The sequence below is a fragment of the Kitasatospora sp. NPDC001095 genome (genome assembly GCF_053598615.1).
In genome coordinates this window covers 1-42,925 of sequence record NZ_JBSFKQ010000061.1, presented here as the reverse complement: position 1 = coordinate 42,925, position 42,925 = coordinate 1, and the positions used below count along the sequence as shown (strand labels likewise).

The 42,925-nt window shown below is 74.3% G+C and carries 38 protein-coding genes; 14 read left to right on the top strand and 24 right to left on the bottom strand.

Annotated elements, in window-relative coordinates:
* A partial coding sequence (locus tag ACWDBB_RS32290) for a hypothetical protein (protein WP_449792955.1) occupies positions 1-275 on the top strand: 275 nt, incomplete at its 5' end.
* Between the two features lie 136 nt (positions 276-411).
* On the opposite strand, the gene ACWDBB_RS32285 is transcribed toward ACWDBB_RS32290, so the two are convergent.
* Positions 412-1,416: a stage II sporulation protein M gene (locus ACWDBB_RS32285; RefSeq protein ID WP_449792954.1), complete on the bottom strand. Its 1,005-nt coding sequence runs from the start codon at positions 1,414-1,416 to the stop codon at positions 412-414.
* A gap of 320 nt (positions 1,417-1,736) precedes the next feature.
* Between ACWDBB_RS32285 and ACWDBB_RS32280 the strand changes: the two genes are divergently transcribed.
* The gene (locus ACWDBB_RS32280; RefSeq protein ID WP_449792953.1) at positions 1,737-2,741 is read left to right on the top strand and encodes an RDD family protein; all 1,005 of its coding nucleotides are present in this window, start codon (positions 1,737-1,739) and stop codon (positions 2,739-2,741) included.
* Positions 2,742-2,830: 89 nt separating this feature from the next.
* Here ACWDBB_RS32280 and ACWDBB_RS32275 read toward each other — a convergent pair whose 3' ends face one another.
* Entirely contained in the window at positions 2,831-3,469 is a 639-nt protein-coding gene (locus ACWDBB_RS32275) for a hypothetical protein (protein ID WP_392924524.1), read from the bottom strand.
* Between the two features lie 117 nt (positions 3,470-3,586).
* Between ACWDBB_RS32275 and ACWDBB_RS32270 the strand changes: the two genes are divergently transcribed.
* Together ACWDBB_RS32270 and ACWDBB_RS32265 are read left to right on the top strand one after the other, a co-directional pair.
* Complete coding sequence (locus ACWDBB_RS32270) at positions 3,587-4,099, top strand: SigE family RNA polymerase sigma factor (protein WP_449792952.1); 513 nt, start codon at positions 3,587-3,589, stop codon at positions 4,097-4,099.
* Positions 4,096-5,121, top strand: a complete 1,026-nt coding sequence (locus ACWDBB_RS32265) for a hypothetical protein (protein WP_449792951.1) — start codon at positions 4,096-4,098, stop codon at positions 5,119-5,121. Before ACWDBB_RS32270 ends, ACWDBB_RS32265 begins: the two co-directional genes overlap by 4 nt.
* A 70-nt stretch (positions 5,122-5,191) precedes the next feature.
* Here ACWDBB_RS32265 and ahcY read toward each other — a convergent pair whose 3' ends face one another.
* From ahcY to ACWDBB_RS32235, 6 genes are all read right to left on the bottom strand, one after another.
* The gene (gene ahcY, locus ACWDBB_RS32260; protein WP_392884466.1) at positions 5,192-6,640 is read right to left on the bottom strand and encodes an adenosylhomocysteinase; all 1,449 of its coding nucleotides are present in this window, start codon (positions 6,638-6,640) and stop codon (positions 5,192-5,194) included.
* A 339-nt stretch (positions 6,641-6,979) separates the two neighbouring features.
* A complete protein-coding gene (locus ACWDBB_RS32255) occupies positions 6,980-7,957 on the bottom strand; it encodes a cation diffusion facilitator family transporter (protein WP_449792950.1) in 978 nt (325 codons plus the stop codon).
* Positions 7,958-8,036: 79 nt separating this feature from the next.
* Positions 8,037-9,287 (bottom strand): SIS domain-containing protein, encoded by a 1,251-nt coding sequence (locus tag ACWDBB_RS32250; RefSeq protein ID WP_449792949.1) that lies wholly within the window; start codon positions 9,285-9,287, stop codon positions 8,037-8,039.
* An 81-nt stretch (positions 9,288-9,368) separates the two neighbouring features.
* Complete coding sequence (locus ACWDBB_RS32245) at positions 9,369-9,551, bottom strand: Trm112 family protein (protein WP_224284587.1); 183 nt, start codon at positions 9,549-9,551, stop codon at positions 9,369-9,371.
* Between the two features lie 123 nt (positions 9,552-9,674).
* A complete protein-coding gene (locus ACWDBB_RS32240) occupies positions 9,675-11,060 on the bottom strand; it encodes a phosphomannomutase/phosphoglucomutase (protein ID WP_449792948.1) in 1,386 nt (461 codons plus the stop codon).
* Between the two features lie 129 nt (positions 11,061-11,189).
* Complete coding sequence (locus ACWDBB_RS32235; protein WP_449792947.1) at positions 11,190-11,555, bottom strand: DUF3499 domain-containing protein; 366 nt, start codon at positions 11,553-11,555, stop codon at positions 11,190-11,192.
* Between the two features lie 163 nt (positions 11,556-11,718).
* On the opposite strand from ACWDBB_RS32235, the gene ACWDBB_RS32230 reads away from it, so the two are divergent.
* On the top strand, positions 11,719-12,171 hold the full coding sequence (locus ACWDBB_RS32230) for a metallopeptidase family protein (protein WP_392884459.1): 453 nt from the start codon (positions 11,719-11,721) through the stop codon (positions 12,169-12,171).
* 60 nt (positions 12,172-12,231) lie between these two features.
* Here the strand turns inward: ACWDBB_RS32230 and ACWDBB_RS32225 are convergent, their stop codons facing one another.
* The 3 genes from ACWDBB_RS32225 to ACWDBB_RS32215 all read right to left on the bottom strand — a co-directional run bounded on the left by ACWDBB_RS32225 (position 12,232) and on the right by ACWDBB_RS32215 (position 18,304).
* Entirely contained in the window at positions 12,232-13,941 is a 1,710-nt protein-coding gene (locus tag ACWDBB_RS32225) for a DUF5719 family protein (protein WP_449792946.1), read from the bottom strand.
* A 21-nt stretch (positions 13,942-13,962) separates the two neighbouring features.
* Entirely contained in the window at positions 13,963-17,805 is a 3,843-nt protein-coding gene (locus tag ACWDBB_RS32220; RefSeq protein ID WP_449792957.1) for a glycosyltransferase, read from the bottom strand.
* Positions 17,806-18,031: 226 nt separating this feature from the next.
* Positions 18,032-18,304 (bottom strand): WhiB family transcriptional regulator, encoded by a 273-nt coding sequence (locus ACWDBB_RS32215; protein ID WP_030062195.1) that lies wholly within the window; start codon positions 18,302-18,304, stop codon positions 18,032-18,034.
* Positions 18,305-18,928: 624 nt separating this feature from the next.
* Between ACWDBB_RS32215 and ACWDBB_RS32210 the strand changes: the two genes are divergently transcribed.
* Genes ACWDBB_RS32210 through ACWDBB_RS32200 form a run of 3 tightly spaced genes read left to right on the top strand, consistent with a single transcriptional unit; the run spans position 18,929 to position 21,860 of the window.
* A complete protein-coding gene (locus tag ACWDBB_RS32210) occupies positions 18,929-19,570 on the top strand; it encodes a cysteine dioxygenase (protein ID WP_449792945.1) in 642 nt (213 codons plus the stop codon).
* 41 nt (positions 19,571-19,611) lie between these two features.
* Positions 19,612-20,571, top strand: a complete 960-nt coding sequence (cofD, locus tag ACWDBB_RS32205; protein ID WP_449792944.1) for a 2-phospho-L-lactate transferase — start codon at positions 19,612-19,614, stop codon at positions 20,569-20,571.
* On the top strand, positions 20,568-21,860 hold the full coding sequence (locus ACWDBB_RS32200; RefSeq protein WP_449792943.1) for a coenzyme F420-0:L-glutamate ligase: 1,293 nt from the start codon (positions 20,568-20,570) through the stop codon (positions 21,858-21,860). Before cofD ends, ACWDBB_RS32200 begins: the two co-directional genes overlap by 4 nt.
* A gap of 27 nt (positions 21,861-21,887) precedes the next feature.
* Here ACWDBB_RS32200 and ACWDBB_RS32195 read toward each other — a convergent pair whose 3' ends face one another.
* Positions 21,888-22,799, bottom strand: coding sequence for a DNA-3-methyladenine glycosylase family protein (locus tag ACWDBB_RS32195; RefSeq protein ID WP_449792942.1), 912 nt, complete (start codon positions 22,797-22,799; stop codon positions 21,888-21,890).
* Positions 22,800-22,960: 161 nt separating this feature from the next.
* Positions 22,961-24,109 (bottom strand): peptidoglycan recognition protein family protein, encoded by a 1,149-nt coding sequence (locus tag ACWDBB_RS32190; protein WP_449792941.1) that lies wholly within the window; start codon positions 24,107-24,109, stop codon positions 22,961-22,963.
* A gap of 104 nt (positions 24,110-24,213) precedes the next feature.
* Here ACWDBB_RS32190 and ACWDBB_RS32185 point away from each other — a divergent pair, with 104 nt between their 5' ends.
* The 3 genes from ACWDBB_RS32185 to ACWDBB_RS32175 all read left to right on the top strand — a co-directional run bounded on the left by ACWDBB_RS32185 (position 24,214) and on the right by ACWDBB_RS32175 (position 28,163).
* Positions 24,214-25,005 (top strand): TIGR03089 family protein, encoded by a 792-nt coding sequence (locus ACWDBB_RS32185; RefSeq protein WP_449792940.1) that lies wholly within the window; start codon positions 24,214-24,216, stop codon positions 25,003-25,005.
* 36 nt (positions 25,006-25,041) lie between these two features.
* A complete protein-coding gene (locus tag ACWDBB_RS32180; protein ID WP_449792939.1) occupies positions 25,042-26,340 on the top strand; it encodes an LCP family glycopolymer transferase in 1,299 nt (432 codons plus the stop codon).
* 203 nt (positions 26,341-26,543) lie between these two features.
* Positions 26,544-28,163 (top strand): LCP family protein, encoded by a 1,620-nt coding sequence (locus ACWDBB_RS32175; protein ID WP_449792938.1) that lies wholly within the window; start codon positions 26,544-26,546, stop codon positions 28,161-28,163.
* 199 nt (positions 28,164-28,362) lie between these two features.
* Here ACWDBB_RS32175 and ACWDBB_RS32170 read toward each other — a convergent pair whose 3' ends face one another.
* From ACWDBB_RS32170 to ssuE, 5 genes are all read right to left on the bottom strand, one after another.
* A complete protein-coding gene (locus ACWDBB_RS32170) occupies positions 28,363-29,403 on the bottom strand; it encodes a glycosyltransferase family 2 protein (protein ID WP_449792937.1) in 1,041 nt (346 codons plus the stop codon).
* A gap of 161 nt (positions 29,404-29,564) precedes the next feature.
* The gene (locus tag ACWDBB_RS32165) at positions 29,565-31,556 is read right to left on the bottom strand and encodes a hypothetical protein (RefSeq protein WP_449792936.1); all 1,992 of its coding nucleotides are present in this window, start codon (positions 31,554-31,556) and stop codon (positions 29,565-29,567) included.
* 262 nt (positions 31,557-31,818) lie between these two features.
* Positions 31,819-34,389: an ABC transporter permease gene (locus ACWDBB_RS32160; RefSeq protein ID WP_449792935.1), complete on the bottom strand. Its 2,571-nt coding sequence runs from the start codon at positions 34,387-34,389 to the stop codon at positions 31,819-31,821.
* A gap of 19 nt (positions 34,390-34,408) precedes the next feature.
* Complete coding sequence (locus tag ACWDBB_RS32155; RefSeq protein WP_449792934.1) at positions 34,409-35,197, bottom strand: ABC transporter ATP-binding protein; 789 nt, start codon at positions 35,195-35,197, stop codon at positions 34,409-34,411.
* 322 nt (positions 35,198-35,519) lie between these two features.
* Positions 35,520-36,074 (bottom strand): NADPH-dependent FMN reductase, encoded by a 555-nt coding sequence (gene ssuE / locus ACWDBB_RS32150; RefSeq protein ID WP_449792933.1) that lies wholly within the window; start codon positions 36,072-36,074, stop codon positions 35,520-35,522.
* 816 nt (positions 36,075-36,890) lie between these two features.
* Here ssuE and ACWDBB_RS32145 point away from each other — a divergent pair.
* Positions 36,891-37,859 carry an LCP family protein gene (locus tag ACWDBB_RS32145; protein WP_449792932.1) on the top strand — a complete coding sequence of 323 codons (969 nt, stop codon included), beginning with the start codon at positions 36,891-36,893 and terminating at the stop codon, positions 37,857-37,859.
* A 38-nt stretch (positions 37,860-37,897) separates the two neighbouring features.
* Positions 37,898-38,383, top strand: a complete 486-nt coding sequence (locus tag ACWDBB_RS32140) for a hypothetical protein (protein ID WP_449792931.1) — start codon at positions 37,898-37,900, stop codon at positions 38,381-38,383.
* Between the two features lie 30 nt (positions 38,384-38,413).
* On the opposite strand, the gene ACWDBB_RS32135 is transcribed toward ACWDBB_RS32140, so the two are convergent.
* Positions 38,414-38,989 carry a hypothetical protein gene (locus ACWDBB_RS32135; RefSeq protein ID WP_449792930.1) on the bottom strand — a complete coding sequence of 192 codons (576 nt, stop codon included), beginning with the start codon at positions 38,987-38,989 and terminating at the stop codon, positions 38,414-38,416.
* A gap of 281 nt (positions 38,990-39,270) precedes the next feature.
* Positions 39,271-39,774, bottom strand: coding sequence for a peptidylprolyl isomerase (locus ACWDBB_RS32130; RefSeq protein ID WP_449792929.1), 504 nt, complete (start codon positions 39,772-39,774; stop codon positions 39,271-39,273).
* 190 nt (positions 39,775-39,964) lie between these two features.
* Here ACWDBB_RS32130 and ACWDBB_RS32125 point away from each other — a divergent pair, with 190 nt between their 5' ends.
* Positions 39,965-40,369, top strand: a complete 405-nt coding sequence (locus ACWDBB_RS32125) for a MerR family transcriptional regulator (protein WP_449792956.1) — start codon at positions 39,965-39,967, stop codon at positions 40,367-40,369.
* Between the two features lie 6 nt (positions 40,370-40,375).
* On the opposite strand, the gene ACWDBB_RS32120 is transcribed toward ACWDBB_RS32125, so the two are convergent.
* The 4 genes from ACWDBB_RS32120 to ACWDBB_RS32105 all read right to left on the bottom strand — a co-directional run.
* Positions 40,376-41,029: a class I SAM-dependent DNA methyltransferase gene (locus ACWDBB_RS32120; protein WP_449792928.1), complete on the bottom strand. Its 654-nt coding sequence runs from the start codon at positions 41,027-41,029 to the stop codon at positions 40,376-40,378.
* Between the two features lie 207 nt (positions 41,030-41,236).
* A complete protein-coding gene (locus tag ACWDBB_RS32115; protein ID WP_449792927.1) occupies positions 41,237-41,725 on the bottom strand; it encodes a GNAT family N-acetyltransferase in 489 nt (162 codons plus the stop codon).
* A gap of 80 nt (positions 41,726-41,805) precedes the next feature.
* Positions 41,806-42,672, bottom strand: a complete 867-nt coding sequence (locus ACWDBB_RS32110) for an oxidoreductase (RefSeq protein WP_449792926.1) — start codon at positions 42,670-42,672, stop codon at positions 41,806-41,808.
* 160 nt (positions 42,673-42,832) lie between these two features.
* Positions 42,833-42,925: acyl-CoA dehydrogenase family protein (locus ACWDBB_RS32105; protein WP_132919430.1), on the bottom strand; the 93-nt coding region annotated here is incomplete at its 5' end.

Genomic DNA, 42,925 nt, shown 5'->3' with positions numbered 1-42,925 from the left:
TTTGGCACGCTGTTGAGTTCTCAAGGAACGGACGCTTCCTTCGGACCGCCTTCCAGCGGGCCCTCCGGGCTTCGTTCTTTCGTGTTTCCAGCTTACCAGATGTTTTCCGCTCCGTTTACCGGGGCTTCATTCATCCGATTCCCGCTGGCGGGATTTCCTGCGAACTTCGTCCCGAAGCCTATCAAGGCTTTCGGAGTGCTCAGTCCGTGGGATTTGCTTCGTCGGAGGGCGCGCATTTCGTGAAACGCGCTCGCCTCGATTCGGCGGTGTCGTAGACACTAACGCCCGGGCCCGACTGTTGTCCAGTCAGTCCCAACCGTTCAAACCTACTAGCCCACCCGCACCACGTCAATGGTTTGGCCGGGGTGAGAGGAAGAGTAGCAGGTCAGGAGCCTGTTGATCACATCGGGCTCAGGCCGCGACGGGCTGGAGGTCCGCCCGATCGGCCGCGTCCAGATCACCGGACTCGCCGTCCGCGGCGGCCTTTCGGCCCAGCACCAGGGCGTAGACGAGGAAGGCCGCCTCGGCGAGCACGCCGATGGAGATGCGGGCCCAGGTCGGCAGGCCGGACGGGGTCACGAAGGCTTCGAGGACGCCGGAGACCGCCAGCACCGTCGCCAGGCCGATCGACATGCCGATGATCGCGCGGCCCTGTTCCGCCAGCGCCACCGAGCGGGTCCGCGGGCCGGGGTCGATGACGGTCCAGCCGAGGCGCAGGCCGAGGCCGCCGGCCACGAAGACCGCGGTCAGTTCCAGCAGGCCGTGCGGGATGAGCAGGCCGAGGAAGACGTCGAGGCGACCGGCCGAGGCCATCAGCCCGACGCCGACGCCGAGGTTCACCGCGTTGGTCCACATCACGTAGAGCACCGGAATGCCCAGCGCGATCCCGAACAGCAGGCACTGCACGGCGATCCAGGCGTTGTTCGTCCAGACCTGCGCCGCGAAGGAACTGGCCGGCCGGTCCGAGTAGTACGTCTCGTACTGGCCGCCGGGGCGGGTCAGCTCCTGGAGGTGCTCGGGTGCGACCAGGCTGTTGCGGACCTCCGGGTGGGTGGCCACCCACCACGCGAGCAGGACGGCGGCGACCATCGAGACGATCGCCACCGGCACCCACCAGCGGCGCGCGCGGTACAAGGCGGCCGGGAAGCTCACCGTGTAGTAGCGGGCGACGTCCTGCCAGCCGTTGGTCCGGGCTCCGGTCACCGCGCTGCGGGCGCGGGAGACCAGGCCGGTCAATCGGCTCACCAGGGCCGGATCGGGCGCGGCGGCCTGGACCTTGGCCAGGTGGCCGGTGGCGCGCTGGTAGAGCGTGACCAGTTCGTCGGCCTCCTCGCCGCTGAGCCGGCGCCGCCGGGCGAGGGCGTCCAGCCGGGCCCACTCCCCCTGGTGGGTGGCGACGAAGACGTCCAGGTCCATTTCGGCGGCTCCATGATCGGCGGCGGGCGCGGACGTGCGCGGGCGGGCGGGTGGGTCCAGGCTGGCGGTCCGGGCCGGCGGGTCCGGGCGGACGCGTGCGGCCCAGCATGCCAGCAGGGACTGCCGCCCGGGCCGTCGGGATCTCACTTCCCGTGCGCCCGCCGGGCCCCGTATGTTGGCGGCTGCGGATCAGACTGCGGAGAGCGGGTCAGGGGGAGCCGGTCCGGGGTGACTGCCTCCCCCGGGTGCAGCCGCTGTCCCAGGGGTGGATCTCCATGGGCGAGCCGTACGGGCTCCAAGAACGTGAACGGACAGGTGTCTTGAGCGACCTGGTGACGGGTGAGGCGGTCGTTCTCGGCCTCCAGACGGCGAAGCTTCCGAGCAGGGCCCTGGCGATCGTGATCGACCTGTTGGTGGAGTTCGCCGCCCTGCTGGTGTTCACGCTGGTGCTGAGCGTCGCCCTGATCGGCCTCGACAACGCCGCGCTGGCCGCCACGATGATCGGCCTGACGGTGTTCTTCCTGGTGGCCGTGCCGGTGATGATCGAGACCCTCACCCGCGGCCGCTCGCTCGGCAAGGCCGCGCTCGGTCTGCGGGTGGTGCGCACCGACGGCGGGCCGGTGCGGTTCCGGCACTCGCTGGTGCGCGGGCTGGTCGGCTTCTTCGAGATGATCGTGCTGACCGGCGCCCCGGCCGTGATCACCTCGGCGGTGCACTCGGACGGCAAGCGGCTCGGCGACATCTTCGCCGGGACGGTGGTCGTCCGCGAGCGCACCCCGGGTGCGGGCGGTTCCGCCGCCCCGCTGCCGCCCGTGCACCCGCAGCTGCTGCAGGCGATGGGCCACGAGCTGGTCGCGATGGACCTGTCCGCCGTGCCGGAGCCGCTCTGGCTTGCCATCCGCCAACTGCTCGGCCGGGTCGGCCAGTTGGACCCCGCGGTGATGAACCAGATGTCCACCCGGCTGGCCGGGGACCTGTCCGCCAAGATCGGCCACCCGGTCGCACCGGGGCTGCACCCGGCGGCGTACCTGGGCGCGGTGCTCACCGAGCGCCAGCGGCGCGAGTGGACGCGGGCCCGGGAGCAGCAGTGGGCGGCCGGGCCGGTACCCGCTCAGCCGGTCCCCGCCCAGGCCCCGGCTCCCGTGCCGGCTCCGATGGCCCCGGCCGGTCGGCCCACCCGGGTCCTCGGTCTTCCGCCGCAGCAGCAGCCCGCTCCCATGCCCCCGGCCGTACCCGCGGCCCCGCCCGCGCCGGCCCCGCCCGCCGCACCGACCGCACCGTCCCTCGACAAGCCCACCGACACCGGCTTCGCCCCGCCCGCCTGAAACCGGCCCGCCCGAGCCCGGCCCGCCCGAGCCCCGCCCGTCTGAAGCCGGCTCGCCCGAAGCCCGGCCACCACGGCCGTACGGGCCCGCTACTCCTCCTCCGCCCCCACCCGCCAGGCGTTCGGCGGCGACTCCAGCTCCTCCAGCTCGATCCCCTCCGCCGCCAGCACCACGTCCCCCGCCAGGTGCACGACCTGCTGCTCGCCCGTCTCCAGGTCCGCCACCTGGTACCGCTCGACCAGCAGCGGCCCCGAATCCGTCTCGTGGGTGTCGACGCCCTCCAGCAGCCACCCCTGGTCGAGGGTGCGCGGCGCCAGCACCGGCTCGGTGAAGGCCACCAGCCGCACCCGCGCGCTCGCCCCCTCCCGCAGCCGCAGCAGCCGGGCGGTGGCGACGAGGAAGCCCGGCGAGCGGCCGGTGAAGGCGTGCGCCCGGTCGTGGCCCTCCACCGCGTGCTCGCCACCGGGGTCGGCCGCGTCGGTACGGACCCAGGCCACCCCGTCCACCGCCCCGCCGCGCACCTGCCAGCCGCCGGCCCGCAGTTCCATCCGCAGCGGCCGGGCCCGCGAGTCCAGCGTGAGGTCGGTGCTGCCGAGCACCCGGCCGTCCGGCGCGTAGGTCTTGGAGACGTACCGCCAGCCGGCCGCCCCGGGGGCGCAGCTGAAGCGCTCCTCCCCGAGCAGGACGTGGTCATGAGGGTCATGGAGCGAGTACCGGCCGTTGGGCATGCCGGAAAGCCTACGTGCGCCGCGTGCGCGCTCCGCGTGCAACCTTCCGGCCGGTGCCCGCATTAGAGCGGCGGACGGCGCGGCGGCGCGTCGCCACCACGACGAGAGGGGGTGCGGATGGCGAAGCAGACGCGCGACGTGGAGTTCACGGATTACGTGGCCTCCAGGAGCGGCTGGCTGCGCAAGGTCGCCTATCTGCTGTGCGGGGACTGGCACCGGGCCGACGACCTGGTGCAGGAGTGCGCGACCAAGCTGTACGTGAACTGGTCACGGGCCGGCCGGGTGGAGAACCTCGACGGCTACGCCCGCAGGGTGCTGGTCAACACCTTCCTCGCCGAGCAGCGCACCTCCTGGTGGCGGCGGATCTCGCGGACCGCGACGCCGGTGGACGTCGCGTCGGTGGCCGCCGACCTCGACGCCAACCTGGACCTGCGCGAGGCGCTGGCCGCGCTGCCGCCCAGGCAGCGGGCCACCGTGGTGCTCCGGTACTACTGCGATCTCACGGTCGATCAGACCGCCGATGCGATGAGCTGCTCCTCGGGCAATGTGAAGAGCCAGACCTCACGCGCTCTCGCCACCCTCCGGACGACCCTCACCCCTCGTCCCACCACCACCGAGAGGACGCCATGAGGACGCACGAGCAGCGTGATCTGACCGCCCGGCTGAGCGCCCTCGCCGAGGCCCCGGCGCCGCCCCCCGCACTCGACGCCTCGGCCGTGATCGCCCGCGGGCGGGTCCGGCTGCGCCGCCGACGGCAGGCCCTGATCGGCGTGGTGGCCGGGTCGACCGCCGCCGTCCTGGCCGGGGTGCTGCTGCTGCGCCCGGCCGGGGGCCCGCCCGCGCCGGCCGTCCCCGCGCCCACCGCACCGGCCTCGATCACGCCCTCCCCGACCGCCGCGCCGACCCCGGCGGCCGCCACCGGTCCGCTGAGCACGGAGGTCCGCTTCGGCTGGCTGCCGCAGTGGCTGGCGCACCCGGCCGTCGGCTACGCGAACAGCGACGGCCGGTCCGTCGCGACCGCGGCCACCACGGTCGCCGTCCTCAACGCGGTCCCCGACCTGAAGCTCCAGCTGCTGCGCGGCACCGAGGAGTCCCCCGCCCCCGGTACGCACACCGCCACCGCGCCCCCGGTCGCCGGCCGGGAGGCCCACTGGCTGGTCACCGACGCGTCGGGAACCACGGTCGGCCTGCGCTGGCTGACCGACTCCGGCCGCTGGGCCGAACTGCGCGCCACGGTGTGGCTGGGGTCGAAGGTCCAGGACGACCTGCTACGGGTCGCGGCCGACGTCCGGTTCGGCGGCTCGGACGTCCCGTTCCCGGTGCGGCCGACCGGCGTGCCCGCCGACCTCAGGCTGCGGACCGCCGAGGTCCACCGGCCCACCAAGGACTCCGAGCCCAAGTGGAGCGCCATCCTGTCGTACACCGTCGACGGCAAGTGGCTGAGCGTCACGGTCCAGCCGGAGGGCTTCGGGACGTTCGTGGACGGCCGGCCGGACGGCGGCACCCCGGTGTGCCGGGTCGCGAAGGGCGTCCGGCTCTGCGCCAACGGCACCGCGGCGCAGGCTCCCTCGGTCCAGGCGGCCGGCGGGCTCGCCGGCCTGCTCGAACGGTTCGACGTGCTCGGCGCGGACGAGGCGTCCTGGGCCCGCTGACGCACCCCGCACACACGCCGGCGGCCGGCGCCCCCGGAGAGGAGGCGCCGGCCGTCGGACCGTCAACCGGTCAGTAGCGGTACTGCTCGGCCTTGTACGGGCCCTCGACCGGAACGCCGATGTAGTCGGCCTGCTCCTGGGTCAGGGTGGTCAGCTTCACGCCCAGCGCGTCGAGGTGCAGGCGGGCGACCTTCTCGTCCAGGTGCTTCGGCAGCACGTAGACGCCGATCGGGTACTGCTCGGTCTTCGTGAACAGCTCGATCTGGGCGATCGTCTGGTTGGCGAAGGAGTTGGACATCACGAAGGACGGGTGGCCGGTCGCGTTGCCCAGGTTCAGCAGGCGGCCCTCGGACAGCATGATGATGGTGTGGCCGTCGGCGAAGCGCCACTCGTGGACCTGCGGCTTGACCTCGGTCTTCACGATGCCGGGCAGCTTCGCCAGGCCCGCGATGTCGATCTCGTTGTCGAAGTGGCCGATGTTGCCGACGATCGCCTGGTGCTTCATCTGCTCCATGTGCGAGGCGAGGATGATGTCCTTGTTGCCCGTGGTGGTGATGAAGATGTCGGCGATCGAGACGACGTCCTCCAGGGTGGTGACCTGGTAGCCGTCCATCGCGGCCTGGAGCGCGCAGATCGGGTCGATCTCGGTGATGATCACGCGGGCGCCCTGGCCGCGCAGCGACTCGGCGCAGCCCTTGCCGACGTCGCCGTAGCCGCAGACGACCGCGACCTTGCCGCCGATCAGGACGTCGGTGGCGCGGTTGATGCCGTCGATCAGCGAGTGGCGGCAGCCGTACTTGTTGTCGAACTTCGACTTGGTGACGGCGTCGTTGACGTTGATGGCCGGGAACAGCAGCTTGCCGTCACGGTGCATCTCGTACAGGCGGTGGACACCGGTGGTGGTCTCCTCGGTCACGCCCTTGATCGTGGAGGCGACCTCGGTCCACTTGTTCGGGGTGTCCTTGAGGGTGCGGTTGAGCAGCTCCAGGATGATCCGGAACTCGTCGTTGTCCGCGGTGGACGGGTCCGGAGCGGCACCGGCCTTCTCGAACTCGACGCCCTTGTGGATCAGCAGGGTGGCGTCGCCGCCGTCGTCCAGGATCATGTTCGGGGTCTTGCCGTCAGGCCAGGTCAGGGCCTGCTCGGTGCACCACCAGTACTCGTCCAGGGTCTCGCCCTTCCAGGCGAAGACCGGCACGCCCTGCGGGTTCTCCGGGGTGCCCTCCGGGCCGACGGCGATGGCCGCGGCCGCGTGGTCCTGGGTGGAGAAGATGTTGCAGGAGCACCAGCGGACCTCGGCACCGAGCGCCGTCAGGGTCTCGATCAGGACGGCGGTCTGCACGGTCATGTGCAGCGAGCCGGTGATGCGGGCGCCGGCCAGCGGCTGCGACTCGGCGTACTCGGCGCGGATCGCCATCAGGCCGGGCATCTCGTGCTCGGCCAGCTGGATCTCCTTGCGGCCGAACGGCGCCAGGGAAAGGTCGGCGACCTTGAAGTCACCGGTGATGTCGGTCGACATGCGTCTGCTCCTCGCTGATGGGGTGGGGCCAAAGCTCCGGGCGTGCTTCGCGCGCGTCAGGCCGTACGGGTGCACGGCCACGCCGGGACCACCGGATCCGCGCCGGACCGGCCTCCCGTTGCGCAGCACAAACCGTCGGAGGACCTCTCTCCCTCGACCGGCGCACGCCCTACGGGTGCGGACCGCCGATCGACCGCCATCAGCAGCGACGTTCTGGCTCTGGTGACGAATCTACACCGACGGCCCCGTCGGCCGTCCGCCGATGACCGATTTCGGCCTGCGGTCCGACCGGGCCCGAGCCGGGCCCGCGAGGGTCCCCCGGCCGTGGCCGGGGACGGCTCAGTGCTCGCCGCCGGGGCCCGGGCCACCGGGCGTGGCGGCCGGGTCGTCGCCCGCCGCGGCCTTCTCGGCGCTGTAGACGTCGGGCTCCAGGTAGATCGCCCGGGCGATCGGGACGACCGCGCGCACCCGCTCCTCGGCCGCGTCGATCGCCTCCGCGACCCGGGCGGCGCTGTCCTCGGCGTTGACGGCGATCTTGGCGGCGACCAGCAGCTCCTCGGGGCCGAGGTGCAGGGTGCGCATGTGGATCACTCCGGTGACGGTCTCGCCGTCCACCAGCGCCTCCCGGATCCGGCGCACCGACTCCTTGTTCGCCGACTCGCCGAGCAGCAGCGACTTGGTCTCCAGGGCGAGCACCACGGCGATCACCACCAGCAGGAGGCCGATGCACAGGGTGCCGATGCCGTCCCAGACGCCGTCACCGGTGATCACGGTGAGCCCGACGCCGAACAGCGCCAGCACCAGGCCGATCAGCGCGCCGGTGTCCTCCAGCAGCACCACCGGCAGCTCCGGCGCCTTGGCGGTGCGGATGAACTGGGTCCAGCTCTGCTTGCCCTTGGCCTTCTCCGACTCCCGCATCGCCGTCAGGAAGGACCAGCCCTCCATGCCGATCGCGAAGACCAGCACGCCGATCGCCCAGCCCCAGGCGTCCAGCGTCTCCGGGTGGCTGATCTTGTGCCAGCCCTCGTAGATCGCGAACAGGCCACCGACGCTGAACAGCACGATGGCCACCAGGAAGCCGTACACGTAGCGCTCGCGGCCGTACCCGAAGGGGTGCTCCTCGTCGGCCTCCCGGCGCGCCCGCTTGCCGCCGATCAGCAGCAGCACCTGGTTGCCGGAGTCGGCCACGGAGTGCACGCCCTCGGCGAGCATCGAGGAGGAACCGGTGAAGCCGAAGGCGGTGAACTTGGCCGCCGCGATCGCCAGGTTCGCGGACAGTGCCGCGATCAGTGCCTTGGTGCCGCCTTCGGTACTCATGCCTCTTCTTCCTCACGGGTCGGTCAGCGTCGTCGAGCGCTTACCGTACCGGCCTGGAAGTCCCGTCCGGCCGACCGCCTCAGGACTGCGCGGCCGCGAGCCCCAGGTAGACGGCGGCGAAGTCGGTCAGCGCGACCAGGTCGGCCAGCGCGTGCAGCGCGTCCGGCCGGGCGCTCGCGTACTCGGTCAGCCGGACGTCGTGGGCGGCGGCCAGCCGGTGCGCCCGGGTGACGCCGAAGCTGCGCGGCCCGGCGTCCTCCTCCGGCACCTCGACCGGGCCGTCCCGCCCCTCCTCCGTCACCGGTCCGGCCGCGCCCGGGACGTGCCGCAGCAGCAGGACCTGCAGGTACAGCGGGTCCGGCTCCTCGACCCGGTCGCGGAAGAAGTCGTCCGGGTCGGCGCCCGCTCCCAACTGCCCGGTGAACATGCCGCGGTGGGCGGTGAGCACCTGCGGCAGCGGCCCGGCCAGCGCCGGGCGCCCGGCCCGGTCGGCCAGCTGGGCGGCGAACCGGGCGGCGGCGGCCCCGGCGATCGGGCCCTCGGCCCACAGCAGCGGGACCGTCCCGGCCAGCCGGGCGGCCAGGCCCTTCGCCGGGTTGGTGTACGCGGCGGCGTCCGGGCGGCAGCGCACCGCGGCGGCGTCCAGCAGGTCGGCGACGGCCGGCAGCGCGTCGTACGGGAGCTGGGTGAGGCCGATCTTCTGGGCCAGCGCCAGCATAGGGGTGAGGTGGGACCAGAGCGCCGCCGGGTCCTCGGCCGGCAGGTCCGGCTCGGCGGCGGCCACGGGCGCGAGGTCCTCGGACAGCACCGAGGCCGTGAACGGCAGCGGCAGCGCGCGCACCTGCAGCGCGGCCTCGGCCAGCGCGCTGCCGGCCGGGGCGGTGACGACGATCGCGCAGCCGCGCGCGTACGCCTGCTCGGCGAGGCTGACCAGGCCCTGCTCGCCGCCGTCGGCGGAGCTGATCACCAGCAGGTCCAGCGGGCCGGCCCAGCCGGGCAGCTGCCAGCCGAGTCCGGCGGTGAAGGCGGGCCGGGCGCCGGCCCGGTCGGCGCGCGGGGCGGCCGCCTCGGTCGGCGGCAGCGCGGTGACCAGGGAACCCGTGCCGGCCAGCGCGGACAGCATCTCGGCGGCGGTCAGCGCGCTGCCGTGCCCGGCGACCAGGACGGCGCGCGGACGGCCGTCCGGACGCAGCCGGTCGAGGCCGGCCGCCTCGGCCTGCCGCAGCGCGGTGCGGACCCGCGCGCCGGCGCCGGCCAGGGCCAGCAGGGCGCGGTCGTGGTCGGCGCGCTGCAGCGCGGCCGGGTCGTCGAGCAGGGTGTCGTCGAGCATGCGGCGAACCTCCGGCTGCGGTCCTCTGGGCGCGCGCTCCGCTGCGCGCCGGGCGGTCGGGGTGGGGCTTCGCCCCCAGGATCACGCCGGGCGGCGGGCCTCGTCCACCAGGAGGACCGGAATGCCCTCGCGGACCGGGTACGCGAGGCCGCAGTCCGCACCGGTGCAGACCAGCTCGGGCTGCTCCTCGGTGCCGCCCTCGGCGAGCGCGGCCCGGCACTGCGGGCAGACCAGGATCTCCAGCAGGAAGGATTCGAGCTTCATGGGGCTCTCCAAAGTTCGGGGGTGGCACGGAGGTGCCCCGGCCGATAGGAAACCCTACCGGCCGGGGCACCGGGGCCCGTGGTCAGGCGCGGGGCTCGGACCGTGGCCCCCGGGCCTGGGGGCTCAGCCGCGGACGACGGCGAGCACACCGTCGCGTAGCTCGGCCATCTTCGCCGGGTCCTTGGCCTCGACGTTCAGGCGCAGCAGCGGCTCGGTGTTGGAGGCGCGCAGGTTGAACCACCAGTCCGGGCCGGCCACGGTCAGGCCGTCCAGCTCGTCCACCGTGGTGCCCTCGCCGCCGGCGTACGCGGCGCGGACGGCGGCGGTGCTGGCGGCCTGGTCGGCCACGGTGCTGTTGATCTCGCCGGAGGCGGCGTAGCGGTCGTACTCGGCGGTGAGCGCGGACAGCGTGCCCGGCTGCCCGCCGAGCGCGGCCAGCACGTGCAGCGCGGCGAGCATGCCGGTGTCGGCGCGCCAGAAGTCGCGGAAGTAGTAGTGGGCGGAGTGCTCGCCGCCGAAGACGGCGTCGGTCTCGGCCATCTCCTGCTTGATGAAGGAGTGGCCGACCCGGGTGCGCACCGGCTTGGCGCCGAGCTCGCGGACCACCTCGGGGACGGTCCAGGAGGTGATCAGGTTGTGGATGACCGTCGGCTCGGCCTCGCCGGCGGCCTTGGCGCGGGCGACCTCGCGGACGGCCACCAGGGCGGTGATCGCCGACGGGGAGACCGGCTCGCCGCGCTCGTCCACGACGAAGCAGCGGTCGGCGTCGCCGTCGAAGGCCAGGCCCACGTCGGCGCCGACCTCGCGGACCTTGGCCTGGAGGTCGACCAGGTTCTTCGGGTCGAGCGGGTTGGCCTCGTGGTTCGGGAAGGTGCCGTCCAGCTCGAAGTACATCGGGACGAGCTCGATCGGCAGGCCGTCGAAGACGGTCGGCACGGTGTGGCCGCCCATGCCGTTGCCGGCGTCCACCGCGACCTTGAGCGGGCGGATCGCGGTGAGGTCGACCAGGCCCAGCAGGTGGTCGGCGTAGCCGCGCAGGGTGTCCTGGGCGGACAGCGCGCCCGGCTTCACGTCCTTGGCCGGGACGGTGACGGTGTCGTCCTCGGCGGTCCAGGACTCGACCAGCTCGCGGATCTCGGCCAGGCCGGTGTCCTGGCCGACCGGGGCGGCGCCGGCCCGGCACAGCTTGATGCCGTTGTACTGGGCCGGGTTGTGGCTGGCGGTGAACATCGCGCCGGGCAGGTCGAGCTTGCCGCTGGCGTAGTACAGCTGGTCGGTGGAGCACAGCCCGATCTGCACCACGTCGGCGCCGTAGGCCGCCGCGCCCTCGGCGAAGGCCAGGCTCAGCGACGGGGAGGAGGGCCGCATGTCGTGCCCGACCACGATCGCGGACGCGCCGGTGACCTGCACGAACGCGGCACCGAAGGCCCGGGACAGGCTCTCGTCCCACTGGTCCGGGACGACGCCCCGGACGTCGTACGCCTTCACGAGCTGCTTGAGGTCGCGCACTGCGGCTCCACCCTGGTCTTAGGACTGATCACGATACGTCTGGGCCACCGCGCGTCCGGTCGACGGGCGCGGTGACGGTAGACGGGCAGCGTACCCGGGCCGGACGAACGCCCCGTGCCGGGTGAGGCCTCAGTTGTCGGGCGAGCGCAGGACCCGGAGGTGGCCGCGGCGGCCGCCCTCGGTGGACTCGCCCTCGGGGGCCCGGCCCTGACGGTGGGTCTGCGGGCGGGCGGCCTCCCGCACGGCGTTGGCCAGCGCCTCCAGGTCGTCGCTGCTGCGGCGCAGCGGCCCGGCCTCCGCGGCGAGCCGGACGACCTCCCAGCCGCGCGGGGCGGTGAGGCGCTCGGCGTGCTCGGCGCACAGGTCGTAGCAGTGCGGCTCGGCGTAGGTGGCGAGCGGGCCGAGGACGGCGGTGGAGTCCGCGTAGACGTACGTCAGCGTCGCGACGGCCGGCCGGCCGCACGCGGTCCGCGAACAACGACGTACAGAGCTCACGAGGGTGGACGGTACCGCACTCCCCGCCGGGGAGCGAAGACCGGCTGCCCGGAGGGGGTGCCGTGTCGCCCTCCGAGCGCCGGGGCGCGGATCCGGCGCCCCGTGTGATTCCCCGTCGGAGTGGTCCACTTCCGACCGTCCAAGGACTACCCTCGGCAGTGATATGGACAGCTCCGCACCGCAGTCATCGACAGGCCCGGCGCGCCGCCCCCGGCACCGCGACCGGCACGGGCGGGGCCTGCGCGGCCCACTGGCGCCGCCCCAGGTGCCGATCTCGCTCACCCGCTCCGAACTGTTCGACGACTACGTGCGCGAGTCGGTGGAGCGCCTCGAGCGGCGTTGGCCGCAGCTGATCGAGGTGGAGTTCGCCGTGCAGGAGGTGCCGCTGCACGAGCCGGACGGCGCCGACCCCGAGGACGGCGTGCCGCTCGGGCGGGTGTCGCCGGGCGGGCAGGGGCGCAAGAGCCAGATCGTGGTGTACCGGCGGCCGGTGGAGATCCGGGCGAAGACCCGGGAGGACCGCGCGGCGCTGGTGCACGAGATCCTGATCGAGCAGGTCGCCGAGCTGCTGGGGCTGTCGCCGGACGCCATCGACCCGCGCTACGACGAGGACTGAACCCCGACGGGGGCGGCACCCGGTGGTGCCGCCCCCGTCGTCCGCCCCGAGCGGGACGGCTCAGCGCAGGACGACGCCCGGGTCCTGGCCGGCCTGCGGGACCTTGACGGTGCTGCGGTCGTCGCGCAGCGCCTGGACGGTGAACATCGGCACGTCCTTGGCCGGCAGGGACAGCATCCGGGCGGCCACCACGGGGCCGCCGGAGACGGTCTCCACGGTGAGCGCGAAGGTCCCGTTCAGCCCGGCGGGCTCGGGTGCCGGGAGGGCGACCGTGCCGCCGGCCGGGACCTGGACCTCCTTGGTGGCCGGGGTGCCGCCGCCGCTGCCGGCCGAGGCGGTGACCCGGACGGTGGCGGCGTCGCCGCTGGAGGTCAGGTAGAGCGTGGAGGCGCCGGCCCGGTTGTCGGCGACGGTGGCGCGGGCACCGACCGGGTTGCTGCCGGTCAGCCAGGCCGCGTCGGTCTTGCCGTTGGCCGCCGCCCGGTCGACCCGCAGTCCGGCCACGATCGGGGTGCGGTGCTTGTCGTCGCTGGGCGACAGCCGCAGCCCGGCGACCTCGTCCCGGGTGACCTTGCCGAGGTCGACGGCGGCCACCATGCCCGCCTTGACGTGGATCGACTCGTTGCCGGCCGGGCTGAACCAGCCGTTCTTGCCGGACAGCTGGATCTTCAGGTCGGCGTCGTCCTCGGGCGGCGCCCAGACCACCAGGCGGGCCGAGGCGGTGTCGGCGGGCAGGCCGGGCAGCACCTGGACGGGGGCCGGGTCGGCCGAGGCCGGGACCCAGTCGGCGCCCTTACCGCTGTCGGCGGCGTGCAGCGCGGCCCCGACCCGCCCGGAGCGCGCCACCACGTGCACCGCGAGGTCGGCGACCGCGCCCTTGCTGATGGTCGACAGCAGGATGGCCTGGGAACTGCCGGGCGGGACGGTTATCCCGTTGGCGGCGTCGTTGTCGATCAAGCCCTTGTCGCCGTACAGCTTGATGTCCACCACCGCGGCGGAGGACTCGGTGTTGACCAGGCTGACGTAGTCGACCCGGTCGGCGGCGGTGCTCGCCCCGGCGAACCAGAAGCCGGTCCCGGCCGGGGTGCAGGTGAGGCCGGACAGGCCGAGGCCGCGCGGCTCGGTGACCACCGTGGTCTGGGTGACGGTGAAGCCGGGGGCGAGGACGCCGGTGGCGACGGCCCCGGTGCCGGGCGCGGCGTCGCCGTTGGCGGCCGGGCCGGTGGCCGGGGTGCCGGGCTTGGGGACGGTCAGCCGGGCGTCGGCGGGCGCCGCGTTCCTGTCCTGGACAGGGGCGGCGGGGGTGCCCGAGCCGGTCGGCGCCGGGGTGGCGGGCGCCGCCGGAGCGGCGGTCGGCTGGGCGGCGGGCGCGGCCGCGTCGGAGAGCCAGCCGGCCCCGCCGGTGGCGGCGCCCGTCCCGGGCGGGGTGTAGGCGGTGAGCGTGGTCGAGCCGGTCAGGCCCTGGAGCGGCTGCGGGCAGACCGCGGACGTCCGCTCCACCTGTGCGGTGGTCGGCGCCACGCCGGCGGCCGCCTTGGCCGGAGCGGCCGGCGGGCGCACCTCGGCGATCCCGAACACCGCCGCCAGCACCACGGCCGCGGCGAGCAGCGACGGGGTGGTCCTGGCCGCGCCGCCGGCCCCGGCGGCGAACCGGCTGCGGCCGGGGCGGGCCGCCGGGGCCGGCCCGGACGGCTCCGCCGCGAAGGCGGGCCCGGCCGGCTCGGCGGCCGCGTCGGCGCCGGACTTCTTCCTGAACGCTGGCTTCTTCATCGCGGGCTTCTTCATCGCGGGTCAGCTCCCCGATCCGTGCTGGTGCGGGTACCGGCCGGGGCCGTTGGGGTCGTTCGGGTCGTAGTAGGGCTCGGGCTGCTGCCGGCCGGGCCCCCAGGACTGCCCGTCCGGCTGCGGCTGGTGCCCCTGGTACCCGTGGGCGTCGTAGCCGTACGGCTGCTGCTCGGGCTGGTACGGCTGCTCGTAGCCCTGCTGCTGTTGCTGGTAGCCGTCGTACGTCTGTCCGCCGTACGGTGCGGCGGCCGGCTGCTGGGCCGCGTACTGGTCGTAGCTGTACGGGTCGGCCTGCTGGTACGCCTGGTACGGGTCGCTGTACTGCTCGGTGTCCTGGACGGCGGCGGCCGCCTGGACGGCTCCGGTCAGCGGCTCGGCGGTCGGCTGGGCCGGGATCGCGCCCGGCCTGTCGTACACCCCGGACTCCTCGGCGCCGCCCTCGGCGCCCTCGCCGGCCTCGCCGCGCTCGGCCATCCGGCGGGCCCGGCGGCTGCCGGGCGCGGGGGCCTGCGTCTGGGCGGCGGCCAGCGCGGCGGCGGCGACCACCTCCTCGGGCAGGTCGTCGTCCTTGTGGCTGCGGCGGCCGGGCAGGGCCAGCACCAGGATGGTGAGGCCGAGCAGCACCTGGGCCCAGATCCAGCCGGTGTGGGCGGCGCCGCCCTCCCGGGTGACGGTCAGCTTGCCGCCGGCGGCCGGGAGCTTGAAGCCCTGCGCCCAGCCGTCGACCCTGGTGGGCTCCAGCGCGGTGCCGTCCACGGTGGCCTTCCACTCCGGGGCGGCGGACTCGGCGAGCCGCAGCACCCGGCCGTCCGGGCCGGCCGGGACGGTGGTGGACAGGTCGCGGGCGCCGGACGGGACGACCACCGGGGTGGCGCCCGGGGCCGTGATCACCGCGCGGACCGCGGGGGCGCCGTTGACCTGCCAGAGCGCGGCGGCGCCGTCCTGGTTGGCCTTGACCAGGCCGGGGGTGGTGTCCAGGACGTCCTTGTAGACGTCGATCACCGGCTGCTGGACCAGCACGTAGGCGATGCCGTAGCCGGCCAGGGCGCTCGCCTGGTCGGCACCGGAGCCGGCCAGCAGGCTGCCGACCATCCGGTTCAGACCGTCCTGGGTGCCGGTCGCCGGGTCGACGGTGGACTCGGCCTGGCCGAGCGTCAGACCGGCGCCGCGCAGCACGGTGTAGCGGACCGCGCCGCCGTTGCTGTCACCGGTGACGACGAGGGTGCGGGCCCGGTCGGTGGTGCCGGCCTCCTCGGCGATGAAGGCGGGGACCTGGTCTGCCTGGCCGCGGTGCAGCGGACCGCCGGCGCCGGTCAGCGCCCACCACAGGCCGGTGCCGAGCGGGGCCAGGACGGCCGCGGCCACCACCAGGGCGGCCACCGGCTGGCGCCAGCCGAAGGCGATCCCGGCGACGCGGGCGTTGGCGCCGTCGGCGCCGATCGCGGCGGCGGCCAGCAGGGCGATCCCGGCGATCAGGGTGGCCGGTCCGGCCCAGGCGGGCACCGCCGGGCCACCGGAGGCCGGGGTGACCGAGGTGCCCGCCACCGCGACCGCGAAGACCAGACCGGCGCCGGCCGCGCCCCAGGCCACGAGCACCGCGCGGCGGCGGTCGGCGCGCAGCAGCGCGGCCAGCGCGGCCAGCACGACACCCGCCGAGAGCCAGATCGGCGGCACTCCGGCGCCGCCCGGGTTGACCAGCAGCAGGCCGGCCGCGCTCGCGCCGGTGCCGTGCAGGCCGGGCAGCCCGGCCTCCAGCAGCAGCCACTGCGGGTGCGACAGCACCTTGAGCGACCACGGGGCCAGCACCGCGACCGGCACCGCCAGGATCACCAGGACGCGCAGGCCGAGCAGCCGCAGCGCCGTGCCGCCGGAGCCGAAGGCGCCGCCGCGCACCACCGCGACGACCAGCATCGCCAGGCAGAGCGGCACCGCGAGCGCCCACGTTATCGGGACGAACGCGGTGGCCAGGGTGAGCAGCAGGACGGTCATCCAGACCGGGCGCCAGCCCGGGCGGGCGCCCTTGGCGGCGCTCTCGTCCCGGATGCCGAGGCCGGCCGCGATGGCGGCGGCGCGGGCCAGCGGCGGCAGCAGCACGGCGAGCACGGCGGTGCCGATCCGGCCCTGGGCGAGCGCGCCGGTCGCGGCGGGCAGCAGCGCGTAGGTCGCGCTGGCCCAGGCGCGGACCAGCTTGGAGTCCAGCAGCGGCCGGGACACCAGGTAGGCGCTGACCGCGGACAGCGGGACGGCGAGCACCACGAGCAGGGTGAGCGCGAGGTCGGCGTGGTCGAACAGCAGCCACGAGAGCACCGCGAGCACGCCGAGGTACGGCGGTGCGGCGGCGGTGGAGCCGGTGCCGACCGGGTGCCAGGAGTCCGCGTACATCGACCAGAGGCCGCCGGCCCCGTCGGCCGCGGGCAGCAGGGCGCCACCGAACAGTTCCCCGCCGGCGAGCAGGCCGCGGCAGGCGATCAGGGCGAACACCAGCAGGGCCGCGAACAGCACCGGCGCCGGGCGCCGGGCGAGCTTCTTGAGCAGCGTGAACTGCTCGACGACCAGGTCCTCGGCGTCCTCGTCGCCGCCGGCCTCGGCCGAGCCGTGCCGGCCGCTGGTGTCGTCGCCGCCCCCGATCCCGAGCGAGCCGATGACGCCCTCGACCGCCAGCCGGGTGGTGGCGCCGGGGGCCGGGAAGAGCGTGCGGTCGTCCAGGGCGTCCGCCGACCGGGACTTGGCGCGGCGTTTGCGCGCGGCCAACAGCCGTGGGAGGCGGACGAGTTCGTGGCCGAGGCCGGCGAGTTCGTCGAACGCCTGGCGCGGGTCCTTGCCGAGCAGGTTGGTGACGGCCCGCACCAGGGTGCCGAGCACCAGCCGCAGCAGGACGTAGGGGAAGAGCGCGCCCTTGCTGTTGGCGAGCAGGGTGTAGACGGCGCCGGCCTTGTCCACCCGGTGCGGGTGGGAGGGGCCGCAGTCGATCGCCCGGCGCTCGCGGGCGGCCGCCTCGGCGTGCCGCAGCACGGCGTCGGGGGCGACCACTACCCGGTGGCCGGCGGCGTTGACCCGCCAGCAGAAGTCGGTGTCGTCCCGCATCAGCGGGAGGGCCCGGTCGAAGCCGCCGAGCTCCTCGAAGACGTCCCGGCGCACCAGCATGCCGGCGCTGGAGACGGCGAGCACCGGGCGGACCTGGTCGTGCTGGCCCTGGTCCTGCTCGCGGCGGTCGAGGCCGGTCCAGCGGCGGCCGGAGCGGGCGATGGTGACGCCGACCTCCAGGAGCTGGCGGCGGTCGTACCAGCTGCGCAGCTTGGGGCCGACCACGGCGGCGCTGGGGGTGGAGTCGGCGACCTGGAGCAGTCGGCGCAGCGCGTCGGTCTGCGGCTCGCAGTCGTCGTGCAGCAGCCAGAGCCACTCGACCGGCCGGGTCTCGCGCGGGCCGCCGCGGCCGAGGTCGTCCTCCTGGGCGAGCGGGTCGCCGAAGTCGTCCCAGCCGCCGGTGACCGGGTCGTAGCCGGAGGGGTCGAGCCGGTACGGCAGGTCCTCCGGGCGCAGGGGCGCGCTGCCGGCCACGGCCTCGGCGACGGCGGTGCCGAAGCCGGCCCGGCGGCCGAGGACCAGCGGGCCGCTCTCGGGCAGCCAGTCGGCGAGGGTGTCCGCGAGCAGTTGCGGAGAGTTGTCGGTGGATCCGGTGTCGACCGCGAGGATCCGCTGGACCTGGCGGTCCTGACCGAGCAGGCCGGCCAGGGCCTGCGGGAGCCAGCGGGCGCCGTCGTGCGAGACGACCACGGCGGTGACCAGGTGGCGCGGGTAGGCGGGCGGCCGGGAAGCGGTGAAGCCGCTCTGGTGGCTGTAGACGGTCATCGAGTGCGCGGGCCCCAGTTCTCGGTGGACACAGCCGGTGAACGGCAACCGGATGGCGCACCACACTAACGGCTCCTGATGACCGCTTCGTCCGGGGTGTGCGTGCGGGGACGGTGAAAGGGGCCCTGGGAACGCGAAAGCGCCCCACCACCGCGGTGAGGCGCCCGTACAGCTGTGCGGTTGTCCGTCGTTGTCGAAGGGTCAGCGGGGGCCCGGGGCCGTCCGGTCAGACCGCGCTCTTCTTGAGCCGCCGGCGCTCGCGCTCGGAGAGGCCGCCCCAGATGCCGAAGCGCTCGTCATTGGCGAGGGCGTACTCCAGGCACTCCGAGCGGACCTCGCAGGCGAGGCAGACCTTCTTCGCCTCGCGAGTCGAGCCGCCCTTCTCGGGGAAGAAGGACTCGGGGTCGGTCTGCGCGCACAACGCACGCTCCTGCCAACCGAGTTCCTCCTCGTCCTCCGCGATGCCGTCCCCGATCAACAGCTCAAAGAGCTCGCTCATATGGCGCGCCTCCTCTGCCCCTACTTGGCGTCCCCGTGGTTGCCGTTGCCTCCTGCGGCTGACGACACGAGTGAAATTACAGTTGCGTCACTCTGGCCCAGTCAAGCCGAGCTCTGGTATTGGGGCCGGGATTCACTCCCTGGCACCAAGCCGTTACGAATAGTGTACATATCCGGACACATCGGACCTTTCGCCTCAAAGTCCTGAACGGTGCCGAACCATCCGCAACCACTCGCCGGGTGACGCACGATCACCGCCACAAGGCCGGTCATCGGCCTGCCTTCCCGGCGATCTTCCCATCGAAACATAGAGAGTGATGAATCACCCCATCAGGGAAAGATCCGGACCTAACCCACTCGAATGCCGCATCATTGCGTTTGACACCGGCCCTGCGAATGCGGTGTCCTTGCTGCTATGTCAGAGTTCGCCAGCCCCCGGAGCGGTTCCACCCTCCGCCGTGCCGTGAACTCCTGTTGTCGCCTCTGTTCCTGCTGTATCTAGGCGCCCGCGTCCCACCGCGCGCCGCCCCCAGGAAGCACAGAGGCCGCCCGCGATTCCCGTCCCAGGACATCCCGGATCCGGCTGATCCCGACACACCAGCCGACCCCTCCGAGGACGACTCCCGTGCGCATGATCCGCATCCGCAAGCGGAACCGCGACCGCAACAAGCTCGCCCGCCGCAGCCCCGCCACCGTCCGCACCGGCACCCCCGCCGACGCCCGGACCCGCCAGTGGGCCGACGGCCTCAGCGACGTCTCCATCGCGGGCGACCCGCTCGCCTTCCCGCACCTGGCCCGCACCGACCTGCCGGCCCACCCCACCAGCGTCGCCGAGTACGCCCGGCTGGTGCGCGAGATCGCCGCCGACCGCGCCCGCTGGGAGCCGCTGGTCCGCTACGACGCGCTGACCCGCTGGTACGCCCGGCTGGAGACCGGCCCCGGCTACGAGGTCTGGCTGCTCAGCTGGCTGCCCGGCCAGTCCAGCGGCTTCCACGACCACGGCGAGTCCTCCGGCGTGATGAGCGTCGTCCGGGGCGAGCTGGTCGAACGCTCCCTCACCCCGACCGGCGAGAAGACCCGGGAGCTGCGACCGGGCGGGCAGCGGGTGTTCTCCTCCGGATACCTGCACGAGGTCGTCAACGGCGCGCTCGAACCCGCCGTCTCCATCCACCTCTACGCCCCGGGCCTGACCGAGATGAACCAGTACGGCGCAACCGCCGTCCCCGAGCAGCACCCGGAGCGGCAGGCGCAGGCCGGATCGCACTGAACCCGGCTGACGGGAAGTCCGACCGTGGCAGGATGAGCCCCATGCGCATCGTGGCACTGGCAGGCGGAATCGGCGGAGCGCGCTTCCTGCGCGGGCTCCGCGCGGCAGTCGGACCGCAGGACGAGATCACCGTCATCGGCAACACCGGCGACGACATCCACCTCTACGGCCTCAAGGTCTGCCCCGACCTCGACACCGTGATGTACACCCTCGGCGGCGGCATCAACGAGGAGCAGGGCTGGGGCCGGACGGACGAGACCTGGTCCATCAAGGCCGAGATGAAGGAGTACGGCGTCGGCCCCGAGTGGTTCGGGCTCGGCGACCGGGACTTCGCCACCCACCTCGTGCGCAGCCAGATGCTCACCGCCGGGTACAGCCTCAGCCAGGTCACCGAGGCGCTGTGCGTGCGCTGGAAGCCGGGCGTGCGGCTGCTGCCGATGAGCGACGACCGGGTCGAGACCCACGTGCGGATCACCGACGGGCAGGGCACCCGGGCGATCCACTTCCAGGAGTACTGGGTCAAGCTGCACGCCGCGGTGGACGCCGAGGCGATCGTCGCGGTCGGCGCGGACACCGCCAAGCCCGCGCCCGGCGTGCTGGAGGCGCTCGCCGAGGCGGACGTCATCCTCTTCCCGCCGTCCAACCCGGTGGTCTCGATCGGCACCATCCTCGCCGTCCCCGGCATCCGGGAGGCCGTCGCCGCCGCGCCCGCCCCGGTGGTCGGGCTCTCCCCGATCGTCGGCGGGGCGCCGGTGCGCGGCATGGCCGACAAGGTGCTCGCGGCGGTCGGCGTCGAGGCCACCGCGGACGCGGTCGCACTCCACTACGGCTCCGCCCTGATCGACGGATGGCTGGTGGACACCGTGGACCGGGCCTCGGTGGCCGCCGTCGAGGCCGGCGGGATCGCCTGCCGGGCCGTCCCGCTGCTGATGACCGACGTCGAGGCCACCGCCGAGATGGCGCGCGCCGCGCTGGCCCTGGCGGAGCAGGTGCGCAAGTGACGCTGGAGATCCTCGGAGTCGACGGCATCCCGGAGGTCACGGCCGGGGCGGACCTGGGCGAGCTCATCGCCAAGGCGGGGACGTACCAGGACGGCGACATCCTGCTGGTCACCTCGAAGATCGTCAGCAAGGCCGAGGGCCGGCTGCTGCACGCCGCCGACCGGGAGGCCGCGATCGACGCCGAGAGCGTCCGGCTGGTCGCCCGGCGCGGGCCGATCCGGATCGTGGAGAACCGCAACGGCTTCGTCATGGCCGCCGCCGGCGTCGACGCCTCCAACACCGCCCCCGGCACCGTGCTGCTGCTGCCCGAGGACCCGGACGCCTCCGCGAGGGCGCTGCGGGCCCGGCTCCAACAGCTCACCGGCCGCCGGCTCGCCATCCTCCTCACCGACACCTTCGGACGGCCCTGGCGCGACGGGCTGACCGACGTCGCGATCGGCGCCGCCGGGCTCGGCGTCCTGGACGACCACCGGGGGCGCGTCGACGGCCACGGCAACACGCTGGAGTCGACCGTCGTCGCGACGGCCGACGAACTCGCCGCCGCCGCCGACCTGGTGAAGGGCAAGACGACCGGCGTCCCGGTGGCGGTGGTGCGCGGACTCGGACACCTCGTCACCGCCGAGGACGGCGAGGGCGTCCGGCCGCTGGTGCGGCCCTCCGCGGACGACATGTTCCGGCTCGGCACCTCCGAGGCGCTGCGCCAGGCCGTCACCCTGCGGCGCACCGTCCGCTCCTTCACGGCGGAGCCGGTCGACCCGGGCGCCGTCCGGCGGGCCGTCGCCGCCGCCGTCACCGCGCCCGCCCCGCACCACACCACACCGTGGCGGTTCGTGCTGCTGGAGTCGGCGGACACCCGGGTGCGGCTGCTCGACGCGATGCTCGCCGCCTGGCAGCGCGACCTGCGCGAGCTCGACGGCTGGGACGAGGAGCGGATCGCCCGGCGCACCGCCCGCGGCGACGTCCTGCGCGACGCCCCGTACCTGGTGGTGCCCTGCCTGGTGACGGACGGCTCGCACGATTACCCCGACCGGCGCCGGGCCACCGCCGAACGGGAGATGTTCACCGTCTCGGCCGGCGCCGCCGTGCAGAACCTGCTCGTCGCGCTCACCGGCGAGGGCTACGGCTCCGCCTGGGTCTCGTCCACGATGTTCTGCCGCGACACCGTACGAGCGGCCCTGGACCTCCCGGACGACTGGGACCCGATGGGCGCCATCGCCGTCGGCCGCCCCGCCGAACCCCCGAAGCCCCGCCCGGAGCGCAGTGCCGACGCCTTCATCGAGGTGCGGTAGGGCCGGTCGCGGCGGAAGCGGACCGGCTCAGCGGCGGCGGTGGTCGTTGGGGGCCAGGCGGGGGCCGTAGCGGGGGGCCCGGGCGCCGGCGGCCAGCAGGAGGCGGCAGAGCCGGTGGCGCTGGGGGCGGTAGGGCTCCAGCAGGGCGAGCATCTGGGCGTCGTCGCTGCGGGGGCGGCCGGCCAGGGCCCAGCCGACCAGGTTGGGCAGGTGGAAGTCCCCGACCGAGACCGCGTCCGGGTCGCCGTTGCTGCGCTGCAGCGTCTCGGCGGCCGTCCAGACCCCGATGCCGGGGACGGCGGTGAGACGGGCGAAGGCCTCCTCGTGGCCCATCGCCGAGGACTCCTCCAGCCGCGGCGCCAGCCGGACCGCGCGGATGACCGTCGCGGAGCGCTTCGGGTCCACGCCCGCCCGGTGCCACTCCCAGCTCGGCACCAGCGCCCACTCGCGGGCCGACGGCGCCACCCACATGCCCTCGGCCGGGCCCGGCGCCGGGGTGCCGAAGTCCCGCAGCAGGGTGCGCCAGGCGCGGTAGGCCTCGTCGGTGGTGACCTTCTGCTCCAGGATCGCCGGTATCAGCGACTCCAGCACCAGCCCCGTCCTGGTCAGCCGGACCCCGGCGGTACGGCGCTGGGCGTCCCGCAGCGGACCGGGCGGCAGGACCAGCGACTCCGGGGCGTCCTCCGCGCCGAGCAGGGCGGGGAGGCGGTCGAGGAGCCAGTCCGCGCCCGGACCCCACGCGCTCGCCTCGACCTCGCCGGCGGCCGGACGCGGCAGCACCCGCAGGGTGCCGACACCGGCCGGGGTGCGGGAGGCGCGCCAGACGGCGCCGTCGCCGGTGCTGCGGTACGCCGGGTCGGCGGGGCCTCGGCGCAGCGGGAGCAGGGTGCGGGCGACGTCCAGCGGGAAGCCCGGGCGCCAGCGCCGTACTGCCTCCACCGTCGCCTCCTGTGTCGCCTCCTGGTGTAGCCCCCGGATATGAACGATACGCGCGGGGTCGGACAGGCCCGGAGGGGGCGCCGGACGGGCGCCGCGCGGCACGAGGCTCCCGCGCCCCGGGCGGGACGCGGGAAGCGGAGGGGGACGGGGAGAGCGGCGGGTCAGGGGGCCTGGAGCCGGGCCCCGGCCGCGCGCAGGGCGGGCAGGCGGGCGTAGAGGGCGTCGCCGGGGCATTCGGTGGCGACGCCGTCGCGGTGGCCGGAGATGGCGTCGAACTCGACGACGGTGCCCAGGGGGTAGCGGCTGGCGCTGGAGCCCGAGGTGAGCTTGGTGCGGCCGTCGGTGGCGCGGCCGGTGAGGCCGAGCTTCCAGGCGGAGATGGCGGCGAGGCCGTCGAGGAGGGGCTGGGGCGGCTGGTCGTCGACATAGGTGCCGATCGCGGCGACGCCGGAGGTGTCGGTGTTGAAGCCGAGGGTGTGGGCGCCGTGGACGGGCTGCTCCACGCCGCCGGCCCGGCCCTCGTAGACGGTGCCGCAGCGGTCGACCAGGAAGTTGTAGCCGATGTCCCGCCAGCCGTTGGTCTTCACGTGGTACTGGTAGATCGCCCGGATCATTTGGGGCGCGTCGGCGCAGTCGTAGGCGGTGGCGGTGGCGGTGTGGTGGATGAACACCGCGCGGACCGGGCCGGTGTAGTCGAAGTCCTTCCCGCGCAGTGACTCGTCTGCGCCCCAGCCAGCCCGGGTGACGATCGCCGGGCGCGGGGCCTGGCCGGTGAGGAGCACGCTGGGCGGCCCGACGGAGGACCCCACGGGCGGCTCCGCGGGCAGGGTCCGTACGGCGGCGGAGGCGGCGCCTGGCCCCGGGTCGACCAGGTCGACCCGCAGCCCGGGCGGCACTCCGGCGGGCCCGGGCCGCAGTTCGACCGCGACGCCGTCGCTGCGGCCGGTCCAGAGCGGGGCGGTGGCGCCGTGCGCCGGGTGGTCGGGGCCGTCCCCGGCGTCGGCCTCCAGCCGGTGCCAGTCGCTCCAGCGGCCGGTGGCCGCGTCCCGGGTGCGGACCCGGGCCACCGCGCCGGCGAGCGCGTCGGCCGGGCCGTCCCAGCCCAGGCCGAGGAGGTCGAACGGCGGGGTGCCGCGCGGGGCGAGTCCGGCCCCGTCGGGCAGCGGGAGCGTGGTGGTCGAGCCGCCGCCGGGGAAGTCGTGGCGTTGCGGGGCTGGCGAGGAGGGCGAGGGGGCCGCGGTGGCGGCGGGTTGGAGGAGGAGGGCGGCGGTGCAGCCGGCGAGCAGGGCGGCCGGTAGTGAAAGGCGCATGAAACGGATCGTCGCCGCAAAACGGACCGCCCGCCACGCCGCTGCGCGCCCGTTCGGCCGCCCCTCCCTGCCTCCCACCCGAAGGCCGTAGGCTGGGGCGCACCATGACTGCGCCTTTCGCTGCCGATGCCCGCACCCCCGTCGAGCTGCTGCACGCATTCCTGCGCGGCGGCACCCCTTCGGTCGATCCCGCGGCCCCGCTGGTCACCTTCTACGACGACGCCACCGGCGAGCGGGTGGAGCTGTCCGCCCGCACCTTCGACAACTGGGTGGCCAAGACCGCCAACCTCCTCCAGGACGAGCTGAACGCCGGTCCCGGCGACCGGGCGGCGCTGCTGCTGCCCGCCCACTGGCAGAGCGCCGTGTGGCTGCTGGCCTGCTGGTCCGTCGGGGTGACGGCGGTGCCTGGCGGCGACCCTGCCGCCGCCGACCTGGTGGTCAGCGGCCCGGACGGGCTGGAGGTCGCCCAGGCGTGCGAGGGCGAGCGGGTCGCGCTCGCCCTGCGCCCGCTCGGCGGCCGCTTCCCGCAGCGTCCGGACGGCTTCCTCGACTACGCCGCCGAGGTGCCCGGCCAGGGCGACCGCTTCGCGCCGTACTCCCCCGTCGCCCCGGACGCGCCGGCCCTGGAGACCGCGGTGGACGGACTGCCGCTGAAGCTGACGGGCGAGCAGACCGTGGCACTGGCCAGGGAGGGCGCGGTCCGGCTCGGTCTGAAGCCCGGTGACCGGGTCCTGTCCACCCTGTCCTTCGACGACTGGACCGGTCTGGAGGCCGGTCTGCTGGCGCCGCTGGCGGCCGGCGCCTCGGTGGTGCTGTGCCGCAACTCGCAGGGGCTGGACGCCGGGCAGTGGGAGAAGCGGACCGAATCCGAACGGGTGACACTGCGCCTCGGCTAACCCCCGGGCCGGGCCTGGCGGGTAGGGATCGCTGCCATGGCCGAGGACGACACCGAGCACCCCCCGACCGCCACTCCCCCGACGGACGGCCCCGCGCAGGAGAGCCGGTCGACGGACGCCCCTCCGGACGGAACGAAACGCCCGCGCAAGCGCCGGCGGTGGCTGATGATCACCGCCGGCGCCGTCGCGTTCCTGCTGGTCGCCACCGGGGCGCTGCTCTGGATCGCCTACCGCAAGCTGGACGGCAACATCCGCACCGACTCGGCCACCGACCGGCTGCTCGCCAAGCTGGAGGCCGAGCGGCCGAGTCGCACCGCCGGGGCGCGGGGCGCCGAGAACATCCTGCTGATCGGCAGCGACGACCGGTCCGGCGCGAACGGCTCGTACGGCGGCGAGGCCGGCAGCCAGCGCTCGGACACCACGATCCTGCTGCACCTGGCCGCCGACCGGAAGCACGCGACGGCGGTCTCCGTCCCGCGCGACGTCATGGTCAGCGTGCCCGCCTGCGAGAAGCCGGACGGCACAAGCAGCCGACCGGCGCTGATGCAGTTCAACCAGGCCTTCGAGACGGGAGGTCCGGCCTGTTCGATCCGGGCGGTCGAACAGCTGAGCGGCATCCGGATCGACCACTACGTCATCCTCGACTTCAGCGGCTTCAAGACGATGGTGGACTCGATCGGCGGGGTCGAGGTGTGCGTGCCGCAGCCGATCCACGACAAGGACGCCAGGCTCGACCTGCCCGCCGGCCGGCAGGTGCTGCACGGCGAGCAGGCGCTCGGCTACGTCCGGGTCCGGGAGAGCCTGGGCGACGGCAGCGACACCCAACGCATGGGCCGCCAGCAGCAGTTCCTGGCCTCGCTGATCCGCAAGGCGCAGTCGCAGGGCGTGCTGCTGAACCCGGCGAAGCTGTGGCCGGTGCTGAACGCCGCCACCTCCTCCGTCCGGGCGGACGGCGGGCTGTCCTCGCTCGGCGCGCTGTACGACCTCACCCAGGACCTGCGCGGTGTCCCCTCGGCGAACGTGGTCTTCCTGACCGCGCCGCGACGCCCGTACCACTACGACTCGGACCGGGACGAGTTCGTGCAGCCGCAGACCGGCCAGCTGTTCGCGGTGCTGCGGGACGACCGGCAGGTCGCCGTACGGCCGCCCGCGTACGTGTCCTCGCCGGGCCCGGCCGCGGGGACGGGCCCCACCCCGGCGCCGGGCCAGGGAGCGGGCACCGGCACGAGCCCGACGGCCGGCGCGGCGGCGCTGGCGGACACGTCACCCTCGGCGAGCGCCGCTCCCACCTTCGAGGGACGCACCGCCGACGTGGACGCCTGCGCCCCGCACTGAGCCCGGCACCCGGGACCGGCTCGCCCGCCGATCGGGATGCTTCCGCAATTGCTCGGCCGCGAGCGGTATTTGGCTCCGCACTGCCGGAACGTGGCGGAGATCACACCGGGAACGACTCCTCCGTTCGGCTCGTCTAGTGTGTCCGGATCGGCCCGTCCGCGCGGGCGGTCCGTAGCCGTGACCGGTCGAAGGTAGGGAACCCCGTGCACGAGGAGCAACCGGAAGCCGGACGGTACCGGGTGGAGCCGCCCCCCGGCGTCCCCCGGCAGCGCCTCCGGGCCGCCGAGGCACCGACCGCACCGACCACGGAGGGCCGCCGGGACAGCCGGCGGCGGGCGGCGGCGCTCGCCAGGCGCAGCCGGCGCCGACGGGCGCTCAAGTGGACGGCCGGGGCGGGCGCCCTGGTGATGGTGGCGGGCTGCGGCGGGGCGTACTACCTGTACCGGCACTTCAACGACAACCTGACCTCGGTCAAGGTCCAGCTGGGCGACGAGTCCGAGCGCCCGGCGGCGGCCGGGGACGCGCTGAACGTCCTGGTGATCGGCACGGACAGCCGGGAAGGCCTCGGCCGGGAGTACGGCGACGAGGGCAGCACCGGGCACGCCGACACCACGCTGCTGTTCCACATCGCCAAGGACCGCTCCAACGCGACGGTGGTCAGCCTCCCGCGCGACCTGATGGTGCCGATCCCGGAGTGCCAGAACGCCCAGGGGAAGAAGATCCCGGGCTCGACCCGGACCGAGTTCAACAACAGCCTCGGCCAGGAGGGGCGCGACGCGGGCTGCACCTGGAAGACCGTCGAGAAGATCACCGGCGTCCGGGTCGACCACTTCGTGCAGGTCAACTTCGAGGCGGTGAAGACCCTCTCCACCGCCGTCGGCGGGGTCGAGGTCTGCGCGGCCAAGGACATCAACGACTCCGGCTCCCACCTCAAGATGACCAAGGGCCGGCACGTGGTCCAGGGCGACGAGGCGCTGGCCTTCGTCCGCACCCGGCACGCGGTCGGCCAAGGCGGCGACCTCACCCGGATCCCGCTCCAGCAGCAGTTCATCAGCTCGATGATCCGCAAGATCAAGAGCGACGACACCCTGACCAGCCCGAGCAAGCTCTACAAGCTCGCGGACGCCGCCACCAAGGCGCTCACCGTGGACTCAGGCATCGGCAGCGTGGACAAGCTCAAGGACCTCGCGCTGGACATCAGCAAGGTGGACACCAAGAACATCACCTTCACCACCGCGCCCGTCCTGGACGACCCCAAGGACAGCGACCGGGTGATCCTCAAGCAGCCGGACGCCGGGCAGCTGTTCGCGATGATCGCGGGCGACCGCTCGCTGACCGGGGCCGCCGCGCCGCCCGCCCCCGAGGCCCCGGCCACCGACGCCGCGTCGCCCGCGCCGCAGGCCCCGGCCGCCACCGCGCCGGCCACCACGCCGGCCGCCGCCCCGGCCCTGCCCGCCAAGCTCGTCCAGCTGACGGTGCGCAACGGCAGCGGCACGCGCGGGCAGTCCGGGCCAACCGTGGAGAAGCTCCGGGCGAAGGGCTACGACAAGGCCGCGGTGGGCAGCGACGCACCGCCCGCCGACACCACGACGGTGTCCTACCCGTCCGGCCGGGAGGCCGAGGCCCAGGCCCTGGCCGCGGCCCTCGGCCTGCCCGGCGACGCCGTCCGGCCGGCCGAGAAGGCGGACCCGAAGGGCGGGCTGCTGCTGGTGCTCGGCAAGGACGTGCTGGCCGCCCCGACCGGCCCGGCGGCGGTGCCCACCGAGGCGCCCGAGGACCTCCAGCGGGTGCAGGCGGACGACACCGACGTCTGCGCCAAGTAGCCGCCGGAGTACGGGGGGTCCGTGCTGCTCCCGCTGCCGCTCCGCGGTCCGGGGGCACGCCGGCCGCGCCCGGCTCGGTCCCGGCCCCGGCCGACCCGCCGTCGACTGCCGCCCTGCGCACCGGCGGCAGCGGGGCCGACGCCGGTCACGAGCGGGTGACGAAACGAATCAGCGGGTGTGCGGCTCGGCGGTGTGCGGGTCAGCCGGCCTTCGAGAGCACGTCCTTGGCGGACGGGCCGACGCTGGCGATCACTCTGCGGGCCAGCGAGCGCGGCGAGGTCAGGAAGCCGAAGCCCCAGCTGAGGTGCATGGTCGCGAGGGCCACCGGCAGCAGCGCCTTGGCCTTGAACGACAGGCCGCGGCCCTCGACCGCCGCGCCGCCGAGGATGCCCAGCAGGTAGGCGCCGGGCACCGCGAGGAAGGCCGGGTGGACGGCCGCGCCGAGCACGACCCCGAGGACGACCGCGGCCAGCGCGGCCGGCGGGGCGAGGTAGCGCATGTTGACCGAGCCGCGGTGGTAGCGGGTGACCACCCGGCGCCAGCGGCCGTAGTCCTTGTACTGCTTGGCCAGCGCCCGCACCGAGGGGCGGGGCCGGTACGTCACCTTGAGCTGCGGGGTGAACCAGACCAGTCCGCCGTCCTGGCGGATCCGGTAGTTCAGCTCCCAGTCCTGGGCGCGGATGAACTCCTCGTTGTAGCCGCCGAGCTTCTCCAGCACCTTGCGCCGGAACACCCCGAGGTAGACGGTGTCCGCCGGGCCGGCCAGGCCGCCGGTGTGGAAGGCCGCGTTCCCGACGCCGATCTTGGAGGTCATCGCGGCGGCGACCGCGTGCTCCCACTCGGTCTCGCCCTCGGCGTGCATGATGCCGCCGACGTTGGCCGCGTCCATCTCGCCGAGCAGCCGGACCGCCGTGGTGATGTAGCCCGGCGTGAGCAGGCCGTGACCGTCCACGCGCACGACTATCGGGTGCCGGGAGCCCCGGATCGCGGCGTTCAGCCCGGCCGGCGTCCGGCCGGTGGGGTTCGCCACCGTCCGCACCCGCGGGTCCTCCGCCACCAGCTCGGCCGCGATCTCCGCGGTGCGGTCGGTGGAGGGCCCCAGGGCGATCACCACCTCCATCGGGCCGGGGTACTCCTGGTCCAGGATGCGGCGGACCGCCGTGCGCAGGTGACGTTCCTCGTTGAGCACCGGCATGATCACGGAAACAGCCGGCAGCTCCTCAGCAGCCTTGGTGTTCATCGGGGCCAACCGTACCGGTGCGGACACGTCCCCGTCTTGTCCCGGTCAGGGCCTTCCGGGACGCCTCGCGGCGCGACACCGGCGCTGTGATCAAGAACACCGTACTCCCCCTCGGAGGCGGGCCGGAAGCGGTGTGGATCCGGTGTCGGTCCGGGGCGGGTTCAGAGTGCGTAGTGGGCGACGGTGAACACCGCGTAACCGGTCAGCGCGAGCCGGTTGACCAGGTGCTGGGGGCCGCCGAGGCGGTCCGGCAGGGCCTGCACCGGGCGCAGGTCGGGGCGGTGGGCGGCGGTGGCGACGGTCCTGGCCAGCGCCGCGGGGTCGTACCGGCCGCCGAAGAGCGCGGCCAGCCAGACCGTCGGGCGGTTGAAGAAGGAGAACTCCCGGCCGCCGCGCACCCGGATGGTGAGCAGGTCCCGGTGCACCGCCGCCGCGGTGATCTCCGCCCACCGGTAGCCGCGGGTGCGCAGCGCGGTGGCCACCCACAGACCGTCGCGGTCGGCCACCAGCTGCCAGGAGAGCGCCTGGGCGCAGGCGAGGATCACCAGCGAGCCGATCCACAGCGGGCGCAGCAGCCCCTCCCACCAGCCGTCCTCGTCGAGCAGCACGACGGCGGCGGCGACCAGCAGCGCCGCCAGCGGCCCGGCCGCCGCCCGCAGCGGCAGCGGCATCTCCCACCGGCGGGCGGCGAGTGGCTCGGTGTCCGGACCGGGTTCGGGGGCGGCGGCGACGGTCTCGGCGGTCAGCGCGGCGACGGCGAGCTCGCGCTCGCGGTAGCGCCCGGAGCGCCGGCCGAGGCGCGGGGCCCGGGCGGCGGGGGCGACCACGGCCGCCACCCAGTGCGGGTCGCCGTCCAGCAGGCCGGGGCGGACGAGGAGCTGGTGGTCGGGGCCGTCGGGGCCGACGTAGAGCACGGCGGGCACGCTGCGCCCGGCGCGGGCCAGCCACTCGGCGGCCGCGGCCGGGGTCGCCCGGTCGAACAGCTCCTCGTACTCCTCCTCGTCCTCGTCGTGGTCGAGGACCGGGTCGGGGTAGTCGGCCTCCTCGTCCTCGGTCGCCCGGTGCTCGGGCACCCAGGCCGGGGACTCGCCGTCCGGGGCGGCGGCGCGGGCCCAGCGGTAGCGGTCGCGTTCGACCAGCCGCCAGAGCCCGGGGCCGTCCGGCGGGCCGTCCAGGGGCAGCACCAGCAGGTCGCCGCGGGCGTCGGCGCGCACCCGTACGGCGAGCGCGGGGGCGGCGCCGACGAAGGCGGGCCTGCTCCGGCGGGCGCTCGCCGCGGCGGCCGAGCCGAGCAGCGCCAGGCCGGGCAGGGCGATCAGGCCGCCGGCGGTCAGCTGGCCGGAGACCTCGTAGTCGTCGCCGAGGGCGCGCACCGACTCGTCGTTCACCAGCAGCGGGACGGAGTCGCCGGAGCGGGGGCGGTGCTGCCACCAGACGTCCAGGTCGGCGGTGCGCTCGGGGCCGCCGCCGGGCGGCTGGAAGCGGACGGTGAGCACGCCGTCCCGGCCGTCCCCGTCCACGGTGCCGGTCACCCGGGTGGCCAGGTCGGCGGCGGCGGTCTCCCGGGCCTGCGCCCAGAGGCCGTACACCGGGAAGGCCGCCGCGACCACCAGCAGCAGGACGCCGAGGGCGCGGCGCAGCACGGGTGGGCCGTCCGGTTGGACGGGCGAGGGCGCGCCGGCGGCCGCCCAGGGGTAGGGGACGGGCGGGGCCATCAGCTCGTCCAGCTGCTGGCGGGCGCGGCGGCGGCCGGCCTCGGCGCCGAGCAGGACGGCGGCGAGCAGCACGTGGACCAGCACCGCCGACCAGCGGGCGAGCGGGGTGACCAGACCCTCCGGGAGGTACCAGAGCAGGGCCAGGACGACCGGCGGGACGAGCACCCGGATCCTGGCCCTGGTGGCCAGCAGGACGATCTCGGCCAGCGCCGACCAGGCGGCCAGCCCCGAGCCCCAGGTGTCCCGGCAGATGTTCTGGGCGTTGCACCGGCCCACGTCCGGTTCCACCACGCTCGCCAGGATCACGAACCCGAGCGGCACCAGCGCGAGCCGGCGGCCGTCCAGCCGCCAGGCGGTCCGGGCGGCTCGCCAGCGGGCGGCGGCCGCGCCGGTGAGGGGCGCGGCGTTGGGGAGGGACGGGGCGTCCGAGGGGAACATCGGACGATCATCTCAGCACTCCGGAGAGCGGACGCCGCTCGGGCGGAACCGCCTTGCGGGGGCGAGAAAGGGGGGCGGGGAACGGCACCGGGGCCGGGTGCTGTCGCGCACCCGGCCCCGGTCCCCCGTGCCCCCGTTTCCCCCGTGGGCTCCCCCGTTTCCCCCGGTTTCCCCCGCGGGCGTCCCCGTCCCCCGTTCCCCCGTGGGACCGCCCCGTTTCCCCCGTGCTCCGGACCCGGCGCCCGCCGGCGCCGGGTCCGGGTCAGTCCGTCGCGATGGCCGCGAGGACGTTCATCCGTCCGGCCCGGAAGGCCGGGACGAGAGCGGCGAACAGGCCGATCAGCACCGAGGCGACCAGCGTGATCGCCACCGTGACGGTCGGGACGGAGAGCGTCCCGAGGCCCTGGTCCCGCAGCACCCGCTGGGCCGTGACGCCCCAGGCGAGGCCCAGCCCGGTGCCGAGGACCGCGCCGAACACCGCGATCACCACGGACTCCAGCCGGATCATCCGGCGCAGCTGGCGGCGGGAGAGCCCGATCGCCCGCAGCAGGCCGATCTCGCGGGTCCGCTCGACCACCGACAGCGCCAGGGTGTTGACCACGCCGAGCACCGCGACCGTGATGGACAGCGCGACCAGCCCGTAGATCAGGTACAGCAGGGTGTTGATCTGGGACTGGGCGAGCTCCTTGTAGCCGGCCCGGTCCTTGATGGTCAGCTGCGGGTACTCCTTGAGCCCGTCCTCCAGCGCGGCGAGCGTCTTCTCGACGTCGGCGCCGGAGGAGGCCTTGGCGAAGAAGGTCCACACCGGCGGCTGTTCGGCAGCCGGGACGGCCTTCTCCATGGTGTCCATGGCCACGAAGGAGCCGTCGCCGAACAGTTCGCCCTTGCCGAGGACCGCGCCGACCGGCAGCGCCTGGGTGCGGCCCTGGCCGTAGTCGACGGTGACCTGGTCGCCGACCTTCAGTCCGTGGTCCTTGGCGAAGGCGGCGCCGATCGCCAGCGAGCCGCGCTGGAGCGAGTCCACCGCGCCGGAGTCGACGGTCGGCCGGAAGTCGGTGCCGAAGAAGGCGGGCGGCACCGCGGTCAGCTGGGTCTTCGCCTGCTGCCCGTCCGACAGCCGGACCTTCGCGGAGAAGAAGAACCGCTGGATGGTGATGTGGTCGATGCCCTGGGTCCGCTTGACCGCGTCCATCATCTCGGGGGTGACCGCGGTGCGGCCGCCGGAGACGATGTAGTCCGCGCCCACCGACTTGTCGATCTGCGCGCTGGTCGAGGTGACGGCCGAGGAGCTGAACACCGCGGAGGCGATCACCAGCGCCAGGCCGATCATCAGCGCGGCGGCGGTGGCGCCGGTGCGGCGCGGGTTGCGCATCGCGTTGCGCTGGGCGAGCCTGCCGGACGGGCCGAACAGCGCCGGCAGCAGCGCGCCGAGCACCCGGACGACGGCCGAGGCCAGCAGCGGGCCGAGCACCACGAAGCCGACCAGGGTGAGCACCACGCCGAGGCCCAGGTACCGGCCGCCGGTGGCGGCCTTCTCCGCCCCCGCGCCGAGCACCAGCACCGCGCCGCCGCCCGCCGTCAGCAGCAGGCCGAGGACGGTGCGGACCAGGTTGCCCCGGGACTCGGCCGGGGTGCCGTGGTCGCGCAGCGCGGCCATCGGCGAAATCCGGCTCGCCCGGCGGGCCGGGAGCCAGGCCGCGGCCAGGGTGACCACGATGCCCAGCGCGTACCCCGCGACGAACACGTCCGGCCCGATCTGCAGGTCGGCCGCCTCGAGGTCCATGCCGATCGCGGTCATCAGCTTGATCAGGCCGACCGCCACGCCCAGGCCGGCCGCGACCCCGAGGGTCGAGCCGAGCACGCCCAGGATCAGCGCCTCGACCAGCACCGAGCGGTTGACCTGCCGCCGGCTGCCGCCGATGGCGCGCAGCAGGCCGATCTCCCGGGTGCGCTGGGCGACCAGCATCGAGAAGGTGTTGACGATCAGGAAGGCACCGACGATCGCCGAGACGAAGGCGAAGCCGAGCATCGCGTACTTCATGAAGCCGAGGCCCTTGCCGACCTGCTCGCTGCGGTCGGCCTTCTGCTCGGCCGCCGTCTTCACCTGGTAGCCGGTGCCGAGCCCGGCCAGCGCGTCCGCCTTGAGCTGGTCGTCGCCGCGGCTGCCGTCACCGTACGCCTCGACGGTGGTGAAGGCCTGCTCGCCGAGCAGCGTGCGCTGGGCGGTCGGGGTGTCCAGGAAACCGAGCGCCGCGCCCGGGTTGGTGGTGGTGAAGGTGGCGATGCCGACGATGGTGAAGTCCTGCCGGCCGAGCGGGTTCTCGACCCTGAGGGTGGCGCCGAGGCCGAGCTTGGCCTTCTTCGCGGTGTCCGCGTCCAGCACCAGCTCGGTCGGGCCGCCCGGGGTGCGGCCCGAGGTGATCTTCACCGGGTTGCTCGGGGTGTCGATCCAGTTGCCGAGCAGGGTGGGCGCGCCGGTGGTCGGGCCGACCAGCTTGTTGGTGGCCGGGTTGATCAGGACGGCGTTCTCGACCAGGACCTGGCCGACCGCGCGCTTCACCCCGGGCAGCCCGGCGACCTGCTGTTCCAGCGCGACCGGGACGGTCGGCGGCTTGACGGCGGCCTGCTGCATCTCGTCGTCGGAGGGCTTGGGCGGCTGGACCGAGATGTCGGAGGCGGTCGCGGCGAAGAGCTTGTCGAAGGTGCCGGTGGCCGTGTTGGAGAAGACCAGGGTGCCGGAGACGAAGGCCACCGACAGCACGACGGCGATGAGCGAGAGCGCCATCCTGCCCTTGTGGGCGAAGAAGCTCCGCAGTGAGGTCTTGAGCAGCATGAGGGTGTCGCCCCGCCGCTCAGCTGGTGCGCTTGCCGTCGAAACGGCGCATGCGCTCGAGGACGGAGTCGGCGGTGGGCGCGTACATCTCGTCCACGATCACGCCGTCGGCGAGGAAGAGCACGCGGTCCGCGTAGCCGGCGGCGACCGGGTCGTGGGTGACCATCACGATGGTCTGGCCCAGCTCGTCCACCGAGCGGCGCAGGAAGGTCAGCACCTCGGCGCCGGAGCGGGAGTCCAGGTTCCCGGTGGGCTCGTCGCCGAAGATGATCTCGGGGCGGGCGGCCAGCGCCCGGGCCACCGCGACGCGCTGCTGCTGGCCGCCGGAGAGCTGGGTCGGGCGGTGCTTGAGCCGGCCGGACAGGCCGACCGTCTCCACCACCTGGTCCAGCCAGGCCCGGTCGGGTCTGCGCCCGGCGATGTCCATCGGGAGCGTGATGTTCTCCAGCGCGTTCAGGGTCGGGAGCAGGTTGAACGCCTGGAAGATGAAGCCGATCTTGTCGCGCCGGAGCCTGGTGAGCTGCTTGTCCTTGAGGCCGGTGATCTCGGTGTCGCCGATCCAGATCCGTCCCGCGCTGACCGTGTCCAGGCCCGCCAGGCAGTGCATCAGGGTGGACTTGCCGGAGCCCGAGGGGCCCATGATCGCGGTGAACCGGCCGCGCTGGATGTCGACGTCGACCGCGTCGAGCGCGGTCACCCTGGTCTCGCCCGAGCCGTACGCCTTGGTGACCTGACGGGCCGACGCGGCGACGGCGGACGCTCCGCCGGGAAGCTGGGGGTCGTACACGGCTGCTGGTGCCGTCGTCACTGGAGTCTCCTCAGAAGATGCGCTCACCCGTTGGCCCCCAGCCTCGCGGGCCCGCCCGCCGCGCGACATGGCGCAGGCAGTAGTCCTCGACCGGGAGTTGGCACCACCCTCCCGGTGGAGCCGGCCACCGGACCCGGCATGGCCGGACCGCTTCCTGACGGGCGGGGATGCGAGAACCACGTTAGGAGTCGGCGCCGGACGGCTCGTCATCCGCCGGAATGACCCCTCCCAACCAAGGTTCTACGGGCCCCGGAGCGCATCCCCCTAGGGGTCGCCGCGGCCCGTCTCGGGGACGCCCCGTACGGGCCGCGGCGACGGGGCGTCAGCCCGCCAGCGCGGGTGCGGCCAGCCGCTCCAGGGCCGCGGCGAAGCCCGCCACGACCGGGGCCAGCAGCGCCTCGGTCTCGCGCTCCACCAGGGTCGTGCCGTCCTCCCGGGCGGTGATGTGGCGGTCGAGCACGAACCAGCCCTGGGTGATGTGGTCGGCGCCCATCGAGCTGAGCACCGGGCGCAGCGCGTAGTCCACCGCGAGGACGTGCGCGGGCGAGCCCCCGGTGGCGAGCGGCAGGACGGCCTTGCCGGCCAGCGCGTACTGCGGGAGCACGTCCAGCAGGGCCTTCAGCAGGCCCGAGTAGGCGGCCTTGTAGACGGGGGTGCCGATGACGACGCCGTCGGCGCGGGCGAACAGCTCGGTGACGGCGACGATGTCGGGGTGGTCGAAGTCGCCCGACAGCAGCGCGTGCGCGGGCAGGCTGCGGGCCTCGAAGGGGACGACCCGGTGGCCGCGCTCCGCCAGCTGCGCGTCGACGTGGCGCAGCAGGCGGGTGGTGCGGGAGGTGGCGGACGGGGAGCCGGAAACGGACAGGACGACGGCCATGGGTTCACCTCTGGCTGGAAGCGGGGCGGCGCGGGGCGGCAGGGCGTGGTGCGGTGGGGACCGCGCTGCGGCGGGGCCGGGACCGGGAGAAGCGGTGCCGGGGCGGCACCGGGGCCGCTACGTCGGCGGACGTGCGGGAAACGCGGACGTGCGGGGAACGCGGGCGCGCGGATCGTTACGGCGGGGCGCGCGTCAGCCCCGACAGAGCGAACAGGCCACACCGCGCCGCAGGTCGACGTGCCGCCGACGCGTGAGTGCCCAACGCTGATCCATGCCAGGAATGCAAACACGCCGTGTTCGAGCCGGTCAAGAAACGTTTCAGCAGCCGGAACGCCGGGTGTCCGGACGTTACAGCGGAACGATCCGGTACGTGCATCAAAACTGCTACAAGAGACCTGGCGGACCCCCCGGGGGGAGTCAGCCCGACCGGGGTCGGGCATCCTCGTCGGCATGAACACGTGGCAGGAGGGCCGCCCGGGGGGCGGCGGGAACCCGTACGGCGGCAACGGCGGACGCGGCGCGGGCGAACGGCCGCTGCCGCCCTCGCTGAACCCGCGCGGGCCCGGGGCGGCCGCGCCGCGACAGCCGGGGCAGCCCGGGCCGTCCCGACTCGGCGGGGTCCCTCCGCAGGGGGCCGGCGCCCCCGGTGGCCGTCCGGGCGAGCCCGGAGGCCACGGCGGTCCCGGTGGTTCCGGTGGTCCGGGTCGCCCCGGTCCGGGCGGTCCGGGCGGGGCCGGTCGTCCCGGCGGTCCTGGCGGGCCCGGCGGCAGCCGCCCGTCCGGTGCCCAGGCCCGGCGCTGGCCGCGGCGGCGGATCGTGAAGTGGTCGGTCTTCGGCCTGCTGATCGCCGTCATGGTGACCGCCGTCTCCACCTGGTTCTGGGCGGACTCCAAGCTCAACCACGAGAACGTGCTCGCCGACTACCCCGGCCGCCCGGCCGCGGGCAAGGGCACCAACTGGCTGATCGTCGGCTCCGACAGCCGCCAGGGCCTCACCGACGCCGAGCAGGACGACCTGCACACCGGCCACGACACCGAGGGCAAGCGCAGCGACTCGATGATGATCCTGCACATCGGGGACAACGGGAACACCCTGATGAGCATCCCGCGCGACTCCTGGGTGCCGATCCCCGAGCACCCCGGCAGCAACGGCAAGCCGGTCAAGGGCACCACCGCGAAGATCAACTCGGCCTTCGGCAACGGCGGCGGCCGACTGCTGGTCCAGACCGTCGAGCAGACCACCGGCCTGCGGATCGACCACTACGCCGAGATCGGCTTCGGCGGCTTCGTCGGCATCGTCGACTCGATCGGCGGCGTCGAGATGCACATCGACCAGGACGTCAAGGACAAGGACTCCGGCCTCGACCTGAAGGCGGGCGACCAGACCCTCAGCGGCAAGCAGGCCCTGGCCTTCGTCCGCCAGCGCCACCAGATGGCCGACCAGGACCTCGGCCGGATGCGCAACCAGCAGAAGTTCCTCGGTGCCCTGGCCCACCAGGCCGCCTCGCCCGGCAACCTGATGAACCCGTTCACCTTCTACCCGCTGGTCGACTCGGCGCTCGGCACCCTGATCGTCGACGAGGACTGCGGGCTGACCGACCTCGGCTCGCTCTTCCTCGCCATGAAGGACGTCAACGGCGGCGACGGCAGGTCGCTGACCGTGCCGATCGGCAACCCGGACTTCCGGACCAAGACCGGCGAGTCCGCCGTGCTGTGGGACACCAACAAGTCCAAGCAGCTCTTCGACGCCTTCAAGAACGACACCGCGGTGCCGGAGTTCAAGTAGTCGGCCACCTCGTGTGACCGAGCCGCCACAATGGGTGGATGTCACTCGTCACCGCACTGATCCGCCACCGTCGCCACCGCCTCCTGGGCCGCCTGGTCCAGGAGGCGCTCGCGCTCTACGGGATGGAGGTGCCCGCCGCCTGCGAGATCGGGCCCGGGCTGCTCGTCTACCACCGCGGCTTCGGCACCGTGCTGCACCCGTACACCACCCTCGGCGCCGGCGTGACGCTCTACAACGGCGTGACCATCGGCCGGGCCGACCCGTGGGTGCCGCAGGAGAAGAGCGCGATGCGGCGGGTGGTGGTCGAGGACGGGGCGGTGCTGTGCGCGGGCGCCAAGGTGGTGTGCAAACAGGGCGTGCTGACCGTCGGCGCGGGCACCGTCGTCGGGGCCAACGCGGTGCTCACCCGCTCGACCGGGCCCGGGGAGATCTGGGCCGGCGCACCGGCCCGGAAGGTGGGGATGCGGGCGGGCGACTGGGGGCCGGCGCCGGTGCCGGCCCAGCCCGCCCCGAGCCCCTCCTGAGCGGGCCGGCGCCCTCCCGAGCGGACCCGATCAGACGAACGGCAGCAGGCCGGTGCCGCACTCCGGGAAGCGGACCAGCCACTCCCCCTCGCCGCCGGCCGCCTCGGTCGCGCCCGCGAAGCCGTAGTGGATCGGCTGCCCGTCACCGCTCAGCCACCTCGCGTGGGTCAGCTGCACCGACAGCGCGGCCGGGCGGAGCGGGGCGGTCACCCGGGCGGTCGGGGCCGGCTGCTCCAGCACCAGTTCGTGCTCGGTCTCGCCCGGCCGGAAGGTCACCACGGTCTCGGTGCCCGGGCGGCGCGGGAGGGCGCCCGCCGGGTCCGTCCAGTACGCGGCGACCATGACCGCGAGGGTGCCTTCCAGGCTGCCGGTGTCCGGGTGCACGTACTCCTCGTCCGCGACCCAGCGGGAATGGTGGCGGACCTCCTCCGGGCCCCACCGCTCGTCCCAGCACACCCAGTAGCCCGCCACCCGCTTGACGGTCATGCCCTCGCGGACGACCCGGACGGCGAACCGCGCCGGGCCGACCGGCTCGCAGCCGACCAGGGAGACCACCGTCACCTGCTCGTAGGTCACCTCGCCGTCGTCGGCGCCCTGCTCCATCATCGGTCAACCACCTTGCCGCTGAGTCGAGTTCGGCCGCGGATGGAGCCGCGTCCGATTCGAGCGTAGGGCCCCGGCCAAGGACGGCCACCCGATTGCCCGGTTCCGGCCCGGAGAGCGGCGCTCCGGGCTACCCTGCCCACCGCACCGCGACCGGCCACGCCGGGGGCACGAGGCCGGGGCGCGGGCGGGTGCGCGGCCGGACACGAAACCGCCCCGGAGCGGGGCGCCGGAACTCTCCGACGTCCCGCTCCGGGGCGGTGCGTGCCAGGTGGCGGCGGTCGTTACTTGACGTCGCCGACCACGCCGGACTTGGCGATGGTGATCTTGGCCGAGGTGCGGCCGCTCTGCGAGCCGAGGCCCTCGATCTTCTTGACCAGGTCCATGCCCTCGACGACCTCGCCGAAGACGACGTGCTTGCCGTCCAGCCAGTCGGTGACGATGGTGGTGATGAAGAACTGCGAGCCGTTGGTGTTGCGGCCGGCGTTGGCCATCGACAGCAGGCCCGGGCGGTCGTGCTTGAGCTGGAAGTTCTCGTCCGCGAACTTCTCGCCGTAGATGCTCTTGCCGCCGGTGCCGTTGTGGTTGGTGAAGTCACCGCCCTGGAGCATGAAGGCCGGGATCACGCGGTGGAAGCCGGAGCCCTCGTAGCCGAAGCCGTTCTGGCCGGTGGCCAGCTCGCGGAAGTTCCGGGCGGTCTTGGGGACGACCTCGTCGAACAGCTTGAAGACGATCCGGCCGGCCGGCTCGTCGTTGATCGTGATGTCGAAGAAAACGTTGGAAGACATGCAGGCGATGATGGCACGATCACCTGCCCGGCGCGCGGCGCCCCCCGACCGGGCGGAGCCGGGCACGGCCTGGCCACCCGGTCGCGCGGCCCGGCTCCCGCGCCCCACCGGCCGGAGCCGCGGAGGCTAACATCATTGCCGGATCCAGGACTTGGCACGGCACGACGACCGGGACGGCGGGGTGGACGGCATGCGGATCGGCGAACTGGCCCGGCGGACGGGTGTGAGCGAGCGCTCGCTGCGGTACTACGAGCAGCAGGGCCTGCTGGCCGCCCGCCGCACCGAGGGCGGGCACCGGGAGTACCCGGAGGCCGCCGTCGACCGGGTGGTGCACATCCAGGAACTGTTCGCGGCCGGACTGCACAGCCGGACCATCCACAAGCTCCTCCCCTGCATGCGGGACTCCGACGGCGGCCCGAACGAGATCGCCACCCCGCTGCTGGTCGAGGAGCTCACCGCGCAGCGCGAGCGGATCGACCAGACGATCAACGACCTGCTGCGCTCCCGCGAGGTGCTGGACGAGGTGATCGCGACCGCCGCCGGGAGGCCACCGACCGCCGCCGGGCAGCCGGCGGCCCCCTCCGAGGCCGCGTAGGAGCCCTCAGCCCTTCGGCTTGCGGGCCAGCACGTACGCCTGCGGGGTCGGCTCGTCCCCCTCCGGCTCGCGGACCGTGCGCGAGGTGACCTGCAGGCCGGCCTCCCGGGCCAGTTCCTCGACGCGCTCCGGCCGCAGCCGCCGGAAGTCCAGCGACACCGGGTGGCCGAAGGGGCGCTCCTGGCGCGAGGGCCGGTCGCCGACCTGGAAGGCGAGCATCAGGTGGCCGCCGGGGGCGAGCACCCGGGCGAACTCGGCGAACACCTCGGGCAGCCGCTCCGCCGGGGTGTGGATGATCGAGTACCAGGCCACCACCCCGGTCAACTCCCCGTCCCCGAAGGGGAGGTCGAACATCGAGCCGACGCTGAACGGCACCTCCGGGTGGGTCTCGCGGGCCAGCTCGACCATCCGCGGCGAGAGGTCGATCCCGTGCACGTCCACGCCGAGCCGGTGCAGCTGGCCGGTCATCCGGCCCGGGCCGCAGCCGAGTTCGGCCGCCTTGCCGTCCGGCCGCTCGGCGCGCACCAGGTCCGCGAAGAGCGCCAGCATCGCCCGGTCCATCGGCATGCGGTCCAGCGCGTCCCGGAAGAGGTCGGTGTACTCGGTGGCAACGGCGTCGTAGAACGCCCTGGTCTCGGTCAGGAAGTCCGGTTCGGTCATGCCGCGGGACCCTACCGGGCGGCCACCGCCCGTGGAACCGGCCCCGCCAACCGGCCGGAGGGGCACGGAAGTCGAGCGGGATCGGGGCCCACCCGGCGCACCCGCGGCCGTGCAGCCCCGACCACCCGCCGTACGGGGCCGTGGTGGACGAACCGCGCGGGCGCGGCTGCGAGGCGCACGCCCACGACCTCCACGCGGCGGCGCCGCTCAGCCGAGCGGCGGGAGGTCCCGCTCGGCGACGGCCTGGTCGCCGCTGGTCTCCCCGGTCGGCCGGAAGCCGAGGCGGGCGTAGAACTCCGCCGGGCCGTCCGGGCCGGGGTGGTAGGTGACCGTCGCCCGGGTGCCACCGCGGCGGCGGATCTCCGCGCAGACCTGCTCGACGGCGAAACGGCCGTAGCCGCCGCGCTGCCGCTCGGCGTCGACCAGCAGCCGCCACAGGCCGGAGCGGGGGAGGTCGCCGGGGCGGTCGGGGTGGAAGGTGATGTCGAAGAAGGCCATCACGAAGCCGACCGGCCGCCCGCCGTCCAGGATCAGCCGGGGCCAGGCCGTCTCCCCGTACGCGTACGCCTCCGCCAGCGACTTCACCACCGGCGCCACCAGGCCCTCCTGGCCGGGGCGGACCCGCAGCGCGAGGGCGGCGTCGATGTTCTCGGGGGTGATGGGAGCCAGGCTGAGCGCGGGCGGCGTGATCGGCATGGCGGGCAGCCTAGGGATCACGGCCGCCCGCCGTCGCGCGGTTTTCCGGGCGCCCCGCCGGGCGGGGCTACCGCCTGGGGCTACTGCCCGGCCGGGAAGTCGGTGCCTCGGCCGACCTCCGCCCAGGCCTCGGTCTCCCGCCGCGCCTCGTCGAGGGCGCCGAGGACGCCGTCCACCGCGTCGCCGCCGAGCGCGAGCCGCAGCGGGGTCCGCTCGGCGGCCAGCGCGGCCAGGATCGCCTCGGCGGCCTTCACCGGATCCCCGGCCTGCTTGCCGTCGGAGTCCGGCAGCCCGCTGCGGACCGGGCCGACGATCGGGTCGTACGCCTCGATCGGGGTGGAGTGGGCGAGCGCGTCGCCGCCCGCGAAGCCGGTGCGGAACGCGCCGGGCTCGACGATCAGCACCTTGACCCCGAAGCCGGCCACCTCCTTGGCCAGCGCCTCGGACAGCCCCTCCAGGGCGAACTTGGTGGCCGAGTAGGCGCCCACACCGGGGAAGCTGAAGCGGCCGCCCATGCTGCTCATCTGCACCACCGCGCCCGAGCCCTGGGCCCGCAGGTGCGGCAGCACGGCCCGGGTGAGGGCGGCCGGGCCGAAGAAGTGCAGCTCCATCAGGTCCCGCAGCTCGCGGTCGGTGGACTCCTCGACGGCGCCGATCAGCCCGCGCCCGGCGTTGTTCACCAGGACGTCGATCCGGCCGTGCCGCCGGACGGTCTCCTCGACGACGACCGGGATCCGCTCCTGGTCGGTGACGTCCAGCCGGACCGGGAACAGCTTGCCGGGGTGCCGGGTGGCCGCCACCTCCAGCGTCTCGGGGCGCCGGACGGCCGCCACGACGGTGTCGCCGGCCGCCAGCGCGACCTTCGCGATCGCCCGGCCGAAGCCGGAGTTGGCGCCGGTGACCAGCCAGACCTTGCCGGCGGGGTCCTGCTCGGGAGTGCTGCCCATGATCGTCGATCACTCGCAATCGTCGCTTACGGCCCATGAATTGACGATCATTTATGACACCGGCACGGGCGCCGCGTCCAGGACGGTTCGATGCCGGACGACATACGGCCCCCGACCGCGGACGGGCGGTCGGGGGCCGTCGGAGCAGGTCAGGGCACGGTTACGGGAGGTTGCGGGCCATCACGATCCGCTGGACCTGGTTGGTCCCCTCGTAGATCTGCGTGATCTTCGCGTCCCGCATCATCCGCTCCAC

What these genes read in the sequence shown, in the direction of transcription:
- ACWDBB_RS32285 (WP_449792954.1), bottom strand. Translation starts at nt 1,416, where the DNA reads ATGGACCTGGACGTCTTCGTCGCCACCCACCAGGGGGAGTGGGCCCGG.
- ACWDBB_RS32275 (WP_392924524.1), bottom strand. Translation starts at nt 3,469, where the DNA reads ATGCCCAACGGCCGGTACTCGCTCCATGACCCTCATGACCACGTCCTG.
- ACWDBB_RS32270 (WP_449792952.1), top strand. Translation starts at nt 3,587, where the DNA reads ATGGCGAAGCAGACGCGCGACGTGGAGTTCACGGATTACGTGGCCTCC.
- ACWDBB_RS32265 (WP_449792951.1), top strand. Translation starts at nt 4,096, where the DNA reads ATGAGGACGCACGAGCAGCGTGATCTGACCGCCCGGCTGAGCGCCCTC.
- ahcY (WP_392884466.1), bottom strand. Translation starts at nt 6,640, where the DNA reads ATGTCGACCGACATCACCGGTGACTTCAAGGTCGCCGACCTTTCCCTG.
- ACWDBB_RS32255 (WP_449792950.1), bottom strand. Translation starts at nt 7,957, where the DNA reads ATGAGTACCGAAGGCGGCACCAAGGCACTGATCGCGGCACTGTCCGCG.
- ACWDBB_RS32250 (WP_449792949.1), bottom strand. Translation starts at nt 9,287, where the DNA reads ATGCTCGACGACACCCTGCTCGACGACCCGGCCGCGCTGCAGCGCGCC.
- ACWDBB_RS32245 (WP_224284587.1), bottom strand. Translation starts at nt 9,551, where the DNA reads ATGAAGCTCGAATCCTTCCTGCTGGAGATCCTGGTCTGCCCGCAGTGC.
- ACWDBB_RS32230 (WP_392884459.1), top strand. Translation starts at nt 11,719, where the DNA reads ATGGACAGCTCCGCACCGCAGTCATCGACAGGCCCGGCGCGCCGCCCC.
- ACWDBB_RS32225 (WP_449792946.1), bottom strand. Translation starts at nt 13,941, where the DNA reads ATGAAGAAGCCAGCGTTCAGGAAGAAGTCCGGCGCCGACGCGGCCGCC.
- ACWDBB_RS32220 (WP_449792957.1), bottom strand. Translation starts at nt 17,805, where the DNA reads ATGACCGTCTACAGCCACCAGAGCGGCTTCACCGCTTCCCGGCCGCCC.
- ACWDBB_RS32215 (WP_030062195.1), bottom strand. Translation starts at nt 18,304, where the DNA reads ATGAGCGAGCTCTTTGAGCTGTTGATCGGGGACGGCATCGCGGAGGAC.
- cofD (WP_449792944.1), top strand. Translation starts at nt 19,612, where the DNA reads ATGCGCATCGTGGCACTGGCAGGCGGAATCGGCGGAGCGCGCTTCCTG.
- ACWDBB_RS32190 (WP_449792941.1), bottom strand. Translation starts at nt 24,109, where the DNA reads ATGCGCCTTTCACTACCGGCCGCCCTGCTCGCCGGCTGCACCGCCGCC.
- ACWDBB_RS32185 (WP_449792940.1), top strand. Translation starts at nt 24,214, where the DNA reads ATGACTGCGCCTTTCGCTGCCGATGCCCGCACCCCCGTCGAGCTGCTG.
- ACWDBB_RS32180 (WP_449792939.1), top strand. Translation starts at nt 25,042, where the DNA reads ATGGCCGAGGACGACACCGAGCACCCCCCGACCGCCACTCCCCCGACG.
- ACWDBB_RS32170 (WP_449792937.1), bottom strand. Translation starts at nt 29,403, where the DNA reads ATGAACACCAAGGCTGCTGAGGAGCTGCCGGCTGTTTCCGTGATCATG.
- ACWDBB_RS32165 (WP_449792936.1), bottom strand. Translation starts at nt 31,556, where the DNA reads ATGTTCCCCTCGGACGCCCCGTCCCTCCCCAACGCCGCGCCCCTCACC.
- ACWDBB_RS32160 (WP_449792935.1), bottom strand. Translation starts at nt 34,389, where the DNA reads ATGCTGCTCAAGACCTCACTGCGGAGCTTCTTCGCCCACAAGGGCAGG.
- ssuE (WP_449792933.1), bottom strand. Translation starts at nt 36,074, where the DNA reads ATGGCCGTCGTCCTGTCCGTTTCCGGCTCCCCGTCCGCCACCTCCCGC.
- ACWDBB_RS32140 (WP_449792931.1), top strand. Translation starts at nt 37,898, where the DNA reads ATGTCACTCGTCACCGCACTGATCCGCCACCGTCGCCACCGCCTCCTG.
- ACWDBB_RS32135 (WP_449792930.1), bottom strand. Translation starts at nt 38,989, where the DNA reads ATGATGGAGCAGGGCGCCGACGACGGCGAGGTGACCTACGAGCAGGTG.
- ACWDBB_RS32130 (WP_449792929.1), bottom strand. Translation starts at nt 39,774, where the DNA reads ATGTCTTCCAACGTTTTCTTCGACATCACGATCAACGACGAGCCGGCC.
- ACWDBB_RS32125 (WP_449792956.1), top strand. Translation starts at nt 39,965, where the DNA reads ATGCGGATCGGCGAACTGGCCCGGCGGACGGGTGTGAGCGAGCGCTCG.
- ACWDBB_RS32120 (WP_449792928.1), bottom strand. Translation starts at nt 41,029, where the DNA reads ATGACCGAACCGGACTTCCTGACCGAGACCAGGGCGTTCTACGACGCC.
- ACWDBB_RS32115 (WP_449792927.1), bottom strand. Translation starts at nt 41,725, where the DNA reads ATGCCGATCACGCCGCCCGCGCTCAGCCTGGCTCCCATCACCCCCGAG.
- ACWDBB_RS32110 (WP_449792926.1), bottom strand. Translation starts at nt 42,672, where the DNA reads ATGGGCAGCACTCCCGAGCAGGACCCCGCCGGCAAGGTCTGGCTGGTC.